Below are 57,671 nucleotides of genomic sequence, written 5' to 3'. Positions count from 1 at the left end.
ACTGTGTTTTAACAGCTGTTCAATCACAACGAGAAGGATATGCTTTTTTAAAAATTAGTAAGGAAGATGGATTAGGTCTTGCTTCTAATGTTACTTATACTATATACCAAGACAAACAGGGATTTATATGGGTGGGTACTGCCAATGGTTTGCAACGATTTGATGGGAATAGATTTATCAGTTATGGAACAAGCAAACCGAACAAGGAAAATTTACCAATTGCCGATTTACACCAGATTCTACCAATAGGCAAACAGACGCTATTGTTGAACTTTGCATCACAGGGCAAAATAGGCCTATTCAATCATGCTTCATTGGTGTACGAAACCGTACCAATTCTATCTAATGAAACTATCCCTGTTAAAAGTAATATGCGCCTACAACAGGATAGCAAACAAAATACCTATTTAACCATACACGGAGTAGGACTATTTAGGTTTGATTCACTTAAAAAAGCATTCTTACCCGAAAAAGAAATCAGACTGCCAAAAGGATTTGTTTCGAATCATCCTTTTGCAGAAAATAAAAAAGAAGAACAGTTATGGTTTACCAGTAGTGACAAAGGATTGGCTGTTTATGATCAGAAAACCAAGCAGACCTATACCAGCGATTACAATCCCAAATCTATCCCACTACTAAACAAGAAGTGGAAGAATCTTACAGAAATTTATATTGATAAACAGAAACGATTCTGGATATTCAGCTGGCCAGACAGACATATCAGAGCAGTTTATAATTATGATGGCAATCAACTGTCTGATACAGCCGGATTAAATAACAATCCTCAATACGAAGAACTACGTTATTTTTTTGAGAGCAGATCCGGTAGTCTCTGGATGTACGGAACCAATGCACTCTATAGTTATAATCAACGATTAAACAAGTTTACTTTTTATAAAAGTGAATTTGGAAGCAGTATTGGCATTCAATACGAACAGATCAATGATATGACAGAAGACAGGGATGGTAATATCTGGATTGCCAGTGACAATGGCATTTTCATGACTAGTGATCAGGGAAGCCAGGGAAATGTAGTCAATTTCATTTTCAGTGAAACCAAAGGTGGTATTGAAATAACCGATATTCTGGAATTGAGTTCTGGTGAATTCTGGCTAAGTACATGGGGATCGGGGATTCTGACCCTGAACAAGAACTTAATGAGCTATAAGAATGCGTTATTAGGTAATATGCCCAATAACTTCACTGCAACTGAACGCATTCAATACCAGCAAGTATGGTCTTTGTACGAAAGAAGAAACGGAGAAGTGTGGCTGGGCTGTCAGGGTGGTAAGTATATGATTTATGATACGGTAAAGCGCAAAATGCAGTACCATACTTTAAAAGAATTAAACGGATCTACTATACGTTTTATAACAGAAGATAAAAAAGGTAATGTCTGGATCAGTAGCCAGAGAGGAGATATTGTACGTTACGATGGAAAGCAGTTTGAAGTTGTACAGCAAATTGGAACCATTGTAAGAAAAATATTTTTTGACAATGAGGGATTATTATGGATTACATCATTAAACCAGGGACTTTATTGTTATTCTGCAGATGGCAAAAATTTAATTCATCATTATACCGTATCCGACAAAAAGAATCCACTTTTCCAGAAAGGCGGGGATGATATTGATCAACTGAACGACAGTACACTAGTATATGCAGCAGGGGCTTTGAATTTCATTCATAAAAAAACCAAAAAAGTAAGTTGGTTAACTACAGAAGATGGATTGCCTGCCAACGCTGTATTAAGAATCCGTAAAGACAGCAGAGGAAATTTATGGATGGTTACCAGAAATGGGCTATGCAGATACAATCCGGTGAACGGTATTATTACTCCCTATGAAAAGAGGGATGGAATAGTCATCAGCAACCTTACTACAGAAGCAGATTTTTTAACGAGCAACCAACATATCATATTTGCCGGCTCTAATGGATTAATCTATTTCTCACCTTCGGCATTCAGCAATAGTAATCTTCCACCGGATGTTGCCATTACCGATTTCCGATTATTCAATCGCTATATTCCAGTAGACTCTTTACAGTTATTACCCAAAGTGGTATTAAAATCAGATCAGAATAGTTTTGCCATCAGTTTCTCTGCACTCAGTTTTTTATTAAGAGATAAACTAACCTATTACTATAAGATGGAGGGGCTGGATAAAGGATGGATTAAAGCTGATCGAAACAATACTGTGAACTACTCTTTTCTTAGGCCTGGTAATTATACTTTCAAAATTTATTGTGAAGACAACGAAGGCAACCGTTCCAAGAACATCAGCACCATGCAGATATTTATCCGACCTCCTTTCTGGAGAACGGGTTGGTTTATCAGCATCCTGCTTACTTTAATTGCACTTGTGGCATACACCATGCACCGACTCAGACTGAACAAACTGATTGAAGTAGAAAATATACGCACCAGGGTAGCCAGAGATTTACACGATGATATGGGTAGCACTTTAAGCACCATCAATATTCTTAGCTCAATGGCTAAGGCAAGAATCAGTGACCCTTCTAAAACAGGAGAATACCTGAATAAAATTTCAGACAACAGTCAGAGAATGATGGAAGCCATGGATGATATAGTATGGAGTATAAAGCCCAGCAACGATAGTATGCAAAAAATTCTGGCCAGAATGCGCGAGTTCGCTATAAATGTTTGTGAGGCAAAAGACATTCAACTTGAGTTTGAGAGTTCAGAGGCTGTGAATGAAGTAAAATTAAATATGGAAGCAAGGAGAGACTTTTTTTTAATATTTAAGGAAGCCATCAACAATTCAGCTAAATATGCAAAGTGCACTAAAATAAAAGTAGAAGCATCTGTGATTGGTAATCGGTTAAGTTTATTGATTCTTGACAATGGCATTGGATTCAATGTGCAGGAAGCCGACAATGGGAATGGCTTGGGCAATATGAGAAAAAGAGCAGATGCATTAAATGGTAAGATGAATATACAATCCCAGATAAATACAGGAACAACCATATACTTGGAAATTCCTGTACAATAAATTTATATGAACAGAATACTAAGTCAGAAATTTCGATTCTTTACTTTTATCAGTATTTGTTTGCTTGGATATGTACATGGTTATAATTTAAATATAACCTATCTAGCACCTTACAGCACTATAGATGAACCACTTAGTTTTACAACATTTTCAGAGTTTTTAATTGCCAACGGCCTCCTTCGATTCAGAATTCCCATTCTCTTTGTTATATCTGGTTATTTATTTGCCTATTATGATAACCGATCTTACACTGATTCTATTAAGAAAAGATTCAAAACATTAATCATACCCTATTTACTCTGGAGTGCCATTGCACTGTTATTTACTTTTCTGTTACAACTGAACAGCTATACAGCCAATATTGTAAAAGAGGCAGGTATAGATCAGTTCGGAGACAACCGGCCTTATCTTGAAATAGGTTGGAAGGGTTTGATAGGCAGGTGGATTCTGGCTCCCATCGCTTACCAACTCTGGTTTATACTGGCTTTGTTTGTTTACAACCTGATGTACCCATTTATTCTGTATTGCATTCGCAAAGTACCCATAATTTGGATGTGTTTTTCATTACTCATCTGGTTGGTATCTTTTCAGATATTCATATTCGACGGGCAGGGCTTATTTTTCTTTAGTGTAGGAATTTGGGCACAGAAAAAAGGATTGTTTCTAGAAAAAAGACCAGAATGGTTAAGCACGGGCATCTTCCTGATTCTTTTTATAGGGTTATGTATTATTAAAACCTTTATGGCATTTGAACTTGAACCCAATACAGGAACTACTTTTTTTACTTTAATGCTTTTGCATAGGGCCTCTGTTATATGTGGAATGATTGCCATTTGGTATGGAATTGATCCTATTATTAAGAAAACAGTTCAGCAGAAATGGTTTCTGCAGATCAGCAATTATTCCTTTTTCATATTTGCCTTACATGTACCCTTATTGCCCTATTTAATGAAAATGGTAATTCTGGCAACAGAGGGCATTTGGATGAACAGACTTTTGAGTTACCTATTTGTTCCTTTACTGGTAATACTGTTTTGTGTGATGGTAGGGAGTTTAGTTAAGAAGTATTTTCTTCGAGCCTATCTATTATTAACCGGAGGAAGAGGATACTAAAAGAATACATATTTATGTGATTGAAAAAACTATCATCAATCAGTAGTTTTAACGTATAAATTGCCCCAATGATTAAAGTACTTATTTACGAAGACAACCCTCAGTTAAGAGAAGGATTAACGATGTTAATTGATGGCAGTGAGGGTTTTTCAGTAGTTGCAGCTTATAAAAATTGTAATAATGCAGTGGATGAAGTTGCAGCATTTAAACCTGACGTAATATTAATGGACATTGATATGCCGGGCATTAATGGTATTGAAGGATTAAAGAATATCAGAGAAACCAATGATCAAGTAAAAATTTTAATGTTAACCGTGTTTGATGATAATAAGAATGTTTTTGAATCCATCAAAAACGGTGCAAATGGATATATTCTCAAAAAAACAGCACCTGCCAGACTACTCGAATACATAGCAGAAGCTGCTAGTGGCGGGGCGCCTATGAGTGCGAATATTGCTACGCAGGTATTAAAGATGTTCTCTTCTATGAATAATAGTAAAGGAGAAGATTATAACCTTAGTGACCGAGAAAAGCAGGTATTACAATTCCTAGTAAATGGTTACAGCTATAAAATGATTGCTGCAGAAATGATTATTGCAATAGACACCGTTAGAAGTCATATCAAAAAGATTTATGAAAAGTTGCATGTAAACAGCAAAAGCGAGGCCGTAGCTAAAGCATTTAAAGACAAAATTGTCTAAATTGTTGCATGAATTTAGGAATCAGTAATCAATTATTTATCATTGGGGGCGCCAGCTCAGGTTTTGGTAAAGCCATTAGTTTAGCATTGGTAAATGAAGGGGCAAAAGTAATTGCAGTAGCCAGAGGTGAAGAAAAGTTGAGAGAACTTCAACAACAGGCTCCCAATCAGATAGAAATACTGCCGGGAGACTTATCAGAAGAAACAACACTTTATAAGTTACTTGACCAAATAGAAAATAGAACCATCCACGGTATGGTAGTTAATGCAGGAGGACCTCCTGCAAAAATGGTATTGGAAACCAGTTTGGAAGACTGGGATCAGGCATATAAGCAGATTCTTCGATGGAAAGTAGCTTTATCGCAGGCCATCATTCCTAAAATGATGGATGCAGGATATGGCAGAATAGTATATATAGAAAGTGTTTCTGTAAAACAACCCGTAGAAAATCTGGTTTTAAGTACTTCGTTAAGATTAGCCGTAGTAGGAATGGTAAAAACCCTTTCGCAGGAAATTGCTCAATCAGGTGTTACACTGAATATACTGGGACCAGGATCACATAATACGCCTGCTATTAACAGACTGTATATAAAGAAATCAGAACAAACAGGAATGAGTTTTGAAGAAGCAAAAAAAGCAGGTATTGCGCAGATACCTGTTGGAAAACTGGGAGAGGCAGGAGACTTTGCAAGCTTAGCAGTTTGGTTACTAAGCCCGCAAAGTAAATTTATAACAGGTCAAACAATTACTGTGGATGGTGGTGCTGTAAAAGGAATTATGGGCTAGGCACCTAGCTCCTGTTGCATAAGCAAGGCCGCAGCAGCATTGGCAAACAAAAACTTTTCATCGGGCATTACTTCTTTTGTAAAATAAACAGCTCCCTTATTTAACAATGAAACAGCAGCCAGTGGTTGGCCTTCTCTAGTTAAAAAAGCAAACCCATACGCTCCCATCGGCATATTGAAAATCTTTCCCTTTGTATTCACCATACTACTAATAGGTACTATCTGATAATATAGATTATTAAATTTAGCCAGATAGCCTATATAGTTTTTAGCAGGCTGCTGCGAAGTATAGTTGTCGTGTATCATCTGCCATGGCTGTTCTTCTCCATTCATATACAATTGAACATAATATATAGAGCTAGACGGCTTTTTTGCCTGCTGTAAAATATCAAGTGCAATATTAAAAAAACTGTTTTCGTTTTTGCCAACCTGAATTTCACGTGCATTAAAGTTGGATACTGCAAACACATCGGATTTGTTTCCCTGGTTATCAGCAATTCCAAACCGAAGGGTTTGCTTCTTTTTAATATAGCTTAACGAAATAATATTGGCATACTCAGGAGTGCCCGGCATACCAGTTCCTAATCCGTAGGTAGAGGGGCCGCCACGGGTCCAAGATCTTTTTACATAATGCGTTGCATAATTTCCAAAGCTTAGTTTTTCTTTGGTAAAAGCAATGCCTCTGCCTTTTACCTCAAAAGCTTCTTTATCATTCCAGGATTCGCCTTCCAAATGCAGATTTACTGTTGAACAGCTAAAAGAAAATAAAATCAAAACAAAAAAAACATGTATCCTTTTCATTTTATATAAATCAAGTTTTGGGCGCTTGTTTTGTAGCGGAGAAATTGTATTAATAGTATTCATAGGTATAAATTAAATCAGGAGAAGCGCCTATTAATTTTTTAGTTCTGGTAGCAATATATCCATCACTGTTGTAGGTATATGAGAAATGAATTTCATTGTTTACCAGGTTATTGGCATCATACGTTATTTGCTTGCCGGGGTTATTTTTCATCATAGTAACCCCTTTAATGAAAATATTACCATAGGCCCTGGATTCTGTATTTACAGATTGATCATAATCGCTGAAAATAGTTTGCTCTACCAACATAAACTGAGGGCTGGTGACCAGCCTTGAATAAGCTTTCTGTATTACCAGATTTCCTTTGGCATCATAACTGTACTCATACTTTAGTGCATCAGGAGCATCTGGACCACTTTGTTTAATCAGCTCTAATACAGAAACCAATTGATTCTTAGCATTGAATGTAGGAAACAAAGTGCTAATCCATTTTCCATTAACAGCTGTTGTACGAATAGAATCCAGTTTACCTGAACTATAATAATATTGTTGAATACCAGCAGGGCTTACTTGCTTTGTTAATAGATTATTTTCATACACTATCTCTTTTGTCAACTTGCTCACAGTTCTATCCACCAGATTGTTTATGAACTGAACAGTATAACCTGTTAATTCTCTATTAGCGTTGTATTCAAAAGATTGGTACTCGATAGGGTCTGTATAAATTTTTTTCAGCAGCTTTACTGTAGGTTCTTGTGGTGTAGGTAATGGTTGTGGGCTTTTTCTACAACTTATGAATAAAATTGCAGCGCTTAATAATATAAATGATTTCACTGTTAAGTTTTGAAGCAAAGAAAATATACCCATGCGATTTGAACAATCACATGAGTATGTGATTCAATTAATAATATTCAAAGAAAGAAACTTCCGGATTAGGACTGCCAACAGTAAGAATTGACTTTTTAGTAATATAACCGGCAGCATCATACTCAAACGAAACAGTCATATCAGATTCTAATACATTATTATGATTGTATACTTTTACCTTACGAGGATTGTTTCTTAGCAGCGTTATACTAGGAAAATAAAAGTCAACATAGTTGAATGATTCAGGGTTAGGCTTATTATCAAAATCCGAGAAAACAGTTTTTTCTTGAAATACATAGTCGCTGTTTCTGGTAACTTTTAAGGAGTAACTATTTTCAATCAAATTGCCATCGGCATTGTAAGTAAAAGTTCGCATCATTCCCACTGGCATTAAAGGAAAAAGACCAGAGAAATGGGTGGTTACAGAAATCAGCTTGCCTTGCGCATTGTATTGAGGATAATCGGTACTGATAAGTTTATTGTTCTCTGTATAATTCTTAATAGAATCAACGCTCCCGTTGGTATAAAAGAATTCCATAGAACCCGTTTCGTGTTGAATTTTAGAAAGTTGATTTCCTTGATACGTAAAAATGGACTCATCGGTTGCAACAGTATTATTGAGATAATCATCAATATACTGACTCGTTAATTTAATCAGTTGCTTATTGGTGTTATATGTAAACATCTCAAATTCACGATCGCTGGTTGATATTTTTTTGAGCATTTTTTGCTCTAAGCCTGGAACGGGTGTAGGCTGATCCTGTTTTTTACATGAAAAAAGTAGCAGAGATAATAACGCTACAAAAAATACATTCATTGATTTCATTAGAAAAAATTTTTAGATCACAAAGAACCTTGAAACCATTTTCTCATAAAATCACATATTAATGTGAATAGCAATTCTTTAACAATTCAGCCACCCTATACCAGAAGTCAATATTTTTAACGAAGAAGTAAAAATCTTTAAATTAAAAATGGAAGTATTTCTTTTTAACGAATCGACTAAAATTTTCTGGACCAATTCTTAAACCCCCTACTCCACTCCAGTTAAAACTAACGCTGTCGCCATAATGCAGAATGGCTTTTAGTGCAGCTTCGTTTATGCTAACTGAACCTGCATTAATTCTTTGAGCAACTGCTAGTGCTTCTTCTTCAGTGCCAGCAAAAACAGCTGCACCCAAAGCATATGCTGACGAATTCACCATTTCAATCATTTCATCTAGCTGATCATAAGCCATCACTGGCATAATGGGTCCGAATGTTTCTTGTTGCATCACCAGCATATTTTGCGTAACATTCACCAGGACAGTTGGTTTACAATAATAACCGCCATTAATCTGTTCACACTTTCTACTTCCTGTAAGCAAAGTAGCACCCGAGGCAAACGCATCTTCCAGGTGCGTATTGATGGTTAATACCTGCTTTTCAAAAATAATAGGGCCAATTTCTCCTTTTAGCAAATGTGTGTCCGCCAATTGTAATGCTTTTGATTTGGCTACCAGTAAATCAACCAATGCATCATGCACAGAAGCATGCACATAAATTCTTTCAAAACTCAAGCAACTTTGTCCCGCATTGGTTGTACTTCCTTTAACAATAGCGGTAGCAGCCATTTCAAGATTGGCAGAGGATAAAACAATAGCAGGATCCTTTGCTCCTAGATTAAATAAAACAGGAGTCATTTTTTTACTGGCGGCTTGTAACACTTTTCTTGCAGAAGCCATAGATCCAGTAAAACAGATTAAGCTAGAGGTATCTGCAATGATGGCTCCTGCTGCTGGGGTACCTGGTGTAATGCATAAAATTTCATTTAAGCCTGGCACTAGGTCAATGGTTTCTTTTAATACCATCACATGGCGGGGTGTAACTTCACTCGGTTTTACCATCACTGCGGCGCCAGATAATAAAGCAGGCAAGGTATCTATCATAGATAAAACCAAGGGGAAATTCCAAGGACTCAGTACCGTAACAATTGGGTAAGGAATCCATTCATTGTGCTGATCATAAAAGTTCTTTGCAACCAAACACCACTTATCCATGGAATTAATTACCCATTCTACTTCTGCAGTGGTTTCCCAGCTTCTGCCAGTGTCTTCAGCCAGGGCGCCCGCCAGCAATTCCTTCCTAGAAATCAACACCTGTTTCCATTCTTGAATCACCGCAATTCTATTCGCAATTCCTGAACGATACCAGGCAATTTGATTTGCAGAAAGTTTTCTTGCTGTGCTACGAATGGTTTCAGGACTACACTCCTGAAATTCAAAATCGTATTCGCCAGTTCGGGGATTTCTTACTCGCATATTCGCATATAAAGTTATGCTTTGCGAATGTATTTTGTAAGTATAACAATCATTTGACCTTCAATCTTTCCTTCTATTTGTTCGGTATTATCGGGAACCAGGCGAATATTTTTTACAACAGTGCCCATTTTTGCATTGAGGCTGGTACCTTTTACATCTAGTGATTTGGTAAGTACCACACTATCACCAGCAAACAATTGTTGCCCATTGCAATCTACGTGTAAGTCTACTGAACTGTCGTTATCATGATCACCAGTGGCTTTTGCCCAGGCCATGGTTTCCTCGTCCAGGTACATCATATCCAATAATTCAGCCGCCCAGGCTTCTTCTCTTAATCTATTCAACATTCTCCAGGAAACCACCTGAATACCAGGAACTTCGCTCCACATAGCAGTGCTAAGACAATTCCAATGAGCATGATCCAGGGGTTCTTTTTTATCAATCTGCTGCAAACATTTCTGACAAATCATGATACAGTTGTTCTCTGTGGTTCTATCCACTGGAACAACTTCGTATAAAGAAAGGGGAGATTCTGCAGAACAGAGTTCACACTTGTTTTGGCTTCTTTCTAAAATGTTTTGGGCAACTTTCATAAAAGGAAATTATTTAAAGTGCCGAAGGTAGGTTTTTTGACAAGCAAGTTTTATGACATTTGTCATGTACTATGGAACAAGTAGTTTGTAAAATTTCTCAATCTCTGTTTTTTCCAAAGGCGACATTAGCTCATTGCGATTGAATTTTTCAAAGAGAAATACCACCCTTTTGTGCGCTGGATATTTTTGAAGTATGGCTTGCATTTTAGCTCCCAACTCTTCGTCTTTCGCAAATAAAGGTTTTCCAGCTGTTGCTGGATCCTTAGCACGCGTGTGCATTTTATGTATAGTTGCCTCTAAAGTGGCCAACCAATTAACTGGCATATCAGGCACTTTGCTTGCTTTGGCCAATAACCCTTCTAATTGTTTTTTGCTCAAGCTTCCTCGTTCTTCGTACTGGTGCATCAAACTCATTACAAATAACGCATCCGGATTATACTTATAACAGGCATCCAGTACCTTATCAATGATATCTAATTTTCCCTTTGACACAATTCAAAGATACAAATGAGTTATCTTTCTGTATAAAATTCAACCATATGCACAAACTGCTTTTAGGACTGCTCCTTATATCCGGTGCAGACTATGCGCTTGCCCAGAACAGCAAGGAAGCTACTACAGAAAACATCGATGCTTATTTTAAACCAGTAAAATGGCGAAGCATCGGACCATTCAGAGGTGGGCGATCCAATACCGGAACGGGTGTTAAAGGAGATATTCATACCTATTATATGGGTACTACCGGAGGGGGGTTATGGAAAACATCCGACCGTGGAATCACATGGAATAATATTTCAGATGGGCAATTCAAAACAGGATCAGTTGGAGCTATTGCAGTATCAGAAAGCAATACCAATATAGTGTATGTGGGCATGGGAGAACATGCCATTAGAGGGGTGATGTCTCATCACGGTGACGGAATGTATAAAAGTACCGATGCGGGTAAGACTTGGAAAAAAATTGGGTTAGACTTAACGCAACATATTGCCCGCGTAATAATTGACCCGAGCAATCCAGACATTGTTTATGTAGCGGCTCAAGGAGCATTGTATAGCAGCTCTACAGAAAGAGGCATTTACAAAACAACAGACGGAGGCATTAGCTGGAAAAAGATTTTATATATCAACGAAAAAACCGGTGCTGCGGAATTATCCATGGATGCTAAAAACCCCAATATTTTGTATGCTGCTATGTGGGAGCATGGAAGATTGCCCTGGAAAGTAATCAGTGGCGGGCCTGGAAGCGGATTATACAAATCAACAGATGGAGGAAATAGCTGGGACAAATTAACTGGCGGACTACCTAAGGAAATGGGAAAGATGGCGATTGCAGTAAGCCCTGCCAATTCAGAAAAAGTGTATGCATTAATTGAAAGCGATTTCGAAAAAAATGCAGGCGGGCTCTATGTTTCGAACAATGCAGGCAAAAGTTTTTCTCAGGTATCAGCAGAGCATAAAATTATTCAGCGTGCCTGGTATTATATTGAAGTATTTCCTGATCCAAACAATGAAAACACAGTATATGTGTTAAGTGCACCCGCTTTAAAATCGATTGACGGAGGCAAAACCTGGGAGAATATTCAGGGCATGCACGGAGACTATCACAACCTATGGATCAATCCTTCCGATTCAAAAAATTTAGTGATGGCAGACGATGGTGGAGTAACCATCAGTTTTAATGGCGGACAAACTTGGAGCAGTCAGAGCAATATGCCAACAGCACAGATTTATAGAATTAACGTAGACAATTTATTTCCCTACAATATTTATGGTGGTCAGCAAGACAACACTTCTGTAAAAATTGCCAGTAGAACTTTTTCCGGTGGGATTACAAACACCGACTGGTCTGCATCCGCCGGAGGGGAGAGTGCGTTTTTAGCATTTGATCCCAACAACCCAAGGTATGTGCTGGGTGGCTCTTACCAGGGAACCATAGAAGTGCTCGACACAAAGAACAATGCCAGTACCAATATCATGGCAGCACCCATTCAGTATCTGGCCATGGATGCCAAAGACATGAAATATAGATATAACTGGAATGCTCCTATTATTCATAGCAAACATGAACCGGGCACCTATTATCATGCAGCACATGTATTATTAAGAACCAGAGACATGGGAAAAACCTGGGCTGAGGTATCACCCGACCTAACCAGAAATGAAAAAGAAAAACAAGTAAAACCAGGTGTGCCTTTTACGAATGAATCGGTGGGTGCAGAAAACTATGGAACCATCAGTTATGTAATAGAATCTCCTTTAGAGAAAGGAGTATTGTATACTGGAAGCGACGATGGTTTTGTGCATGTAACAAGAGATGGAGGAGCCATCTGGAAAAATATAACGCCTGCTGGCTTGCAGGAGTGTTTAATCAACTCTATAGAAGTATCTCCTTTTGATAAAGCAACGGTTTATATTGCTACCACCCGTTATAAATTCAATGACCATACCCCTGGTTTATACAAGAGTACAGACTATGGAAAAACATGGACCAATATTAGTAATGGCATACCCGCAGGTTCTTTTACACGTGTAGTTAGAGAAGACGACAAAAGAAAAGATCTGTTGTATGCAGGTACAGAAAACGGTGTGTATATTTCTTACAATGGCGGAAAGAACTGGTCATCCTTTCAATTGAATTTACCCAATAGTCCCATCACCGATTTAAGGGTACATCAAGACAATTTAATTGCTGCTACTTCTGGAAGATCATTCTGGATCCTGGACGACTTAACATTGATTCGTCAATACAAAGCATCATTCAATAATTTGTCTTTTTATCAGCCAGCTCCTGTTATTTTAGCAACGGGCAGTTCAGAACTGGATGGAAACAATCCGGACTTTGATGGAACACATCCCACTAGGGGCGTGAATCCTGCAACAGGGATTGTATTGTATTATGAACTGCCGGAGTTAAAGGAAAATGCTGAAGTAAAAATGAGCATCAAAGATGCAGCAGGCAGCATCATCAGAACCTTTAGTTCAAAAGCAGATCCTACTTACAAGCGATACGATGGTGCTCCACCAAGGGATCCACAACTGTCAACACAAAAAGGATTGAATCGTTTCGTATGGAATCTCAGACATGCTACTTTGCCGGGCATTCCGAATACCTATATAGAAAGCAGTTTCCGCGGGCACAAAGCCATACCCGGCAACTACAGCATAACACTGGAAGCGGAAGGAAAATCGGTTACTACCACGGCAACCATTTTAGCCAATCCCAATTATCCGACTACTGCTGAAACTTATCAGGAGTTTGATGCATTCATGAGTGGTATGGAAGCCAATGTAAAAGAAATGCACAACCTGGTAAACGAATTGTACAACAAAAAGCAGCAGTTAGATCAGGTAATTAAAAATCTGCCAAAAGGAGATTTAAAAACAAAGGCCGAAGCCTTATCACAAAAAATGAAAACATGGGACGAAGAAATGATTCAGCGCAAGTCAACAGCCTATGATGATGCTGAAAATTTCCTGAATAAGTTTACCGCTTATTATATGTTCTTAATGAATCATGCAGAGAGCGATATACCTAGTATCAATCAGCCTTCCAAAGATTTATTACAACAATACACTGCTCAATGGTCTTCATTAAAAGCAAGAGGAGAAGCTATTAACAACGAAGACATTCCAGCGCTGAACCAACTCTTGTTTAAAGAGGGCATTGGTGCCATTCGCAGAAATTAATATAGTATCCCATCACTGACCAATATATTTGTAGAACTAAATCATTCACATGAAAAAGTTCCTACAGTATATTGGTTATTTTTTGGGCGCTGTTTTCGGAATTCTATTGTTGCTATTTGTCATTTACTTTCAATCCGATAAAACGATTGAAGATTTAAAACCACTGTATGTAAATAATGAATCTGAATTCATGCCATTGATGGGTATGAATGTGCATTATAGAGATCAGGGCAATCCGAATGATTCCATTCCGTTGGTGCTCATTCATGGAACCAGTTCTTCGCTTCACACTTTTGAAGCCATGCGCAAATTCATTAATCCCAACAGAAGAATCATCACCCTAGACATGCCTGCTTTTGGATTAACAGGCCCTAACTCAGCCAATGAGTATAGTTTTAAGTATTATAGCCAGTTTCTGGACTCCTTTTTAACCAAACTTAATGTGCCAGTTTGTGATATAGGTGGCAATTCCTTAGGAGGTGGTATTGCCTGGCAGTTTGCCACTTATTTTCCCGCTAAAGTAAGGAAACTGATTTTAATAGATGCAACAGGATACCCTGTATTGAACGTAAAAGGATCGCTGGGTTTTAAAATTGCGTCAACTCCTGTCATCAATAATATTATGTTGTTCATCACGCCCAAGGCATTGGTGGAAGCCAGCTTAAAAGGAATTTATCAGGATCCGGGTATTATTAACGATGAACAAATTACCCGTTTTCATGATATGGCTATTGCCAAAGGAAACCGAAAAGCACTTTTAGCCATTTTTAAGAAGGGGCTTGAGCAGGAGCCTGATAAAATTAAAAGCATCCGGAAGCCTACTTTAATTATCTGGGGAGATAAGGATGGATTAATACCGGTACAGAATGCCAGTCTTTTCAACAAGGATATAACCGGAAGCAAGCTGGCGATACTTCAGAATATTGGGCATGTTCCCATGGAGGAAGCACCGGAAGCCACCGCAAAACTGATTAATGAATTTTAAAAACGGGGAAAATTTAGGGATGGGGGCAAAATAAATCGGGGACAAACACACCCCCCGATATGAATGTACCCCGATTTTTGAACTAAATTCTTATGCAATATGCTGAAAAATTTATAATAATTTATACCTAATTGTAGGTATTTCTGGAAAAACAGTCAGAATTATTCAAAATCATCTTGAATTTCTTCAAATGAACTGGTATTACTTACCACATCTTTAATAACAGCATCCAGTTTTTCAGCCGCTTCGTGAATTTGGTGGAGCAGTTTATGCCTTTCTTCAGCAGATACTAAATCACTCTTTATTATCTTACTGATACCTAAAATATCAGATAAAGGACCTCGTACCAAATGAGATTGGGCCCAAGCAATTTCTTTTAATTTCCGATTCTGCTCCCTAAGATTTTGAAGCGTAGCAATACGGGTGGTAATATCTTTTACAACCCCAATGAATTTATATATTCTACCAATATTATCCGCGTAAGAAATTCCATTTACAATAACATGCTTTTGCTTCCCTGATGGCGTTTCAATTTTCACTTGTATAGGACTTGACTCCCCTTCAATGGTAGATACCTTATCCATCCATTTTTGGTATAATTCTCTGTCTTCTACCACAACCAGTTGAGTAAAATAATCTTTGTGTGCAATAATTTCATTCGGCGATAAATCAAGAATCCGGAACATTTCATCGCTCCACAATGCATGTCCCTCCGGCAATTGCACTTCAAAGCTACCTACATGGGCAATTCCTTCTGCCTTAGATAACATTTCCTGAATGGTTAATGCTTTATCCATTGCTGCTTTTTCAACGGTACGATCATGAAAATACGCGGCAGTAAATAAATATTTTCCCACTCTAAAAGGAGCTCCACCTGAAATTCTTACTGGTTTGATTATGCCCTTTTTGGTTATAATATCTGTCTCAACAAAGTGATATTCTTTGTTTTTTACAAACTCTTCAAACTTCGCTTGAACATAAGCGAGCGCTTCTGGAGGATGTAATTTTGTTTGATGTATTCCAACCAACTCAGACTTAGTATAGCCAAATAGTTTACAAGCTTTGTCATTCACATCCACCAGATTACCCGAGCTTGCATCAGCAATTAATATGGCATCTTCCGCACCGTCAAATAAAGCCGCGTAACGAAGGTCAATCATCCTGTTTTCTTCTTCCTGTTCTTTTAACTGGGTAATATCGTTTGTAAATAAGGTAAGCCCTAAAATTTTTCCGTGCTGGTCAATGATGGGGCTATACTTATTTTCATAATAATGTTTCTTTCCGTCTGCAAGTACAATAGAATTATTGGTTACAAAACTCTCTCCATTCAATGCGCGTTCATAATTTTTTCTAGCGAATCCTTTTAACTCTTCTGGCAATACTTCAAACACATCCATCCCAATTGCTACTTCTTTTTTCAAGGCTTTTCTGGCGAAGGAAATATATTCATCAGAAAAACCAAGAAAACGAAAATGTTTGTCAATAGCAACAATAAACAATTCCTTAGGGCTATTCAATACTGCTTTTAAAAAGGCATTGTCTTTAATTACCTGTCGCTTGGTTTTTTCAAACTCCTTCTGCGTAATGGTAAAACTATCTGTAATCTCCTGTGTGCCGGTAATATCCAAATGAGACCCAAGAATCATTCCTGTTAGTTCGCCCTGATCATCTCTCATTGCCCTGGCCCTGCTCAAAATCACCACCCAATGACCCTCTGCATGTTGCATTCTAAATTGTTGCGAGTATTCAATGGTTGGATTTAAAATAAAATCTGCAAAATAACTTTTGGCTTTGGGCAAATCGTCAGGATGCAACCATTTTTCCCATACTTCTTTTATAGAGTACTTATCCCAGTCTTTCACGGTTCCATCCAATCTGCCCAACATACTGAAATAAGATTTATTACAGTAAAGCTCCTGCGTAAGTGCATCGTACTCCCAACCACCCAGCTGAGCTACGTTCAGCAAGGTTTCGTATTTACTTTGGTATAATTCTTTTTGTTGCTGCACAAATAATGATTTCCTCTTAAAAATATCAAAAGCTCCGCTAGAATTGTAAAGAATGAATAACTATTTTAAATAATATAAAATAAACGTCAGCCGTTGTTATTTATTCCTTATTCGGCAAATGAAAATCATGCTTAAATTGAAGTCATAAATAAAAAATATGAAAAACTGGTTACTAACCTGCCTATTAACGCTGAGTGCCTGCGCATTGAATGCACAAAGCCTACAACCCACTGAACAAAAATTGATAGAAAGAATTGAAGCTAACTATCCGGAGATGATGGAGTTATTGAAAAATTCAGTCAACATCAATAGTGGAACTTTTAATGTAGCGGGCGTAAAAGCCGTGGGCGATATATATGCTGCTGAATTGGCCAAACTAGGTTTTACCATTGAGTGGATTCAATTGCCAGATTCTTTAAAGAGAGCCGGACACTTAGTAGCAACAAGAAAAGGAAAGAAAGGAAAAAAAATAATGCTGCTGGGACATTTGGATACGGTATTCGAACCCGATATGCCTGCCAATCCCTTTGCTGTTTTGAACGACAGTACCATCACCGGACAGGGAATTAACGATATGAAAGGGGGAGACGTAATCATTATAGCAGCTATGAAAGCCATGCATGAATTAAACCTGCTGAACGATGCAAATATTACTATTTACATGACGGGTGACGAAGAAAATGCAGGAGAACCCAGAAGCATCAGTAGGGGCGATTTTATAGAGAGAGCCAAAAAGCACGATATGGTACTGGCATTTGAAGGCGCAGCCGGATTAAATACCATTGCTACTGCAAGAAGAGGGTCCAGTGGATGGGAATTAGAAGTGGAGGGTAAACAAGGACATTCCTCCGGAGTATTTGGGGCTGCGGGTTATGGCGCTATTTACGAAGCCGCCAGAATAGTCAACAGTTTCAGAGAAACACTGAGCAAGGAAAAATACCTGACTTTTAATCCTGGTATTTTTATCGGGGGATCAGAAGTGGCTGCCAGCTTTGAGCAGCAGAAAGGAGAAGCATCTGGTAAAACCAATATCATATCACCCAAAACCGTTGTAAATGGTGACCTACGTTTCTTAACAGAAGAGCAAAAAATCAACGCAAGAAAAACCATGCAAAATATTGTAAACAATAGTTTGCCAGGAACAAAAGCTGTCATTCGTTTCCAGGATGGCATCCCCTCAATGGCACCCACTAAAGGGAATGAAGCATTGGCGAATATCCTGAGTAAAACCAGTGAAGACATGGGATTAGGAAAAGTAGTTCCGGGAGATCCGGGCAGCAGAGGAGCTGGTGACATTTCTTATGTTGCTGCTTATGCAGATTGTCTGGATGGATTGGGCGCAGCAGGAAGAGGTTCGCACGCACCAGGAGAAACATTAAATACCAAACTCTATCCCATTTTAATGAAACGTTCTGCTGTTTTTATTTACAGATTAACACAAGTTTCTAAATAGTCTTAGCAAAAAAACTGGTATACATTTATACATTCTCTTAGAATGTTTCCAGCAAATTCACATAAATACCGCTACTGCCATCTCTACCAATACCAAAATCGAGTCCGATATTGGTATTGGTTTTTTTACTCATTTTAATTCTTAGACCAAGGCCATAACCGGCGGCAAATTCATCTGCCAGTTTTTGCTGTTTGGCTTCATTGGTGGCTGTAGTAAGATTTAAAAAAGCAACACCCCCCAGAAATCCATTTTTGGTAATTGGGAATCGATATTCTGCTTCCCCATACCACATATTTTCTCCTCTGATTCTACCTTGCACATAGCCCCTTCCGGTTCTGTTATACATGTCCCAGGAAATGCCGGGCATTTCCAAATAAGGTTGTTTGCCACTAACAACAAACTGACCCATTGTCCAGAATCCAATGATATGAGGTCTTTTCAGGTGTTTGGCAGGGTTCCAGTAGGTTCTGAATTCGTAGTATAAAGTATTGTGCGAACGGGTGCTTCCAAAGAGTTCATTGTTTACCCGAAAACTCATGAGTGCATATTGACCCTTGCGCGGATTCACCGCATTGTCTCTGTTATCAAAAAGAAAATGGAAACTAAGCCCAACCGATGCATACTGATCTTGGCGAATATTGTTTAGCTTGGAATATTCATAATGTGCTGTGTAAAAGGGCGTGGCAGCACTTGTGTCCAGCAACTGATCTACAATATTATAATGCCGGTCTATATTAATACCAACCCCTGCATACAATGGCCCATAAATTTTTTTATAAAGCGTTTGATAAAAACGGATATAATTGAATTTCATTGGCTGCTCCTGCGCCCTGGGCCGAAAGTGGTTATTGAAATTAATTCCTAGTCCATACGTGGCCTGAGAAAAAATAAGCCATCTCCAATCTCCCTGTAAAATCCATTGATCATCCTTTAAATAAATCAAGTTCCGTGCATTAAAATTGAATTGATTTCTGGTAGTAATCGTTGCATTTGCCAGAATATTGGATCGGTGTGTACTACTGGCATGACCCGATAAAAAACTGGTACTGATTCCTCCCCCAATTACAAAACCCAGGGCAGGATTATAGCCAGGAATGGGCAATACACTGGTGTACAATTTTCTGGGAACAAAGGAATCGGTCTGATTGCTAGCCGATTTTCTATTTCTGCCAAACAGATAATCATTCAGGTCTTTTTCAGGATATTGGTTTTGATCTTGTGCAAGAACAGATGGGCCTAGGATCTGCAAAAGCATAGCCAACAAGAGGCTACAAACTAATTTCAATGATGACAAAGAGGTAGGCAATGCAAAGTATATTCGGCAAAAGTACAATAAACTATTTTAGTATATTCAAGATTCAAAGTATTCACCATGAACCAACTTATCCGCAAAGTCTACGTAATTGGATTCCTTTTTCTATTTCCTGTTTTACAAATGAATGCACAGGTACTGCCCCTAAGAGATCAGGCAAGGGTAATAGATGAAATTTTAGACGAACGTTTAAACCAGCTTTTACCTAAGCTAATGGAAAAGACGGGTATAGATATGTGGGTAATGATCACGCGTGAATACAATGAAGATCCAATTGTAAGAACATTCTTACCAGCCACCTGGATCAGTGCCAGAAGAACTACTATGCTGGTGTTTTATTATAACCCTGCAACAAAGGAATATACCAAGTCTGCTGTGGCCAGGTACAATGTGGGTAGTTCCATAAAAGCCGCATGGGATATGACCAAATATCCAGACCAATACGATGCCTTAATGGCCATTATTCAACAACACCAGCCAAAGAAAATTGGTATCAATACCTCTGTTAGCTATGGACATGCAGACGGATTAGACCATACGGCATACGAACAGTTCATGCAAAAAATTCCTGCAAAATTCAAATCAGCTGTTGTTTCTGCAGAACCTTTAGCGGTAGCCTGGCTGGAAACCAGAACCGAGCGTGAAATGCAGATATATCCGCAGGTGATAGAAATCAGTAAAGCCATCATAGCAGAGGGTTTCAGCAGCAAGGTAATTACTCCGGGTATCACTACATCCGAAGACCTAGTATGGTGGTACAGACAAAAAATAAATCAACTGGGATTGAGTACCTGGTTTCATCCTTCTGTAGAAATTCAGCGCAATGATGCTACTACATTCGATCATTTAACAGCATTCAGCAACAAAGGACACGATGCAAAAAATATTATTCAGCAGGGAGATTTGTTGCATGTTGATTTTGGTATTACGTATTTAAGACTCAATTCGGATATTCAGGAGCATGCCTATGTTTTAAAGCCGGGAGAAAAAGACGCACCCGAGTATTTAAAAAACGCACTCGCTGTTGGGAATCGCTTACAAGATATTTTAACCAATCAGTTTGCCTTGAATAGAACGGGCAACGCCATTTTAAAAGATGCATTGGCGCAGGCAAAGAAGGAAGGGATCAATGCCACTATTTATACGCACCCAATAGGCTCGCACGGACATGCCGCCGGACCAACCATTGGCATGTGGGATATGCAGAATGGGGTACCCGGAAGCGGTGATTATCCTATGTATTACCAAACTGCTTACAGTATTGAGTTAAACGCGGCTGTGGAAATTAAAGAATGGAAAAAAACCATTCGCATCATGCTGGAACAAGACGGTTATTTTGATCAGAATGGATTCAGGTATATCAGTGGCAGACAAACCAAATTACACCTAGTAGGGAATGCAGGCTGGCAGTAATTTCCAATTGTGTAAATAAATTTACTAGCGTATTACAGAAAAATTTTATTCAGTTTCAGATGGAGCTGAATTAAGTGGAACCAGTGCACTCATGATAAAGGCGGGAATGGTACAGATGATAATCCATACAAAGAATTCATAGTAGCCCATATAGTCACTAAAATAGCCGCTAACCATACCTGGCAATAAATAAGCAAGGTATAGTATGGCCATGCCAAAACTAAAATTGGCCACTTGGTATTTTCCAGGAGTCAATTCCTGTAAAACAAAGAATAAAAGTGCCATCCATCCAAAACCATAACAGGCATGCTGAAAGGCAACCATGGCAATAATGGAAAAATCATCAACGGGTTGCGCAATGGCCAGATAAGTGTACACCAGATAGGAAAGATTCGTCACGGCACACAAAGTCAACAACGACTTTCGGTTGAAAGATCTGGCGGCCACAAAATAGCCGGAGGCCAAAGAGCCGATAACAAAAGCAATCAACCCCACTACATCAAAAATAAAAGCCGTATCGGTTTTGTCAATTCCTAATCCACCTTCAATTCTGCTGGCTTTAAAAAACAAAGGGGCAATCTTAGCAACCTGAGCTTCTGCCAGTCTGAATAAAAAAACAAAACCAATTCCAAACAATAGGTTCTTCCTTTTGACAAACTGAAGCATAACGTCTTTATAAATCACAGCGGCTTCCGGTGCGGAGTCCACTTCGTGAACAGCATTACCGCCTGTAGGAATTTTAGTAGCAGAAATAACACCCGCTATGATCATGAGAACAGCATAAATCAACATTACTACCATCCAGGCAATTTTTAAACCATAAGATTCCTGCAGTAAAAAAGCAAGAGCAACCAAACCCGGACCAAACAAGGATTTTGCTATGGTAAAAAATACCGTTTGCCATCCAGCAAACTGTTGTTGTTGTGTAGCATCCAATTCATTCACATAAATGCCGTCTATGGCCGCATCCTGTGTGGCGGCTGCCACCGCAATAGCAATAAAGAATCCAACAGACAATCCAAAAAAACTATCAGAGATTAAACTCACTGCTACTAAAGCAAACAATACACCCAAAAAGAACTGTGATACATACACAAAGTATCTTTTTGTTTTAAACATTTCCAGTAAGGGGGCCCATAAAAACTTCAATGCCCAGGGTAACATAATTATAGAAGTCCATAGGGCCACTTCTGTATCCGAAACATCAAAAGAGTCGTACATGGTTGCCACAGTACTAGACAAGGCAATAAAAGGAATCCCTCTGGCCATCCAGGAACTGGCAATCCAGCCCAGAGGAGAAGTTTGTTTGGTAGTTATATCAGACACTTTATCAAATTAATCCCATGATTAAAAACATGAATATACCGCATTTTTCGCCTTAAATAGAACGTTTGAAATGAGGGACTTTTCTTTGCTTGCTGGCCTGTTCGTAAGCATAGGCCAATCCAATAATTTTTCCTTCCTCAAAGGCAGACGCAATAAAGGAAAGCCCAACAGGCAATCCATGAATATCTCCCATGGGAACGGTGATATGTGGATAGCCTGCCATAGCAGCCGGAGGACAGAAATAAAATCCAGGATCATCGTCACCGTTCACCCAGTCAATGCAATGTGCCGGACCATAACTAGTACCCACAATGGCATCCAGCTGATTGGTTTTTAAAGTACGGTCAATAATTGCACGGGCAGAAGTTGATTTGGCCACTGCCTGCAGGTATTCACTGCTTTTTAAATCGCCTTTTGCATTGCTCATCTCCACCAGCTCCTGCTTAAAATAGCGCATGGCAACTTCCGCATTCTTCTTATTAAATTCAATAAGTTCGCTCATCGATTTCACTCCTTTTTTAACACCCGATAAATATTTATTCAAGCCATCTTTAAACTCGTACAACAAAACCTGAAACTCTGCTTCACCTAGAGGACCTGTTTCCTTAACCAGTTCAACAGGAACAATAGTGGCTCCCAGTTGCTTTAACTGATCAATTGTTTTCTGATACAAAGCCACCACTTCTTCCTGACGACCTTTTAAAAAAGATTGTTCCACTCCAATGCGTTTTCCTTTCAGAGCATTCTTATCAAGGAAGCTGGTATAGTCTTTGGCAATTTTATCTTTTGCATTCAAGGTAACCGAATCCGCAGGATCCACACCTACCATGGCATTCAGCAGAAGGGCCGCATCCGCAACGGTTCGGGTCATGGGTCCGGCTGTATCCTGCGTGGCAGAAATAGGAATAATCCCTGAGCGGCTAACCAATCCTACCGTAGGTTTAATTCCTACTATACCACAGAAGGAAGCAGGAGCAATTACAGAACCATCGGTTTCCGTACCCACCGCAACAGCACATAAATTAGCAGATACAGCCACCGCAGATCCGGAACTGGAACCACAGGGAGAACGATTGATTACATAAGGATTTCTGGTTTGTCCGCCCCTGCTACTCCATCCGCTACTAGAACGCGTTGAACGGAAATTGGCCCACTCACTTAAATTGGTTTTACCAATAATCAATGCACCGGCTTTTCGCAGTTGTGCAACCACAAAAGCATCTTTGGCAGCAATATGGTCGGCCAATGCTATGGACCCAGCGGTCGTGTGCATTTTATCTGCAGTATCAATATTGTCTTTGATCATAATGGGTATTCCGTGCAACGGACCACGTAGCTTACCCTGTTTTCGTTCCTTGTCCATCTGTTCTGCCAGCAACAAGGCTTCCGGATTTACTTCAATAACCGATTTTAAATCGTGCCTGCCCTGGTCTATTTCACTAATACGGGTCAGGTACAATTCGGCCAGTTTAACCGAACTGTATTTACCAGACTGCAAACCCTGCTGTAATTCGGCAATGGTAATTTCAGAAAGTTCAAACTCGTCTCTGCCAATTTCAGCCGCAGCTATTTCTGCACTGTCGCGCTTTTTTTCTTCGGTGGGATTGGAACCGCCGCTACATCCGGCCAATCCGGAAGCGGCCGTACCTGCAACTGTTACTGCAGCAGCTGCTGCCAAAGATCCACTGCGCAAAAATTTTCTTCTGTTCATTATACAATTATTTAGGTAGCCAGGGCTACGGAATTAAATGTAGAAAAATTAAAATGGATAAATCCACAATGAAAATTATGAAAAAAAGGGCAACCGAGTTTGTACATTTGCCACATGTCAAAGCCAATCATTTGTGTGGGAGCTATTTTAGTGGATGAGCTCATTCATGCAGCAGTTCCCATTTTACCTGCCACTACTGTAAACGCCAATATTACCAAAACAGCCGGAGGTGTTGCTCATAACATCGCCAAACAATTAAGCATACTCGGAGTAAATATTCAACTGATCAGTGTATTTGGCAATGACAGTGACGGCGACTGGTTAAAACAATCCTGCGCAGCAGCGGGAGTAAAAATTGATGCCAGCATAACCAAGGAAGGTATATCCGGAAGATACACGGGCGTATTGAATTCAGATGGTTCTTTATACGCAGCCTTCTTATCCAATGCCGCAGTAGAAATGGTTACACCGGAACACTTGCAAAAGCACGAGGCCTTATTACTGACAGCTCAATTTATTATGGCCGATGCCAATACCAGTATTGACAGCATGAACTGGTTACTGGCATTCAGCAACAGAACAGGAATACCATTTATTATAGAACCCGTATCGGTACCACCCGCTATGAAGCTTTTAAATATGGACCTGAATGGTTTGTATATGGTAACGCCCAACGAAGACGAATTACCGGTTATCTGCAGTGCCAAATCTTTCCTGACCCAATTACAGGTAGAAGAATTATTGAAGCGCGGAGTAAAAAATATCTGGTTGCACAATGGCAAGCAGGGCTCTGCCTTTTACACCAAGGACAAAACCGTTACCCTGCATGCGCCGGATATTGAAGTGGTGGATTGTACGGGTGCAGGTGATGGATCCCTTTCCGGATTTTTATTGGGAAAAACATTGGGCAAGACCGATGAAGAATGCATTAAACTGGCGCATACATTATCTGCAGAAATTTTACAGGTAAACGGAGCCATTGTAACCCATTTAACTCAGGAGCAGTTGCTGCAAAATGTAAGCAAGTATTATCCTGCTTAAGCAACAATCTCAACTTTTCATTATTGAATTACAAATTGCAATTATGAAGCCTAATCTGCATATTCATCCCGAAGTAGCTGCTGCCCTAAGAGACGGAGAACCCGTTGTAGCATTGGAAAGCACCATCATATCGCATGGCATGCCTTATCCGCAGAATGTAGCCACTGCCAGAGAAGTGGAGAATATTGTAAGAGAGCATGGAGCAGTGCCGGCAACAATCGCCATTATCAAAGGAATATGCACAGTTGGATTAAGCAGTGAAGAACTGGAATATTTTGGTCAGGCCAAAGAGGTACACAAAGTAAGTTTAAGAGATATGCCCTATGTAATCAGTCAGGGATTATATGGAGCAACAACGGTAGCGGCCACCATGCGCATCGCCGCCATGGCAGGCATTTCCACCTTTGTAACAGGAGGAATTGGAGGCGTACACCGTGGTGCAGAAAAAAACATGGACATTTCTGCAGACCTGACGGAAATGCAACAGACCAATGTGGCGGTAATTTCAGCCGGCGTAAAATCTATTTTAGACATTGGCCTTACGCTGGAATACCTGGAAACCCTGGGCGTTCCTGTAGTAACGGTTGGGCAGGAAGCATTTCCCAGTTTTTATTCTCAGGACAGCGGACACAAAAGTCCATTACAATTGAATACCCCGCAAGAAATTGCCGCCATGCTAAAAGTGAAGTGGGATATGGGTTTAAACGGATCTGTACTGATTGCCAATCCGGTACCCGCCGATCAGGAAATACCAGCGGCAGCTATGGAAGAACATATTGTACTGGCACTTGACGCCGCTTCCCGAGCAGGCGTAAGAGGAAAAGACATCACGCCTTACCTACTCAGTTATATTGCCAAACATACCAATGGAGAAAGCCTCGACGCCAATATTGCACTGATTAAAAACAATGCAGCTATCGGGGCAAAGATTGCATTAGCTTATGCAGCTTTAATGGATTAATTACGCAACAGTTTTCTATTTACAAAATCGTAGCGTTGCGGTTGTGCCAACATAGTAAAAGGCTTTAACACCCTGCCCCATTTAGTTTTTTGTGCATCCCAGTCGCGGGCATCATAAACCATTGCATAAGATTTACCCAATACACTAAATTCATTTCCCTGAACCACAATGGCAGTAGATTCATCAATGGCAATGCCAAGCAACTGAGGATGTTGTTCAATTACAGGAATCAAGTCGAACTGACGGTTTCTTGCCAATACATGTTGATCAATCGCGGTGTTCGGAAATAAATTTAAAGCAGGAGGAAAGGGAAATGGCTTGGTTAAATCCTTTCTTGCATCACCGCCCACTAGTAAGGTTCCCATGATAGTTGCTCCTGCAGAAGTACCCATGAAAACGCCACCCCGATTAAACAATTCCAGCAGAGCGGCGTGCACTTTGGTACCTAGGAATGCATCCGCAATGCGGCTTTGATCACCCCCGGAAAAAAATACGCCCTTTGCTTGCTGAACAGCTTTTATTAATTCAGGCGCATCTGCATCTGCTTTGTTTCTTGCATGCACGGTGCTTAATTGTGTAAAGCCCTCCTTCTTAAATCTTGTTAAATGGGCACCCTCCTGAATTGCAGAATCATTGGTCGCCGTAGGGATCACCACCACCGACTGATCTTTTCCTCCAATAGATTTCGCAAACAACTGATACATGGTATCGGGCATAGCGCCCCCACCTACAATGATTAGTTTACCCTTTGCAGTATTGCTTACGGTACTTGTTTGAATGCCGGAGCCCTGAGCAATAGCACCTGCGTTAATTTGCAAGAATACAATAACAAATAAGGCTATTGAAAATATTCTCATGAATTTAATTTTATTACGCCTACTACTTTATTTGTTATTTCGCAGGTGTAATAATAATATTTCGGTATTCTACCGGACCATGGTCTCCCTGCAACATGATGGGGCCGGGTTCTCCTTCCTTGCTATCCAAGGCACCACCTGTGATACCCGGAATAATCTGATCCACAATAATAGCTTTACCATTGGCAACCACTGTAACCCTGCGACCAATTAATGTGATATCATAAGTCTGCCACTCACCAGGAGCTTTGGCCGCCATTTCATTCGGCGTTAAGAAACCGTAGATGCCACCGAACAAAGTTGAACTGGGTTCTTTGCCTGCATTGTCTTCTACCTGCACTTCGTAACGGCCTCTTAAATAGACACCGCTATTGCTTCCAGCAGGATAGCGGAATTCAATATGTAATTTGAAGTCTTCAAATTTCTGATCGGTAATAATATTGGCACCACTCTTCGGGCTGGTTAAAACGCCGTTGATATTCACCCACTGATTATTTTTTCTATCGGCGTGCCAACCTTCAATGCCCTTGCCGCTCAAAAGATTGATCGGCGTACCCCAAACCGGTGCTTTTTCTCTCTTTAGTAAAGGAGCCCGTTCACCGGTGAAGGAATGAACCTTACCATAAGACTGGGTGATGGTTCCTGTAAGCTTATCGTTTTCTAATACGGCATCAAACTCCATGTATTTATCCAAGCGATCCCACTGAGAAGGAATGCTGAAATGAATTTTTCCGTCCTTCACTTGCATATGACTGATCGGTCTTGCACTTCCGCCATCTGCCACAAAATAGCCCACTAAGGTTTTAACACCTGATAGCTTTACCTCTAACCAAGACGGTGCCATGCGGCCATCCATATTAACGGTTAAATCCCAGCGACCAATGATATCATTGTCGGCGAAGGGTGCAATAGCAGTTGTATTTGCAGAAATAGATGAGGTTGTTACAATGTTTGCATTCGCAAATGCAAAACCGCAACTGAACAAACCCAGTGATAGAATCATTTTTTTCATCATAGCAAAATTTATAAGTGTCCATTCTTAATTTCATCAACAACTCCCGGATCCAATAAAGTAGAAGTGTCTCCTAAATTTTCTACTTCACCCTCTGCAATCTTGCGTAGGATTCTGCGCATGATTTTGCCACTGCGTGTTTTGGGCAATCCATTCACAAACTGAATCTTATCCGGCTTGGCTATGGGCCCAATCATACGGGTAACTGTTTGTAAAATATCTTTTCTGGTTAATTCTTCATCGCCGTGTGTATTACTGTAAATAACAAAAGCATAAATACCCTGACCCTTTACATCGTGCGGGTAACCCACTACAGCACTTTCTATAACACCAGCGTGCATATTAATGGCATTCTCTACCTCGGCCGTGCCAATTCGGTGACCACTTACATTCAACACATCATCCACACGACCAGTAATACGGAAAAATCCATTCTCGTCCTTTAATGCACCATCGCCCGTGAAATACAGATTTTCGTACGTAGCAAAGTAATTGGTTCTGCAACGTTCGTGATCGCCATAAGTAGTACGGAGCAATGAAGGCCAAGGAAACTTAATACAGAGATTGCCTTTATAAATACCATCTTCTGCTTCTGTAATTTCAACACCCTTCTCATCCACTAAAATGGGTTGTACGCCAGGCATGGGCAAAGTAGCCCATCCTGGTTTAGATGGAGTAATCCCTGCAAGATTGCTAATTAAACAACCCCCAGTTTCCGTTTGCCACCAAGTGTCAATGATGGGACATTTTTTCTTGCCCACATTTTCATTGTACCAATGCCATGCTTCTTCATTTATGGGTTCACCCACTGTACCTAGTACTTTTAAAGAACTCAAATCCTTTCCCTGCAAGGGTCCCAGACCATAGCTCATTAAGGAACGAATGGCTGTTGGTGCAGTATATAAAATATTAACCTTGTACTTGTCTACAATTTCCCAGAAACGACCCGCATCGGGCCATGTAGGAACCCCCTCGAACATAAGCGAAGTAGCGCCTGCGCTAAGTGGACCATAGACAATATATGAGTGCCCTGTAATCCACCCGATATCCGCTGTACAAAAATGAATTTGACCTGGCTGATAATTAAAGATGTTTACGAATGTATAGTTGGTATACACCATGTATCCCGCGCAAGCGTGCACTACGCCCTTGGGTTTGCCGGTGCTGCCCGATGTGTATAATATGAATAAGGGATCTTCTGCATCCATTTCAACTGCCTCAATTTCTCTGATTCCCATTTCTTCTACATGACGCAATTCGTCTTCCCACCAAACATCTCTTCCTTTAATCATAGAAATAGGGGTGCGGGTGCGCGTATATACAATTACTTTTCTTACGGTTCTGTTTCCAATTAAGGCATCGTCAATCACCGATTTCAATGGAATGTCTTTGCCGCCTCTAAAAGCACCATCACAGGTAATAATAAATTCGCTTTTCGCATCGTATAAGCGGTCTGCAATACTCTGCGCGCTGAACCCTCCAAAAATAACAGAATGGATGGCTCCAATACGGGCGCAGGCCAAAACAGCGATAGCCAATTCAGGAATCATTCCCATATAAATACAAACGCGGTCTCCTTTCTGAACACCGTTATTAATTAATACCTGCGCAAATTGACAAACCCGTTTGTGCAATACATTATAAGTAAGTACTCTTTGTTTTTCGTGCGGATCATTCGACTCCCAAATAATGGCAGGTACATTTCCACGTTCCGCCAAATGTCTGTCAAGACAGTTTTCGGTAATATTTAGTTTAGCACCCTTGAACCATTCGTTCCTGGGTTCTGTAAAATTCCAGTCCAGTACTTTATCCCATTTTTTACGCCAAACAAAATTTTCAGCAACAGATGCCCAGAAGGCTTCGGGGTTCTCTACACTCTCTTTGTACACACGCTGGTACTCTTCAAAGGAATTGATTTGATAAGGATAACTCATGGTCAACATTTACCCTTGTAATTTAAAACATCTTGCACAGAGTTGTTGAAGTTTTCTTGCGAATGGAATATATTTATAGATGAATAAAACCAAGGGAACCTCCATCACTACCGTCATTAGTGCCTCCTCGGTAGGGACGATGATTGAGTGGTACGATTTTTATATTTTCGGAAGTCTCGCTACCATTATTTCAACCAAATTTTTTCCGCAAGAAAATCCCACAGCAGCTTTCTTAAGCACCCTTGCCACTTTTGCGGCAGGTTTTGTGGTAAGGCCTTTCGGTGCCTTATTTTTTGGACGACTGGGTGATTTAATTGGACGCAAATACACGTTCATGGTAACCCTATTACTAATGGGAGGTGCTACTTTTTTAATTGGTTGTATCCCCTCCTATGAAAGCATTGGATTCATGGCTCCAGTATTAATATTATTGCTAAGACTCTTGCAGGGACTGGCTTTGGGCGGAGAGTACGGCGGCGCTGCCACTTATGTGGCGGAACATTCTCCCAATAACAAAAGAGGACTGATGACTTCCTGGATACAGACAACTGCAACGGTGGGTTTATTTGTATCGTTACTGGTAATCATGGGAACCCGAGCCGCACTGAGTGCAGAAGATTTTAATGAATGGGGATGGAGGGTTCCGTTTTGGGTATCCATATTAATGGTGTTGGTTTCTTATTTGATAAGAAAAAATATGGATGAATCTCCAGTATTCGCCAAGGCAAAAGCATCTGGTAAAACATCGGTGAATCCACTCAAAGAAAGTTTTGGCAACAAGCTCAATTTCAAATTTGTTTTGTTGGCTTTATTTGGTGCAGTGATGGGACAGGGTGTTATTTGGTACACCGGACAGTTTTATGCCATGAGTTTTCTGGAGAAAACCATGAACGTACAAAAAGAACAGGTGGACAGTCTTATGTTCCTTGCACTCATCTTAGGCACGCCTTTCTTTTTATTGTTTGGTTGGTTCAGTGATAAAGTAGGCAGAAAATGGATTATGATGCTAGGTATGTTGGTAGCCATTGTTTCTTACCGACCCATCTACGAAAAAATGTACCAGACCACCAATTTGGAAAAGAAAAAGGAAGTAAGCCGTAGCATCAATATGGTGAACAATATCAATACCATTATCACTGTATACGAGGACAGTACGGTAAAAACAGAAATTCAGAAAACCAACCCAGCTAATGGTGCCATCATTAGCTCCACGCATATTCAGGTGAATGAATCTGATGAACGCAAACTCATTTTATTGGTTTTTTTACAAGTCATATTTGTAACCATGGTGTACGGGCCTATTGCAGCATTCTTAGTAGAAATGTTCCCCACTAAAATCCGTTACACTTCTATGAGCTTACCCTATCATATTGGGAATGGGGTATTTGGGGGATTGTTACCGGCTGTTGCCACCTACCTCACTACACAGGCCAAGACCGCCGGAAAATCAGACTGGTACCTGGAAGGACTCTGGTATCCGATAGGCGTAGCAACGGTTTGCTTAATTATAGGAGTGATCTATATTAATGGAAAGGATAAAGAAATAAACGACTAAACCATTTTAAAATAATCTTGTTATGAATATAGTTAGAAAGTTACTGGGAATTGTGTGGCTTGCCTTAGGAATAGCGGTTGGCTATTTTGGACTTACCATTTTAGGCATTCCGAAATTAACCAGTGGCAAACAAGAAGACCTGGTATTTGGCATAATCATCTGTTTTATTTTATTACCCATAGTGGTTGGCGGATTGCTGGTTTTTGGGAAATACGCCTTACAAGGAGAATACGAGTTAATAGAGTAATATACCCCCCGAGTATAGTTTGTATAAGTCCCTTCATTTTTAATGAGGGGATTTTTTTATTTTCAATAACCCATACTTTTGAAAGTAGGTTAACTCAATTAATGTAAATTATTCTTCATTCTATTTAACTTTTTAATCATGCAAAAAATTACAAACCGCTTTTTTTGCTTCCTATTTTTAGCAACAACACTTATTCTAAATACAGCCACAGCACAAACTGCAAACGCCTCTGCTACCACTGCCAGTTTTGCTCCCCCCGCGAACCCAAAGTATGCTAAGGATGTAAGCAGTGTCGATAATATTATAGCCGCTTTATACAATGTGATTTGTGGCGCACCTGGAGAGCCCCGCGATTGGGAAAGATTCAAATACTTGTTTGGTAAAGATGCAAAGCTGATCCCAACAGGAAAAGATGCGGCAGGAAAATACATGTACAGAACCATGACGCCTGAGGAATACATTACCATGTTCAGCACGCGCATCAAAACCGGTTTCTTCGAAAAAGAATTAAAACGCGAAACGGTTTCTTTTGGCACCGTGTATCATGCATTCAGTACTTACGAAACCAGGGAAACAGAAAACGGTCCTAGCACTAACAGAGGTATCAATAGCATACAACTGTTTAAGGACCAGGACCGCTTCTATATTGTAAATGTTTACTGGTGTGCAGAGAGCATGGGCTTTACCCTGCCTGCGGCTGCACTCAAATAATTACTTTTTAATCATTGGCAATTTAATCACAGAAGGATACTGCTTAGAGTGGTGAATTTTATTTTGCACCACAACACCAGTAGCTTCATCGTAGTTGTTACCGCCTGTATTCATATTGCGATCGAAGCGAGGGAAGTTACTGCTGGACACTTCAATGCGAATTTTATGGCCCGGTGCAAAATAGTTGCTGGTCACCATCGGCGTTAAATCTACTTTGTACACTTTCCCTTTTTCCATAAAGACTTCTTTGTCGTAGCCTTCTCTGTAACGCAAACGCTGAATGGTTTCATCTAGGTTATAGGCTTTTCCATCGGGATGCACATCAATCAATTTGATGGTAACATCGGTATCCAAACCAGTGGAAGAAACATAAAGGGTAGATTCAATAAAGCCCGTTACTTCCACCCCTTCTTTTAGTTCTTCGGAAGTGTACACCAAGATATCATTGCGCAATTCCATTTCGGATTGATCAAAACTGCCGCCCTGTACGGCGTTTCCGGTACAGCAAACATTACCTCCGTAAGAAGTAACCGGGTTCATGGGATCGTAGGTAAAAACATCAGGAATATCTTTAGCAGGAGGCATCATAGCTAAAGAACCATCCCCATTGCGCGTATTGGCTTTACCTGCACTAGACAAATAAAACGATTTCATTTCAGTATTGGCCAAAGGAAAACTTTCGGCCTGTTGCCATTTGTTGGAGCCCATGGTGTAGTAACGAACTCGGGGTTGCTTGGCTTTAAAATCGTTTTGTTCACCTTTCAATAACATATTGAACCAGCCCCAGGTAAGTTCATCATAATTTAAACGAGCATCGCCCACACTGCGCTGACCCACGATGGTATTTTCGGTGGCACGCTTATAAGAGCAATGCAAAACAGGAGCAATGACTAAGTATTGATTATCGGCAACCGATTTGTTTTTAGCCGCATTGCGCACATGATTGAACAACGCAATATTAGGTGCAGAAGAAACATCGTACCAGCTCACGAACCAATAAGCAGGCACTTCCAACGGCATATTGTCGTGGTACAATCCACCCTTGAACCAGGCGGGATCATTGGGTTTGCGGGCAATCATATCTTCGTAAATGCCTTCAGGACCCTGTGCTTTTTTAATGATGTCTTTTACAGGCAGCGTTCTTAATCCCTGCGCCCAATCTACTCTTGGATATTCAGGACCCATATCATAAAACTTCTGCAAACGCACTAAGTCTTTTTGCTGAATGCCTACTGGTAATTTAGGTGCCATCTTATCGTGTTGGGTGCTATACAACCAAGACGTAAACAGCATTTGTTGCGCACCACCACGGTACCAGTTACCCTGTTCCATGAATTTTCCCACTCGGCCCACACCGGCACCAAAACCCTGCGCCACCATGGCCGCCAAAGCAGGATGCCCCTGAGAAGCTACTGCCATCTGCCATTCGGCCGTAGAGGAACAACCAATAACACCGACTTTCCCATTGCTCCAGGATTGTTTGCTCATCCACTCTAGGGCATCATAGCCGTCGGTGATGGGCGTGCCTAAAATATCCCATTCGCCTTCAGAGAAAAAGCGACCTCTTTCGTTTTGCACTACAAAGGCATAGCCACGACTAACCGCTTGGTATGCTTCTTCTAAAGTGCGGGTAGTCATTTTACCATCCACCCAGGTATTGAAATTATACGGCGTACGAGAAAATACAATCGGATACTTTCCATTGCCCTTTGGGCGATAGATATCGGTAGCCAAACGGATGCCGTCGCGCATGGGCATCATTACTTTTTGATCAATCACGGCAATGGAATCGAGTTTCCAATAAATGGCCGCAGTGTCCTGAGCTTTTAATTGGATTGCGCCGGCTGTGCATGTCAACAGGCCGAATGCGAGGAGGAGTTTTTTCATGAGAATGCTTTAGATAGCATTCAATTTACGATAAATCTTCTTCGTTCATGGAAAAGTTCTTATCTAAATAGCTTTAAATATTGTTCAAACGCAAAAATTCTATTGCGCTTAAAACCAGTCAATTCAACTAAAATCTCAAGTTTTATAAAGTCATTCAGTAATCTTGAGATACTAGTTACACTCACATTTGTTGCAATTGCAATACCTTGCATATCGGTAATTGGCTGACTATATAAATATTGTAAAACAGTTTTTGCAAGCATTTGCTTTTTACCAAGTGAAATAATTTTAGTTTCAACTGAAGCCCTTAAAGCAATAATCTCTTTAAAGGTATTTATAGAATTTTCAGCAGTCACTCTAACACCTTCTAAAAAAAACTTAAGCCATTGCACTAAGTCGTTTTTAGTTCTAACAACTGTTAAGTTGTCGTAATAATGTTCTTTATTCTTTTCAAAAAAATCTGACAGGTATAATGTGGGCTTTACTAATAAACCAGAACTTACTAAATAAAGTGTTATTAAAAGTCTGCCTAGTCTGCCATTGCCATCTAAAAATGGGTGAATAGTCTCAAACTGATAATGCAGAACGGCAATTTTAATTAAGTGAGGGAGATTGCTGTTATCACTATGAATAAAATATTCTAAGTCTGACATATATTCTAATACGCCTTCATGATGCGGTGGTATAAATTTTGCATCCGCTAAGCTACTTCCACCAATCCAGTTTTGGCTTATCCTAAATTCTCCTGGCTGCTTATGTTTTCCACGAACACCTTGTAAAATTATTTTGTGTGCATTTTTTAGAAGTCGATTGCTCAAAGGAAGATGTTTCAATTCTTCAATAGCAGTATTCATTGCTTGAATATAGTTTTGCACTTCTTGCCAATCATCTCTCTTTTCAGGTTGAATAAATTCCTCTTTTTGTATAGCTTCGTCAATATTAGTTTGAGTGCCCTCAATACGACTACTTTTTGTTCCTTCTTTTATTACGTGCATTTTTATAAAAAAATCCACATCTGGTATAAGCTGACTGAAAGCATTCAATTCACCCAGTTTTTGGTCGGCTTGGCTTAATAATAATGCAACAGCATCATTGTCCAAATGCCATTCAGTATTGATGAAATTAGGTTCAAAGCTTTTATATTCAAGTCTTTGCACCAATTTTCCTGACTCAAAACTGCTTATATTCATACAGATTTAAAATTGTTTATAAGTGCAAATATAGAATTTTATATTTTCACTTATCTGTTTAAGTGCAAATATAGTGACTTATATTATCATTTGTACCCAATCAATTATACCCCACATCCTCCAAAATCGTCTGGGTTTCCATATTAGCAGTAAAGTACACCGTGGTAATAGGGCCGCAGCGGTTCAGGGGAATACGAATATGCATTTCAGAAAAGCCTGGGGGCATGGGGTTTCCTAGTTTTGAAAGATGTCGCTGATGTTCTTCCTCACCGGGAAACTGATAATATTGAGGAGACACCAGAAACATCACCACATCAATTAAGTGAAGATTGAAATATTTTTGACGTAATACGTATAACCGAGGCATACGATCGGTTTCAACTTCAGGATCAACAGGAGTGGTTTCGGGAGATACCAAGAGCGGAATATTAAAATCGATGGCGATATTTTTTAACTGCTCAATTAAAGAAAATGGAATGGCTCCATTGTCATCCGACTCTGGAGCAGGATAGCCCTCTACCGCAATGCGATTGATATTGTCTATCACCACCATAGCAGGCAATTGATTATGCGATTTCAATTGGGTTAATTGCGCACGAATGCTATCTATAGAGCAGGAAGGATAATCCTCAATTAATAAATTAGTAGAGAGATCCTTAATTTGATCAACATCAATGTAGAGTTTTTCTATAACAACGGGCTTAGTGGACCCATAAAAAATATGATCCATGGAAACCTCAGAATTACAACTCAATAAACGCTGCCCTACTTCTGCCGCACTAATGTCTAAACTATAGAACAGGGCTTTAGCAGGATTTTTCTTTTTAACGGTAATGTTTAATAATAGGTTGAGCAAAAACGCCGTTTTACCCGACTCGGGTGCAGCGCTCAAGAGGTATAAGTGTTGCGGCCTAAATCCATTGATGGCCCTGTCCAAATATTTAAAACCAGAAGACACGCCCTCCGCAGGTTCTTGAAATTGTTGGATACTGATTAAACGATCTAATTCGGCGTCGAGAATGGTTTTGAGAGTTTGCATGGTAGATATTTGAAGGAGGTAAAATTAAAGGGGGTGAATGTAACCTATTGGAAGAGTCTGCTTAAAAGTCAATCTCGCCTTCGTAAGACAATTGATTGCTAAAAGTAAGACTATAAACATCGGTAGCTGATCTTTTGACATTACGAATAACCCAACCTTCACCATCAGGTGCATCGGGTTCAATAAAATGGAAGGCTGTACAATTTTTAGGGAGGGCGCTAAATACCAAGGTAAACTCTGTACAGTAATCCGTTTTATAATTTTTTTTCGGAGGCAAATTAATTTTATACGTATGCAATAAGGTGGAAGGATTACCAACGTCAACTGGTACCAGCGCAATTCCTGGATTCAATTTAATTTCGCAACGAATTGATTTACCACATTCTGCATTGCAACCGAAATGCTTACAATGTAAAATCACTTGGCCGGTAGTATCTATTTGTTCTAGAGTAATGGTTTTATTTCCCTGAATATTTTCGGGTAAGGTTTCTACAGTTGAAAGAGAATTAATTATCATTGTAACAAATTATTAAAAAGGTGGGCGGAAAGAAAGGTTGTGAATAAATAAAAAAGGGGTAGTATGTCTGGTATTTGGATAATTATTTGGGTATTTGCTTTGATACGATTGGCAAACTATATTTTATCAAAAGAGCCAGCGCCAGTCAAAGCTGAAAAAAAGAATAGCATTCCGCAACCAAACGCCCAATTAGATAGGCATCCTCTTATAAAGTCTTGCTATATATTAAATATAGACCCTTATTCTTCCTTTAGCTTAGACGATGTAAATAGGGCATATTATAGACGACTACAAGAAATGTCGGAACAGAGAGAAAAAGGTGTTGTACCCAAATACGAACTGAAAGAATGCCAAAGCGCCAAAATTATCATTACAGATAATTATAAATATGCGGCGTTTAGGAATTAGTTTTTTACTTTAAATTAGGAATGACTTCAAATAAAAAGGTTTTTAACAAAAATCGATTATGGTAACATACGATTTAAGGTTAGTTGCGAAAAATAATACTCAACTGGAGTAATTATATTTCCCTCACTAATATATTGATAGGCAGCTTTAATGTAATCATAATTTGGTTGAAAATTATTTATCCAATAAATCTGTCCATTATGTTCTAAACGATAAAGAGAAAAAGGAGTAGGTTTTTCTAGCTTAAGTAAGCTACTGTAGGAAATAGCATACATCTCTGTATTTAAAATTGCCCATTCTAGGTAGGAAGGTTGAAAGTTATAAATTTCAAAGATTGTATATCCCTTATATTTACCAAAAGTAATTCTTGTGAAAATATTATCTTCCATATTAATCAAAATGAGAGAGTTGGTTGGCCAAAACAAATACTTGTCCTGGAATTAACAAGGTATTTTGCGTGGTTAGTATATTATTTTTGATTTGATACATTGATAAATTATAACCAATAGTTTCATTAAACCCTTTGAAATTTTGAAAATTGAAATTAATCAATTTATAATCAAGGTCTTTTATTCCTAATTTAAAAATAACCTTTGGGCCAAATAAACTAAATTCAAGGGGGATGTTTGAATCCAAGTTGGAGGTAACAAAGCCCATTTCGACGGGTATAATTTCTTCATTAAAATCCATTAAAAAACTGACATTGTTATTAATAATTGAATCCTTTTCAAGAATTGAAATGATTTCTGCAGTCGATAAATCTTCAAATTTTATTGAAGAATTAGAACTATAAAGTGAACAAGATTTATACTGCCAAGAAACACCAGATACCTCTTCCCCCACTTCAGTGCCTACTAACCACAAAACATTATTAACCCCTCTTTTTCTTAATTCTTGATCAATAATCTTAAGTAAAGATCGATTTTCTAAAATTACATCATAAATTAAGATGGACATACCAGATAAATCAACATCTTTAATTTTAAAATAATTCTCAACATTATCTTCAATATGTATGTTTAAAATATTATCATAATCAATTTCAAAAAAACTTTCTAATGTCTCTAAACCTAAACTTGTGGAGAGAAAATCATTAAAGGTTTTTACGAATCCAGGCTCATTATTATATCTTGATAAAGGAAAAAAAGATACATGAGTGAATTTTGATTTAATTAAATCAAATAGAGAGTTATGATATTCAAGTTCAAAAGACTGTAATAAAGCACTTATAAAATTAATTGCAGTAGAATTAACATAACTACCATTCTTACATAAAAGGTGCTTTTTAAATGTATCTGTTAAAAATTTAGCACTATTCAAAGTATCTAATTTAGCATCTGTTGACTCAAGTCTATAATAAAAAACATAATCAAAGCGATTACGTTGAAATATGTAATTAGAAATATTAAAGTTCATCATTATTTTATTTAAATAACCGGATAATAAATCTCCCCCCAGTCTTCAAATTCATTATCCATCATGATTTCAATTATTAAAGGGACCAGCATATTTAAAATATTTTTTCCGTCAATTACCTGAGCACGATTCACTTCACTTTTATAAGTTGCACCTCCGTGGACCAACTGATTACGAAGTGTATAGAGCCTGTCTAATACAACTTCTAACAGGTCAACCACTTTTCTATTAGACAAGTATTTCATAGATTCTTCAACTGATTGATCAAACTGCTTTTTCCAATCTATAATTTCTCCACGCTGAAAATCCCAGAATGGTCTAAAAATGTATTGATTATTGATCAATAATCGAACAGGTCCAGAAAATTGATTCCATAATAAGTTGTAAAACCTTTTTTCAGTATCGAGCTTAACTAATTTCTTCAAAAAAACGCGAAAGTTTTCTTTTGCAGAAAGTATTTCGTCTTTGGGCATTTGAACTGCATAACATGCATTAAATGAAATCCATAAACTAATAAATGATAAATCATCATTTTCATTTACATAATTAGCACTTTCCAACCAACTTATTGCACGATGGATGCGAATTGTATTATTCTCTGCAAAGTATAGTTTTCGCTCTTTGAATTTTCGTTTAAGTGAAGTTGAATTCATTTAAAAAGTCATAATTTAAAAAATAAAAAATACTACTTTGAAATAATATTAGAAATATCGAATGGAAAGTTTTCAAAAGGATCATTCTTTCTCATTGCCAAAATATCAGTGAACACATCTTTATTCAAATGCATATCTTTTATTTTATTATCATCATTAAGAATGTAATAAAACAAAAGTTCTTTATTGATATCTTCATTTTCGATGACATTAAAATTACACCAAAACCATTTTCCCTCTTTCAGTCTTTTCACCCACATTCGAGAATTATAAGAATTATAATTAAATGCATCTCCAGTTGAAATTTGGAAATTTACATTTTTAAATAATTCATCTTCAACAGTTGAATCTATTACCGGATAAAGGTTTCCTTTTATTTCCATATTAAAATATCTGAAATTGGAAATATTTGAAGAAAATTTTTTACAAAAAAGATCTAGATAGGATTTAAGAATTGGCTTTGTCTGTTCCTTTACACCGTCTCGATATTCAGGCTTATTATCACCAGCTCTGGTAAATAAATTAGATGGTTCTGAACTCATTTATTAAATTTTTAAAGTTTACACTTGATGATTAGCATTCTTTTACCCAAAAATGTTTAAATCTATTATACGCTTGTTGGTCTCCAAATCTTTGATAATTATCACAGAAATCAATTATAGTACAAAACTCAGTACCGCCGAACTTAACGCCCCGTAATCCTCTACCAACAATTTGTTCATATAAAACATCACTGAAGGTTGGTCGGCAAATAACAATATTTTCAGTTTTTGGTGCATCAAAACCGGTTGTTAAAACTCCATAGTTAAAAATAAAATCTATTTCTCCTTTTTTAAATTGATCAATATATTTTCTTCTTAATGGTTTTCGAGTATCTGAAGAAACTACTACAGAAGTTTTTCCGTAAAAGTTCATAATACTAGATAAATAAACAGCATGTTCAACTGTGCATGCGTAAACTAAAGTTTGTTGACCTCTTGGAATATTTCTTAAAGTTTCAATTATTAAAATATTTCGAAGTACATCTTTTGCTAAATCCTTATTTAGCGTTTTTTTAAAATGTAATTCTAAGTTATTTATTATAGACTCTTGTCCATTTGAATCTTCTATATTAATTTTTCCAATTGAAAATTTAGTTTGAATTTCTTTATGAATAGGCTTAGCTAAAAAATTGTTTTCTCTAAAATACTCAAGAGGATTCTCCTCGTATTTGCTCCCAAGATTAGGAGTAATTAAATTATATTGAAACAACCTACTTAAATTTGATGTATCAATTCGTCCTGGTGTAGCCGTTAAGCCACAAACTGGAAACATATCTTCTCCTTTTATTTTCTTGGAGAATAAATAAAGACTTTCATACATCGGGGAAGTTGCACGATGAGCTTCATCAATAATTAAAGCTCCGCAATTAGTAATGATTTCATTAATAAACTCATCATCTGAATTTACTGAATTATATAATTTATTTATTGTACAAACTAAGACGCCTCCACATAAATCATCTAAATCAATTGTATTACTTCCAAAGAATCTATAAACCCTTAAGCTTTCTGAAAATTCTTTAGAGGACCAAACCTGACTAATAGAAGCTATTGCTTGCTCACACAACTCTTCACTTTGTGCTAACCAAATTAAATATTTTCCTTCAGCAAAACGAGGCTGTAACCATTCAACAAATGCTTCAACGGCTGTTCTTGTTTTACCTCCCCCTGTTGGTAATGAAATCATGCATTTTGCCTTATCTCCCTTTTCATTAAGAGTTTTAATTAGAGCATTTTTTAATTCTAATTGAAACTCATTTAACTCAGGTGGCTTAATGATAGGTTCTATGTCTTCGAATCTTGGTTTACGTTGATCATTAGCCAATCCAGCAAAAACTAGATTTAATCCAGATGTTTTTACAAATGTGTTCGCCCAAGATTTTCCGTTATGCCATTTCAATTCTGACAGAATTCGGATTTTATGCTGAAGTGTGTTACCACTTGTACTTGAACGAATATCAAAATGTTTATTAATTTCATCAATAGGCCAATTTGCAATTACCCTCTTTCTTAACTCCACTGAAGTTGAAAATAACTGGGAGCCGAGGGCACCCAATAATAATTTTAATTTTTCTTTATTTGTTAGTTGTTTGTTGATTGTAAGCTCACAGTTATTTAAGCCATTCTCATCTAACAATTTATCAATGAATTGCTTGGGTAATTCATACTTTGTGGTTAAAAGCTCTATAGTATGAATAGTTATTGCTTCATTTAACTGCATAAAGATTATTTGACATTAATTATATTTTTTGAAGTTCTCCGCTTGCTCAAATATTTCAACATACACTTCATCTCTCTCAACTGGAGGATAGTTATATTCATCTAGCAGTAGAATCAATCCAACTTTAAGTGCTGACTTTATATCATCTCTTTTATTCCAATCAGGGAACTTTGATTGGCCTTCAACTAGTTCTTTTACCGCTCTCGCTAGCTCAATCATTTTATCATCAGGATAATTAAAGTCATACTTTTTGCATAATTCTTTCAAAATATCATAGAATGCTTTCTCCTCAAAATCAATTCCTAATGCGTCACCTGCAGAAAATTCTTTGTGGACTTCCCAAATTAAATCAGTCAGCGCTGTAGCCATTTCATCAAACACTTCACTTCTTAAAATATCATTGGCATCTCTATTATTGTATCGGTCAACCAAGGCTTGCATTTTCTTTGTAAAGTCAATTCCTTTAACCCTGTTTACTTTTTTAATATCAGAAATTATTTTTGAAAGTAAGTGTTGGAGTAATTTTATTTTTGTATTAGGTAGTTTGATTTTATTGATTTTAGCTAAATAATCTTTGTCAAATAAATCTTGTTCTGTTTCTGCTTCTTCTCCAAGTTTGAAAATTTCTTCTACCCCTTTGCTTTGCAAAGCTTCTTTAATCATTTCCCGAACTTTGGCGTTCATTTGTGCCGTATCTGGTGCATTTCCTTTTGTGAGTTTGAAAACAATTGAACGCACTGCCAAGTAGAAGTGCGTGTAATCTCTTTCTTGTTGCGTAAATTGTTCACTTCCTGCACAAATATCATATGCCGCTTTCAGTCGTTTAACCAAGCCCATAAAACGGGTTTCAAATTCTTTGGTCTGTTGAACATATTCGGAAGCAAGATTCAAAGTATTTAATTGCTGAATTGTCGTACCATTAAAATATTTTGAGTTATCAAAAGTGTGAAACAGTTTAGCCAATAAGTCTAAATGATTTCTTACAATAATGACGGATTCTGCAATGTCTTCAAAATTGTCTTTGTCGCCTTCACTGTATAGCTTCAAGGCTAAATTCATCTGCGTTTTGATCCCGATATAATCCACTACCAAACCTTTATTTTTACCCTCAAACTTTCGATTTACTCTTGAAATGGTTTGAATTAAATTGTGTCGCTGAATTGGTTTATCAATGTAAATTGAATCTAAGAACGGCACGTCAAACCCTGTCAGCCACATATCAACCACAATTGCAATTTTGAAGTTTGATTTTTCATTTTTGAATTGTCTATCGAGTTCCTTACGTTGTTCTTTCGTTCCTAACAAATCATACATTTCCTTCGGATCATCTTGTCCTCTCGTGGCAATGAGTTTGATTCGTTCAATTGGTTTCAGTTCACGTTTGTCCTTGTCTGTAAGTACTGCACCTTCTTCGGCTGCCCTTATTTCGTTCCACTCTGGTTTTATTTCAATTATGTTGTTATACAACTCAAAAGCTATTTCACGAGTGCTGCAAACAAACATTGCTTTTCCTTTTACAGTTGAACCCTCTGAAACTCTTTTTTCATAATGACTAACAAAATCTTCTGCAACTGCCTTTAAGCGGTCAGGGTCGCCAATAATGGCATACATCTGAGCCATTTCTTTTTTGCTTTGCTCAATCTGGTTTTCATTACTACCTATTTCAGCACATTTAGCATAGTATTCCTCAATCTCTTTGAGTTTTGAATTATTCAACAAAACTTTAGCAGCTCTGCCCTCATACACAATTCTCACGGTGATTTCATCTTTCACCGATTCTGTCATTGTATAAGCATCAACCACTTTACCAAATACATCAAGCGTTGCATCTATTGGAGTCCCTGTAAAACCTACAAATGTGGCATTGGGTAATGAATCGTGAAGATATTTAGCGAAACCATAAGTTTTGGTAACGCCATTTTCGGTCACTTTTACTTTTTGATCCAGGTTTACTTGGCTTCTATGTGCTTCGTCAGAAATACAAATTACATTGGTTCTGTCGGTAAGTAGGTCGGTATCCTCTGTAAACTTGTGAATGGTGGTTAAAAAAACACCACCGCTTTGTCTGCCTTGAATTAATTCTCGCAAATTTGCTCTACTTTCTACGCTTACAACTGTGTTGTCACCAATGAAATTTTTAGCATTGGTAAATTGCCCCGATAATTGGTCGTCTAAGTCGGTTCTATCTGTAATTAATACAATGGTTGGGCTCTCAAAGTACTCACTTTTCATTAAAAGCCTCGTCAGATAAAGCATTGTAAAACTCTTTCCGCAACCTGTTGCACCAAAATAAGTTCCGCCTTTTCCGTTTCCTTCTGGCTTTTGAGCTAATTTGATATTATCAAACAATGCTCTCGCAGCATAGTATTGCGGATAACGACAAACAATTTTCTCGTTTTTCTTTGAGCTGTCAGGTATGTAAATAAAGTTGCGAATAATGTCAAGCAAACGGTTTTTATGAAACATTCCCTGAATGAGTGTAAACATTGAATCTATGCCGTCAACATCTTTGGCAAGTCCAGCAACACGTCTCCAAGCATAGAAAAAATCATACGGAGCAAAGAATGAGCCTGCCTTGTTGTTTACACCATCACTGATGACACAAAAAGCATTGTATTTAAAAAGCTCTGGAATATCTCTATGATAGCGTACAGTTAACTGCTTGTAAGCATCATAAATAGTGGCTTCTTCACGTATGGCAGATTTAAACTCAAAAACCACTAAGGGTAAACCATTAATATAAACAATTCCATCAGGGATTCTCATTTCTGAGCCTTGAATTTCTAATTGATTAACAAATTTATAAATGTTATTATCTAGTGAATATTCTTCTTCAAATTCTGCAACAAGTGTAAGCAATTGATCAGGATTAGGTTGACGATGTTTATTTAAGCCTGAATAATCAATCAATTGAATGTAAATGTCTTTTTGAGTACGGTCCTCTCTTTTCAGAATAAAACCATCTGAAAGCATTTTTAGAAATGTTTTGTTGCCTTCGTATAGGTCAGAAGTGGAAAGTGATTTGAGTTGAAGAATGATAGATTTAATTTCGTTTACTGTAATGCCTTGACCTTCGTATTGAGTTAATAGGAAGCTTTGCAAATCTTCTTCAATCAAAACTTCTTCGGTCTTACGATTTATCGTAACGCCTAAATGGTGAGGAAAGCCTTCTTGCCCCAGCAACTCAGTAAACGCCTTTTCTAATTTTTCTTCGGTGAATTTCATTCTCATTCTTCGTTATATCTAGCTACAACCTTTATTTCATTTTTTTCCATAATTATAGTAAAGCTACTTATCATATTCCTTTTCTTTAAGTTCTCTACTAATCTTTTATTAAAAGGTGTATTGGCAATTGTAGGTTTTTTTTGCTTAACAAACATTCTTGCATAATCTTCTCCCAGTTCTTCAATTAATCTTTTTAATTGATCCTCTGTTAAACTATCAAAATGAAAATTCAATAACTCTATTCGTTTTTGTACCGAGTCGTTAGACTTAAACATTGCATTTAATACATCAAAGCTTAAAGGGATAAATTTATCATTGGGAAGTAGATAACAAATAATATCTGCTATTCTTACATTATTAATAATAATACTTTCATCAATATGCTGAATAACAATAATTTTACCCTCAGGACTAAATGATTTTGAATTTAATAAAAAGTGCCAATCATTAGTATCTAGAACAAAATCAGTCAATTTATCAATAAATTCTTTTTCATAAACTTCAAGTAATCTTATTGATAAGTGATTGTCAATTTTTTTTATTCCATCAAAATTCGATTGGTTCAAAATAATAAATTCATTCTCTATCAACCATTCAATTTTTTGTTTATCTAATTTATCAAACTGAAAGGAATCATAACGATATGAAATAGATTGTAGGATGTTACTATAAGCTAATAAACTTAACGAATTACAATAAATTAGCTTCATACTAAATTCTTTAACTAATTCTTCGTTTTTTCCGTCTGATATAGAAAGTTCATCTTTAGCTAAGGATTTATAGTTTAATTCATCATTAAAATAATCAATTAAAATATCATTGATTTCTGCATTCTCTTCAAGACGACTATAATATTCAACTACATTTTTCCAAGTTGGTTGAATTTTATTAAAACTGATAGCTAACTCCAAATCTTCTAATTCTTGAATTGAAGAAATGAATTCTATTTTATGCCTCTGCACATGTAAAAAATCGGCTTTTAAATCATCATTTAAAAATTGATTATTTAATAAGTTTATAATAGACTCTTCTGTTTCATTTTTATTCTCTGGTAATTTCAATAAAACATTTTTAACATAGGAAGAAATGTTTTCTTCAATATGTTCTAAAACATATATGGGCATTGTACTTTTTAAGAATGTATAATTTGAAGTATAAAATTCATTTTCAGCAGCTTTTTGATTATGCCATTTTAATATTACCAGTAAGTTACTTGGTATTATTAAATAAAGTTTATACTCAACTATAAGACTGAAAGTATCATTAGATTGCTCATTAGTGTATTGACCCCCTAAATAGCTGGACAGAATTGTACTAAACAATTAAGTCACTAAATTTAGGAAACATGTCAAAAACAAGAAGGAGTTTCTCTGCTTCTGAGAAACTGTCAATTATTAATGAAGCAGACCAGTATGGTGTTAGTGCAACACTACGTAAGCACAATCTTTCACCGACTGTATTTAGGCGTTGGAAGGACAACTTTAATGAAGGGGGTGTTGCCAATCTTCAATCGTATGTCAAGGTTCGCAATCCTGAAGTAGAAGGTCTGGAAGAGCAGATTCGTTTACTTAAGAATATTGTTGCGAAGCAGCAGATTGAACTGGAGTTCAAGACTGAGCTTTTAAAAAAAAGTCAATTCCACGAACAGCGTCGGTCGAAGTAATGCAAAGTTTTCAATCACATCCAATGGTTAGTAAACAGGATCTTTTGTCATGGTCAGGTGTTCCTCGCAGTAGTTTTTACTACAAGCGTGGAGATGGTATACGTGGTCGTAAACCAAGCCAAATGACCATTACCCAAGACGGAGAACTGGTTGAAAACAAGGTGGTTATTGAGCATGTGGAGAAAATTCTTCAACAAGAGTTCTGTTGTTACGGTTACAAAAATGTCTGGGATGAATTAAAAGTGAAGGGATACATCATTAATCACAAGAAAGTATACCGGCTAATGAAAGTCAATCATCTTTTATTTAACCGTAAAATTGGTTCGATAGGTGTACCCAGATCGTTTGTTCGGTTCCGGAAAATAATAGCAACGAGGCCGCTAGAACACCTTTGTATGGATATCAAGTATATCCATATTCATGGAGCACAGCGCAATGCACTATTACTTACCGTAATTGATGCTTTTAGCCGAAAAGTATTGACCCATATGCTTCGGTTTAATATCAAAAAAGGGGACGTGATTATCCTGCTTTCTTTACTGCTAATGGATTACAAAATTGAAAACGTAACAATCAGAAATGATAATGGAGCTCAATTTATTGCGACAGTAGTTAGGCAGTTTTTAAAAGAAAAAGGAGTTAACCAGGAATTTACCCATGTTGCCACTCCAGAAGAAAATGCCTACATAGAATCACTTCACAGCAATATCCAACGAGAAGTAGTGGAACGCTTTGAGTTTGAATCCATTTATCACGCTAAAAATGACTTTTGAACGCTATTACAACTGGTACAATAATCACCGGAAACACGGCTCATTGGGTAGAAAATCACCAGAACAGTTCCTGCAATTATTTAACCAAAACACTTTAACCCAAAAAACAAAAGAAATAACCGAAATTGTCTCAAATTTTTAACCCTTTTTGTCCAAAAATTAAGGGGTCGATACATTAGGTGAATCTAATTGACTAATGATTACATTGTGTTCTATTAAAAAAGATTGTAATTTTATTACTTCTCTAATCTGTGTAGAATATGCACATAAATCAGACAAATTATTAAACCATTTAACTAATAGATTAATTTCAGATTGATTATTTATATCATTTCTATCTGCATATTCAAAGATGAGTTTTATCAATTCCCTAATTTTAATTTCGGGCAAGTTTGATTTGTTTAGAAGATAGGATATAAAATTTTTTTTAGTATTTATTAAATGCTTCAAAAATTTAGATGAATTACTTTCTTTCCTTTCTAAATATCCTAAAACAAATTGAAATGTTTTTTCGGAATCATGGTTTAGTAATTCAAAAAATGAATTGTATTTGTATAAATATTTGTTCTGTATCTTAATCAATTCATTTAATAATGTATAATTCAATATAGCTTCCCTAGTAAAGTATTTTAGATCTAATCTTTTTATTACATTTTCAGTTTTTATTAGTTCATATTCAAAAGGCAATAAAATTCCACTTTTTACTTTACGTTCAAACTCAAAATCAGATTTAGTAAGATTTACTTCATGAAAAATGGATATATAGTCGTTGTAGTTTTCATTGATATAGCCATTAAGCAGTAAATTTCTAATCAGGTAGTTTTCTTTAAAATTGTTCAAATGCACATCGATACTTACTTTCTCGAAGATTTCTTTTATATTCAATAGTTGAATACTATTAATCTCTTTTTTTAATTTTTCAATTTCAGTTTTATTAAGTTCAATTTTATTGTTAAGTTTATTTTTAATGTGGCGAGCTCTTTCAAAATAATCAAACTGAGCATTTACTTTCTTTTCAATCTGTGTTATCCTTATTCCTAGTTCGCCATTACTTAATTCGTATCTACCACTACTATATCTGCTTGGAATGAATGACTGATAAGTAATATTGTCTTTGTTGTTTATCAGTGCATTAAAGTTGTCTTCTTCAATTAGTAATTTAAGTTCAACGCCATTAATAGTTGACGGATTAGATATATTACTAATAATTTCAGCAATATAAACTTGCCTTAACTCCTTTATAGTGGCTATTTGTTCAGCATTTGTATCTAAATTTTCGATTTCTAATTTTTTTATTTTTTCATTTAGATCTGAAATTAAAAAATTGGTATACACCGTTTTGTTAGCAAAAAATTCATAAAGTTTGCCCCTACCTTTTGATAACTCTCCAAAGTCTTCAGGAAATAAGTTTTTATAAATTATAATCGCAAAAAGTTCATTGTAGTTTAGTACCGAAATGAGGTTTTCTTTATAAATTAAAAATTCTTGAAAAATATTAATTAACAACCTCATATCTATATCGTTAATAAAGGTTGTTACATCATTAATAAATTCAAGAGAAAGGTCATTTTGTAAATTGGCTGAGTTAATTAGCTTTGCGAGTTGTTCTCCTGCATTAGATGGGTTTACAAAAGGAATAACTGGAATTATATACTCAAAGAATTTAACTCGTTCATTGCTATCTTTAAACATTTCATCTTTAATAGCATAAACAAATGAAACTTTACGTTTTATAAGATTTGAATTATTAATTAAAATATTTATTTCTCTAAGTTTAGTAAAAATATCTGTACTGTTAAATCTGTCTACATCTTCTATAATAACCACATTAAAAGAGGTACGTTCAAAGAAATATAGTATTTCTTCTAAATGCTGATTAAAAACAGATTTGTCATTTGATTCTCCTAATTCTACTTCCCCTTTAATATTGAACTTATTAATCTTAGAATTGCTAAATAATCTGACTATAGTTTTAACAAAAAAACCAATTCCTGTGAGGAAAATAGATATAAAGATTATAGCAAGCCAATCAACTGGTAAACTCAATTTCCAACTTAGAGGATTGAGCATATTAATGTAGTCGAACTTAAACAATATTATAGTACTAACTACCCATGAAATAACAAATAAAGTTTTTAAAATGAGCTTACCGGTAGTTATGTTAATTATACGTTTAAATCGAGAATCAGGAATTTTATTGGGCTCAACATGATAAAACATCTGCTGCAATACGCTTACTTCTAATTTGCGCTCAAATTCAACTTTATCTTCTTTATTGTCTTTAAATGAAGCAAGTGATATGTTTAAATATTTATATTGAGTATTGTGGTACTGAAATGTTTTAAGAATTGTACTTTTCCCAGAACCATAGCTTCCAGTTAAAGCAATATTATTTATACCGTCAGTATTTATTGCTCTTTTTAAATTATTTAGATACGGATGTATTTTAGCTAATTCAGTTTCATCGATAATAATTTTGGGTGCAAGAGAGATTAATGCTTGTTCATTTAAATTGGCAAAAAGAAATTTCTTTTCAATAAATAGAATTAATTTTTTTAGTGTTTTAATTATATATGAAATAACTTTTTGCTTCATAATTATTCAATTAATTTTCTACTGTCACCAACCTCGAAAGCAATAACGCTTTCATTTCTGTTAGCTTTTGGTTTTCTTTATTTTTCAAATTAATTAAGTCATCTTTGTACTTAAAAACATTTCTTGCTAAATCAAGCACACGCTTTTGAGGCAATGTAAAATCGAGATTAATAATATCATCAGAAGTTATAGACGGATATGTAGATACACTCATCTCTGCCTTCGCTTGTAGATATTCAACTGTTTTTATATCAGTTAAAAATGAATAAACTAACTCGGGGAAAACAGCTTGTTCATTTGCTCTAAAAACAGCAAAGCCTGTTGAAACAATTAGATTGTCAGGCATGTTTTTTATTATCCCATAATGTCTTAAAGCTGGTCTTACTGTTGAAAAGATGATATCGTTATTTTTAACTTTTCGCTTCGCCCTGCTTGGGATTTTATCTCTTTCCAAATCTAATTCCTGCAATTCATTAATTCGATTATTTGTAATATTACTCGTATCTAAGTATAAAATGATTTTAAAATCGTCTTTACTTGATATTGTTTCAGGATTACAATCCAATACATCTCTAAGCTTTGCTACTTTCCACCCCTTCGGAATCTCTTTCCCTAACTCCTCGCACCAATTCATTCCCCCACCATTACTTTTATAAGGTTTTCCATTTTCATCAGGAAACTCAAACTCCACAAACCACTCCTTATATATCGCCTGTGCAGTTTCTTCGAGTTTTTGTATGAGTTTTTGGTTAAGATCTATGCGATTTTGGATGGTGTTATATTCTTTTACAATTTCTCTTTGTTTATCAATGTGGGGAATGGGTAAAAGCGTATTGCTCATTTCTTCCCAATCAAAAATTTCTCTTGCACTACCGTGGCTTTTGAATCTTGCATAGCGGTCAAACTCAGGTCTCCGAAACCACATCATTAAATATTCGGGATTAAGTTCGTTGCTGTCTTTTACTTCAAAAGGAACATAAGCCTGAGAAATTAAAGCTTTGTCAAAATCATTAAATAAGGCTATGGTGATTTTTTCACCATTTCTTGATGTTACAGGGCCGTATGCAAACTGATTTCTTTCAATAATTCTGTATGTTGACATATCCGTTCCAATAGTATTGGCAATAGAAGGGATAAACTTTTTCTGAATACTCAAACCAACTAAAGGCAAATCACCCAACTCATTGTTTCTCCCAACTACAGGCTGAATATATTTACCAAGTGGTTTATAGTTTAATCTCATAACCCAACTCTTTAAATACGTTTAGTAAATCATTTTTGCTTTGTGCTTCGGCTTTTAATAAGTTGGCAAATTCACTTTTTAAGATTTGCATTTTCTCTTCAAAGTCAATATTCTCATCACGGTTTACAAACTCAATGTATTTGCTCGGTACCAACGAAAAATCTTTTTTAGATACTTCATCAAAAGAAGCAGAATAGCAGAACTCGGGAATATTTTTAATTTTTTGGCATTGCCATTGGTGGTAAGTGTTAACAACTTTTTGAATATCATCATCCGAAAACTGAGTGTATTTCTTTTCAAATGGTTCTCCTATTTGTCGCAAGTCCATAAACAGAATTTCCTTTTCTCGTTCACGATAATTGCGAGTTTCATCACCTACTTTTTTACTCCGTGCTTTCTTATTTTTGTTTATTATCCAAAGTGTAACACTTATGTCCGTAGTATAAAACAAATTTCGAGGCAAAACCAAAATTGCTTCAACCAAATTATTTTCAATTAGTTTTCTACGGATTTTATATTCTTCGCCACCACCACTTAATGCGCCATTGGCCAAGATAAAGCCCGCTACCCCATTTTCAGAGAGTTTGCTAACCATAGTTAAAATCCAACCATAGTTGGCATTGCTTTTTGGTGGCACATCATAACCCCTCCACCGTGGGTCTTCTGTCAATTCATTTTCTGCTCTCCAGTCCTTTTGGTTAAAAGGTGGGTTTGCCATAATAAAATCAGCTTTCAGATCTTTGTGTTGGTCGTCTGAAAACGTATCTGCTGCTTTTTCGCCTAAGTTTCCGCTTATGCCACGTATAGCAAGATTCATCTTTGCCAGTTTGTAAGTAGTGTTGGTGTATTCTTGTCCATAAATGGAAATCTCGTTTTTGTTGCCGTGGTGTGCTTCAATAAACTTGATAGACTGCACAAACATACCACCCGAACCACAAGCAGGGTCATAAATGATACCCTTGTACGGCTCTATCATTTCGGCAATCAGGTTTACAATGCTTTTTGGAGTGTAAAATTCTCCCTTGCCTTTTCCCTCTGCCAATGCAAATTTTGAAAGAAAGTATTCATACACTTTACCCACTACATCTTGCTTAGGATCTTTAGTAGTATTAATATCATTAATTGTATCTAGCAATGAGGCCAGTTTTGTTACATCTAATCCCAAACGAGAAAAGTAATTGTCGGGCAATGCACCTTTCAAGGCTTTGTTGTTTTTCTCAATGGTGTGCAAGGCGGTGTCAATGAGCAATGCAATGTCGTTTTGTTTGGCTCTCTTAATCAAGTAACTCCAACGGCTGATTTCTTCCAAAAAGAATACATTATTCATATTGTAGAACTCAGGCATCTCTATGTATTTCTCTTTGCCTTCGCTAATCAGTTTGGCTCGGTGTTCTTCAAACTTGTCGCTGGCAAACTTTAAGAAAATCAGCCCTAAAACCACGTGTTTGTATTCGGCAGGCTCTACACTTCCTCTTAATTTATTGGCAGTATCCCAAAGGGTAACTTCGATTGTTTTTTCTTTTACTTCTTTAGTCATAATAAATTTCTTCAATATAAAAATACCTTATTTCAAAACATCTTTTAAATCATCTTGCATCTTCAAAATAGTCTTTTTGATTTCTGCAGGAATAACAGCCACTTTGTTTTTCCATGCAGTGTCCCTCCATACTTTAAAGTCAGCAACATAAATCCAGTTTTCATTTTTATATACTTGACCAAAATCTAAATTCGATAACATACCATTAATCTTGTTTTTTAAAGCATTGCTTATATCATGATCACTATCAGACAAATCAATACCAAAACTTAATTTTTCTGCGTCTTTTTCAAAGTAAAAAGAAAAACAAACATCCCAAGTGTTCTTATAAAACCAAAAACTTGAACCTGGTTTTCCAAATTGACTACTATCACAATCCATTACTAAACCTAATTCATTGGCAACTTTAACAATCTCTTCTTTTAAATTTCCAGTAATTGTAAGCTTTACATCACTCCATAAACTATAAATATTTTGTGCTGCATCAAGATTATCTGAATTATTAATAATTGAGTCTATAATTTCTTGTTTATTTTGATTACTCATGTTCTGAAAAGTTAGGTACTTAATTAAATTAATATACTGGGAAATAGTCTCTCTTAAGATTGGATGGTTGGTGGCTTCTTTTCTACACTCAATAAGCCAATTTAATATTTCATCTCTATAAGATATCGTAATAAAATCTTTTCCTTTTTCGAGTGAAGTGTTTGAATCTAAGTTTGTAATGCTGTTTTCACCTGGATCATCTCCAGAAAGTGTCAAATAAATTAAATAGCAGTCAGGATAGTTTAATTTATATCTAACTAATTGTTGAGGCTGGTCTATTGCATATATTTTGTTTTCAATAACAATAATTTGTCCATTTGGAAGTTTTACAACAATATCAATTCTTCCGTTTTTTCTAGTAACTTCAACATTTACACTAGATCCATCCAGATGGAAAAGATTATCAATTTTGACTTGACAAAAATCAAGAAACAACCGAAGAAATGCTGATCCTTGACCATGAGTTCCATTTGGATCAAGCAATGAAGCTATGAATGATGAATGTAATCTAACTTCACTTGTATCTACTTTTAAAATCTTAAAGACATTATACTTTTCACCCGTAATGGTTTCTATTCCTTCATATTTTTTATTAATAGCCGCCACCTCTCGCAATAAATTTTTAGCATCAATCAAGGAGCTCTTATTTTCTCGTTCTGTTTTCATTTTACATAGAATCAATTAATGAAAAATAGTTCAAAGGCCTTAATTATATCCCCCTCAACACCCCCAACAACCTCACCATCGCATAAGTATCCATTTTACAATATTCAAGCAAAGCTTTTCGGGTTCGCTCAACATCAGCTGAATCAATCGTATCCTTCAAATGATAAAACGCAGCGCTGGCATCACCACCATTTCCAATCGGGAGTTCATCATAACTCAATTCAGGGACCATCGCGGGCAAGACCTTCTTGATAGAATAAGAGCCTTGCATGGCTGGCAAGCGAACATGCTTGCGGAAGGGTTGCATTAAATCAACCATCCTGTCTAAAACTTTTTGAATGGCTTTTTCATATTGAGGATACTCTCGCATGAGTTCCTTTAAGCGAGTAGCTTCAAAAGTTTTATTGTAAACCAAAATCGTTCCTTTCTTCCCCAGCACTTTTAAAAGACTCTCCAAAAAATCCAGACTGGAACAATGGGTTCCTTCTGCTAAATATTCATAGTGCTCCGGGGCAGCATCTGCACTTCTTTCTACATGTACCGAATACTGAAAACAGACTTGTCTGAATGGCCAGTGCCCGTCATGTTGCGGAACCGCAGTACTCCAGGATTCAAAATCCATATGATAAATAGGATATTCAATGGCTGATAAAAATTCCTGTACAAATTCCTTATCAATGTATTCTTCTTCTGGTTCATCTTCCTCTGCCTCATAATCGGCAGTACAAAAACCCTGAAAGTCGCAGGCATAAGGCTTGTTGCAATGATCGCCCATTTCTACTTGGGGCATGTCTTTTTTATGCTGCAGCATTTCTTTCAAACTTTCGCCCTGCGAATGAATAAAATCCTGCTCCAATAAAATATTTTCCAATACCGATTCCGCACAAAATAGTTCTTGCACATTCAAATCCCCTTTTCGGATATATTGATTATTCAAATGGATGATACTAAAATCAGTCAGCTCCAATCCTGCATGGGTTATCACATAATATTGAAAAGCTGCATCAGGTATATGTTGAGGCTTTACAGAAGTGTTGCTTTTTACTTCATAGGCATACCATTGGTCGTTTTGTTTTACCAAAATATCAACGGCACACAATAGTCCTTCATATTGAAAAGCCGCTTCATAAATGACTTCATGCCCTTTGGCTATATACTTGGCTGTATCGGCTACCGATTGCTGATAAGAGAAAGCATCCTTAGGCCGCGCGTCTACTCCCCCTGGAAATAATTGCTCCGCTAACTTTCCTATATCCGTTCCTTGCTGAAATACCGCTTGTTGTTCTTCGTCTATTTCATCTCTTTCATTGGGTTGATATTTATGCAACCACAAGCGCTTGGGGCACTGACAGCCATACATAAAAGTGGACTTCGATAAAATATGTTTGGGAGGCTTCACATTCATGTTCATTATAGCCAATCTCTGTTAAAAATATCATATTGAACCATACCTTCATCATACCCTTCATTATTTGCAGGAATAATTAGAGAAAAATCATTCTGTCGATATGCTTGTATTGCATTGGGATTGTTTAAATTATCTACCATACACAAACCAAGTGCGGTATTTAAATAATGAATCCTATCAATAACTTTATTAAGTTCTTTCTTTTTGAAAGGACTACCATTTGTATTAATAAATTTAATATTTGTAAGGTACTCTTCTCCATTTCCCTCAATTAAAGGATGTATTTCAGTCGTTACTATTAATGAAGGATTATATACAAGAACGCCTTGATTGTGCAATTCAATTTGACCTTGTGCAAAAGCATTTAATTTCGAGCCACCTCCATAAACTTTACAACCCCTCGCTTTAGTATTATTTTCATCAAATTGCCAATTAATTCTAAAACTACTTGCATATTTCTCCAAAAGTCCTTGTAATATTTTTGACCTAATTCTTTTGTTCAAAATTGTTCTAGAATACCCAAGAGCAGTATTCCAAATATTGTCATCAATTATAAAGTTAAAAGTAGCGATATCATCCTCACTAACTTCATCTAGATTATCCCGTAATTTGAGATAATCTCTAATTAAGAAATTAGATGCATAATCTATGGTTTCGGATGCATGGTAGTCTAATCGTATTTTGTTTCTATCAGTAGTAATAGAAAAAAATGAAACGTCCGTAGTTCCAGCACCAACATCAAGAGTAATATAGTTACCTAAGAAGGATTTCTTAAATTTTTCAATAGCACGATAATTACCTCTCAATGATTCTAAGGTTCTTTGAAATCTATTTAATAAAACGAAAATTCCAGCTGTTGTTTCAGCTACAATAAAAATATTTTTAGAAGCATAAAAATCTAATAAATCCGTTTTTTCAATATTTAAAAATTCAGTATAAATTACTTTAATTTTACATAGATAATTACTCAAGTTATCTTCAAGATATTCATTTAGATTTTCGTAGGAATTAGATAATTCTAATGCCAAATAAAGCATTTCATATTGCAAACTTCTTCTTTTGTGTTCCTCTGGTGTCCAATCATAACGTGTCGGAATTCCAACGGTAAAATGAAATTGATGACTAAGTGTTCGGCTGGAATCTTCTCTAGAATCAGAAGTGCTTGTATTTTTAAAGAAACGAGAAAGAATTGATTTTTTCTCATTTGACTGGTTTGTTTGAATCTTATAAGTAGATTTAACATCTAAAATACAATAGCAGAGATATAAAATACAGCAAATTTCTGGATGATTTTTCAAATCAAAATTATTAGAATGAGCAAGCTGATTCTTATAAAATTCATTTTCAGAGAACAAAGCTTTCATTTTAAAAAATCTTATGCTATTAGGGGCAGTAGTTCCAAATAAACACTTTCCAGACTTTTCTATACTGATTGTAGTAGGCAAAGAATAATCATCATTAAAAGAAAATTTGTGAAAGACAAACTGATTCTGATCGTTATCAATATTTCTCGAACAGATTTTAGTCTGAGAAGTACCGAAATCAATTCCGACTTTTATTTTTTCATTTTAAATAAATTGAATTAATGTTAAGGATTGAAAATCATCATCGATAAAAACTTTAACGTTCTTTTTTTGAGAGTTTAACTGTATTATCTTTTGGTTATATCGCTCAATTTGTTCTTTGTAAATAAACCTAATTGAGTTATCGCTATTTTCTTTAAAAATATTTTCAGCTCTTTCTATTTGCCTGATTAAAAAATCAATTTCTGTGTCAATTAAGCGATATTGTCTTGATAAGTAAGTGTTTTTTAATTCTTCTTCTAGTTTCATTTTTCTTGTAAAAAAAGCATGCATTAATAATGGCTCTAGTATTTCCATCATATAATTAGCCTCATCTTGATTGGGGTTTTGTTCAAAATTTGTAAACCACTTTTCAATTTCAATTGAATTCAATAATTGAGATTGATTACTATCAAGTTCTTCGAAAGTGTTACTTTCAGTCAATTTAAAACACAATATTAGTTCATGAGAACTCTTGTCTGGGTCTCTAAGCGCCATTGAATATTTTGTATATGTTAATTTATACTTAGCCAAAAAATATATTGTATTACTATCTAATCCTTTAGGTGCAAATTCTTTTTGAACGCAAAAAGAAAAGGCATTTTTAATTGATTTATTTTTTGAGTTAAAATAATTAAACGCGGCTTGAGTTAATGGATGAGAAGCAGATATAAATTCTATAAAGCTATTTTCATAA

The 57,671-nt window shown here is 36.9% G+C and carries 47 protein-coding genes (1 of these 47 running past the window's edge); 16 read left to right on the top strand and 31 right to left on the bottom strand.

The genetic code is table 11. From position 1 onward, the window contains the following. The 4 genes from P767_RS0111580 to P767_RS0111565 all read left to right on the top strand — a co-directional run. Positions 1 to 3,011, top strand: the 3' portion of a protein-coding gene (locus P767_RS0111580) for a ligand-binding sensor domain-containing protein (protein WP_026764630.1). 31 nt of this gene lie to the left of the window's left edge; only the last 3,011 of its 3,042 coding nucleotides appear in the window; its start codon lies beyond the left edge, outside the window; its stop codon occupies positions 3,009 to 3,011. 6 nt (positions 3,012 to 3,017) lie between these two features. Continuing rightward, positions 3,018 to 4,124, top strand: coding sequence for an acyltransferase family protein (locus tag P767_RS0111575; protein WP_037351779.1), 1,107 nt, complete (start codon positions 3,018 to 3,020; stop codon positions 4,122 to 4,124). A 68-nt stretch (positions 4,125 to 4,192) separates the two neighbouring features. Continuing rightward, on the top strand, positions 4,193 to 4,825 hold the full coding sequence (locus P767_RS0111570) for a response regulator (protein WP_026764628.1): 633 nt from the start codon (positions 4,193 to 4,195) through the stop codon (positions 4,823 to 4,825). Positions 4,826 to 4,833: 8 nt separating this feature from the next. After that, positions 4,834 to 5,610 (top strand): SDR family oxidoreductase, encoded by a 777-nt coding sequence (locus P767_RS0111565; protein ID WP_026764627.1) that lies wholly within the window; start codon positions 4,834 to 4,836, stop codon positions 5,608 to 5,610. Here the strand turns inward: P767_RS0111565 and P767_RS0111560 are convergent. From P767_RS0111560 to P767_RS0111535, 6 genes are all read right to left on the bottom strand, one after another. Next, complete coding sequence (locus P767_RS0111560; protein WP_026764626.1) at positions 5,607 to 6,473, bottom strand: hypothetical protein; 867 nt, start codon at positions 6,471 to 6,473, stop codon at positions 5,607 to 5,609. The two genes, P767_RS0111565 and P767_RS0111560, sit on opposite strands and share 4 nt — an antisense overlap. Beyond that, positions 6,460 to 7,245: a hypothetical protein gene (locus tag P767_RS0111555; RefSeq protein WP_157611503.1), complete on the bottom strand. Its 786-nt coding sequence runs from the start codon at positions 7,243 to 7,245 to the stop codon at positions 6,460 to 6,462. Before P767_RS0111555 ends, P767_RS0111560 begins: the two co-directional genes overlap by 14 nt. 67 nt (positions 7,246 to 7,312) lie before the next feature. Next, positions 7,313 to 8,104, bottom strand: a complete 792-nt coding sequence (locus P767_RS0111550) for an RHS repeat domain-containing protein (protein ID WP_157611501.1) — start codon at positions 8,102 to 8,104, stop codon at positions 7,313 to 7,315. 142 nt (positions 8,105 to 8,246) lie between these two features. Continuing rightward, the gene (locus tag P767_RS16920) at positions 8,247 to 9,578 is read right to left on the bottom strand and encodes an aldehyde dehydrogenase family protein (protein ID WP_051417327.1); all 1,332 of its coding nucleotides are present in this window, start codon (positions 9,576 to 9,578) and stop codon (positions 8,247 to 8,249) included. Positions 9,579 to 9,592: 14 nt separating this feature from the next. After that, positions 9,593 to 10,171 (bottom strand): PhnA domain-containing protein, encoded by a 579-nt coding sequence (locus P767_RS0111540; protein ID WP_026764623.1) that lies wholly within the window; start codon positions 10,169 to 10,171, stop codon positions 9,593 to 9,595. 69 nt (positions 10,172 to 10,240) lie between these two features. Then, positions 10,241 to 10,663 carry a hypothetical protein gene (locus tag P767_RS0111535; RefSeq protein WP_026764622.1) on the bottom strand — a complete coding sequence of 141 codons (423 nt, stop codon included), beginning with the start codon at positions 10,661 to 10,663 and terminating at the stop codon, positions 10,241 to 10,243. A gap of 47 nt (positions 10,664 to 10,710) precedes the next feature. On the opposite strand from P767_RS0111535, the gene P767_RS0111530 reads away from it, so the two are divergent. Then, the gene (locus P767_RS0111530; RefSeq protein WP_026764621.1) at positions 10,711 to 13,857 is read left to right on the top strand and encodes a WD40/YVTN/BNR-like repeat-containing protein; all 3,147 of its coding nucleotides are present in this window, start codon (positions 10,711 to 10,713) and stop codon (positions 13,855 to 13,857) included. Positions 13,858 to 13,906: 49 nt separating this feature from the next. Continuing rightward, complete coding sequence (locus tag P767_RS0111525; RefSeq protein ID WP_026764620.1) at positions 13,907 to 14,842, top strand: alpha/beta fold hydrolase; 936 nt, start codon at positions 13,907 to 13,909, stop codon at positions 14,840 to 14,842. 161 nt (positions 14,843 to 15,003) lie between these two features. On the opposite strand, the gene P767_RS0111520 is transcribed toward P767_RS0111525, so the two are convergent. Beyond that, positions 15,004 to 16,851, bottom strand: a complete 1,848-nt coding sequence (locus tag P767_RS0111520; protein WP_026764619.1) for a PAS domain S-box protein — start codon at positions 16,849 to 16,851, stop codon at positions 15,004 to 15,006. A gap of 157 nt (positions 16,852 to 17,008) precedes the next feature. On the opposite strand from P767_RS0111520, the gene P767_RS0111515 reads away from it, so the two are divergent. Beyond that, positions 17,009 to 18,304, top strand: coding sequence for a M20/M25/M40 family metallo-hydrolase (locus P767_RS0111515; protein WP_026764618.1), 1,296 nt, complete (start codon positions 17,009 to 17,011; stop codon positions 18,302 to 18,304). Between the two features lie 37 nt (positions 18,305 to 18,341). Here the strand turns inward: P767_RS0111515 and P767_RS16915 are convergent, their stop codons facing one another. Continuing rightward, positions 18,342 to 19,559 carry a BamA/TamA family outer membrane protein gene (locus P767_RS16915; protein ID WP_051417325.1) on the bottom strand — a complete coding sequence of 406 codons (1,218 nt, stop codon included), beginning with the start codon at positions 19,557 to 19,559 and terminating at the stop codon, positions 18,342 to 18,344. Between the two features lie 117 nt (positions 19,560 to 19,676). Here P767_RS16915 and P767_RS0111505 point away from each other — a divergent pair, with 117 nt between their 5' ends. Next, positions 19,677 to 21,029: a M24 family metallopeptidase gene (locus tag P767_RS0111505; RefSeq protein WP_026764617.1), complete on the top strand. Its 1,353-nt coding sequence runs from the start codon at positions 19,677 to 19,679 to the stop codon at positions 21,027 to 21,029. A gap of 45 nt (positions 21,030 to 21,074) precedes the next feature. On the opposite strand, the gene P767_RS0111500 is transcribed toward P767_RS0111505, so the two are convergent. After that, positions 21,075 to 22,355, bottom strand: coding sequence for an MFS transporter (locus P767_RS0111500; RefSeq protein WP_026764616.1), 1,281 nt, complete (start codon positions 22,353 to 22,355; stop codon positions 21,075 to 21,077). 52 nt (positions 22,356 to 22,407) lie between these two features. After that, positions 22,408 to 24,066 carry an amidase gene (locus P767_RS0111495; RefSeq protein WP_026764615.1) on the bottom strand — a complete coding sequence of 553 codons (1,659 nt, stop codon included), beginning with the start codon at positions 24,064 to 24,066 and terminating at the stop codon, positions 22,408 to 22,410. A gap of 114 nt (positions 24,067 to 24,180) precedes the next feature. Here P767_RS0111495 and P767_RS0111490 point away from each other — a divergent pair, with 114 nt between their 5' ends. Further along, on the top strand, positions 24,181 to 25,107 hold the full coding sequence (locus tag P767_RS0111490; protein WP_026764614.1) for a PfkB family carbohydrate kinase: 927 nt from the start codon (positions 24,181 to 24,183) through the stop codon (positions 25,105 to 25,107). Between the two features lie 43 nt (positions 25,108 to 25,150). Further along, entirely contained in the window at positions 25,151 to 26,068 is a 918-nt protein-coding gene (locus tag P767_RS0111485; protein ID WP_026764613.1) for a pseudouridine-5'-phosphate glycosidase, read from the top strand. Here the strand turns inward: P767_RS0111485 and P767_RS16910 are convergent. From P767_RS16910 to acs, 3 genes are read right to left on the bottom strand one after another with little or no spacing between them, the layout of a single operon-like run. Then, positions 26,065 to 26,925, bottom strand: a complete 861-nt coding sequence (locus tag P767_RS16910; protein WP_051417324.1) for a cyanophycinase — start codon at positions 26,923 to 26,925, stop codon at positions 26,065 to 26,067. The two genes, P767_RS0111485 and P767_RS16910, sit on opposite strands and share 4 nt — an antisense overlap. Positions 26,926 to 26,959: 34 nt before the next feature. Further along, positions 26,960 to 27,940, bottom strand: a complete 981-nt coding sequence (locus tag P767_RS0111475) for a 3-keto-disaccharide hydrolase (RefSeq protein ID WP_026764612.1) — start codon at positions 27,938 to 27,940, stop codon at positions 26,960 to 26,962. An 8-nt stretch (positions 27,941 to 27,948) separates the two neighbouring features. Further along, a complete protein-coding gene (gene acs / locus P767_RS0111470) occupies positions 27,949 to 29,871 on the bottom strand; it encodes an acetate--CoA ligase (protein ID WP_026764611.1) in 1,923 nt (640 codons plus the stop codon). A 79-nt stretch (positions 29,872 to 29,950) separates the two neighbouring features. Here acs and P767_RS0111465 point away from each other — a divergent pair, with 79 nt between their 5' ends. From P767_RS0111465 to P767_RS16905, 3 genes are all read left to right on the top strand, one after another. Then, positions 29,951 to 31,426 carry an MFS transporter gene (locus P767_RS0111465; RefSeq protein WP_026764610.1) on the top strand — a complete coding sequence of 492 codons (1,476 nt, stop codon included), beginning with the start codon at positions 29,951 to 29,953 and terminating at the stop codon, positions 31,424 to 31,426. 22 nt (positions 31,427 to 31,448) lie between these two features. Continuing rightward, complete coding sequence (locus tag P767_RS0111460) at positions 31,449 to 31,673, top strand: DUF6814 family protein (RefSeq protein ID WP_026764609.1); 225 nt, start codon at positions 31,449 to 31,451, stop codon at positions 31,671 to 31,673. Between the two features lie 138 nt (positions 31,674 to 31,811). Beyond that, positions 31,812 to 32,384, top strand: a complete 573-nt coding sequence (locus tag P767_RS16905; RefSeq protein WP_037351777.1) for a hypothetical protein — start codon at positions 31,812 to 31,814, stop codon at positions 32,382 to 32,384. On the opposite strand, the gene P767_RS0111450 is transcribed toward P767_RS16905, so the two are convergent. The 4 genes from P767_RS0111450 to P767_RS0111435 form a co-directional block, all read right to left on the bottom strand. After that, positions 32,385 to 34,271, bottom strand: coding sequence for a CocE/NonD family hydrolase (locus P767_RS0111450; RefSeq protein ID WP_026764608.1), 1,887 nt, complete (start codon positions 34,269 to 34,271; stop codon positions 32,385 to 32,387). It lies immediately after the preceding gene. A 59-nt stretch (positions 34,272 to 34,330) separates the two neighbouring features. After that, positions 34,331 to 35,461 carry a Fic family protein gene (locus P767_RS0111445; RefSeq protein ID WP_026764607.1) on the bottom strand — a complete coding sequence of 377 codons (1,131 nt, stop codon included), beginning with the start codon at positions 35,459 to 35,461 and terminating at the stop codon, positions 34,331 to 34,333. Between the two features lie 100 nt (positions 35,462 to 35,561). After that, the gene (locus tag P767_RS0111440) at positions 35,562 to 36,500 is read right to left on the bottom strand and encodes a DnaB-like helicase C-terminal domain-containing protein (protein WP_026764606.1); all 939 of its coding nucleotides are present in this window, start codon (positions 36,498 to 36,500) and stop codon (positions 35,562 to 35,564) included. A 61-nt stretch (positions 36,501 to 36,561) separates the two neighbouring features. Then, positions 36,562 to 37,017, bottom strand: coding sequence for a hypothetical protein (locus P767_RS0111435; RefSeq protein ID WP_026764605.1), 456 nt, complete (start codon positions 37,015 to 37,017; stop codon positions 36,562 to 36,564). 63 nt (positions 37,018 to 37,080) lie between these two features. On the opposite strand from P767_RS0111435, the gene P767_RS0111430 reads away from it, so the two are divergent. After that, on the top strand, positions 37,081 to 37,425 hold the full coding sequence (locus P767_RS0111430; RefSeq protein ID WP_026764604.1) for a hypothetical protein: 345 nt from the start codon (positions 37,081 to 37,083) through the stop codon (positions 37,423 to 37,425). Between the two features lie 56 nt (positions 37,426 to 37,481). Here the strand turns inward: P767_RS0111430 and P767_RS0111425 are convergent, their stop codons facing one another. From P767_RS0111425 to P767_RS0111395, 7 genes are read right to left on the bottom strand one after another with little or no spacing between them, the layout of a single operon-like run. After that, positions 37,482 to 37,814, bottom strand: a complete 333-nt coding sequence (locus tag P767_RS0111425; RefSeq protein WP_037351775.1) for an exodeoxyribonuclease X C-terminal domain-containing protein — start codon at positions 37,812 to 37,814, stop codon at positions 37,482 to 37,484. Between the two features lies 1 nt (position 37,815). Beyond that, positions 37,816 to 38,844 carry a hypothetical protein gene (locus tag P767_RS0111420; RefSeq protein WP_026764602.1) on the bottom strand — a complete coding sequence of 343 codons (1,029 nt, stop codon included), beginning with the start codon at positions 38,842 to 38,844 and terminating at the stop codon, positions 37,816 to 37,818. Positions 38,845 to 38,852: 8 nt separating this feature from the next. Beyond that, positions 38,853 to 39,494: a HEPN domain-containing protein gene (locus P767_RS0111415; protein ID WP_026764601.1), complete on the bottom strand. Its 642-nt coding sequence runs from the start codon at positions 39,492 to 39,494 to the stop codon at positions 38,853 to 38,855. 32 nt (positions 39,495 to 39,526) lie between these two features. Next, the gene (locus tag P767_RS0111410; protein WP_026764600.1) at positions 39,527 to 40,036 is read right to left on the bottom strand and encodes a hypothetical protein; all 510 of its coding nucleotides are present in this window, start codon (positions 40,034 to 40,036) and stop codon (positions 39,527 to 39,529) included. Positions 40,037 to 40,067: 31 nt separating this feature from the next. Then, positions 40,068 to 41,756, bottom strand: a complete 1,689-nt coding sequence (locus P767_RS0111405) for a DEAD/DEAH box helicase (RefSeq protein ID WP_026764599.1) — start codon at positions 41,754 to 41,756, stop codon at positions 40,068 to 40,070. A gap of 15 nt (positions 41,757 to 41,771) precedes the next feature. Beyond that, positions 41,772 to 44,981, bottom strand: a complete 3,210-nt coding sequence (locus P767_RS0111400) for a type I restriction endonuclease subunit R (protein ID WP_026764598.1) — start codon at positions 44,979 to 44,981, stop codon at positions 41,772 to 41,774. 2 nt (positions 44,982 to 44,983) lie between these two features. Further along, positions 44,984 to 46,303: a hypothetical protein gene (locus P767_RS0111395; RefSeq protein WP_026764597.1), complete on the bottom strand. Its 1,320-nt coding sequence runs from the start codon at positions 46,301 to 46,303 to the stop codon at positions 44,984 to 44,986. Positions 46,304 to 46,326: 23 nt separating this feature from the next. Between P767_RS0111395 and P767_RS0111390 the strand changes: the two genes are divergently transcribed. Continuing rightward, the gene (locus tag P767_RS0111390; RefSeq protein ID WP_026762921.1) at positions 46,327 to 46,644 is read left to right on the top strand and encodes a transposase; all 318 of its coding nucleotides are present in this window, start codon (positions 46,327 to 46,329) and stop codon (positions 46,642 to 46,644) included. A 122-nt stretch (positions 46,645 to 46,766) separates the two neighbouring features. Continuing rightward, positions 46,767 to 47,417, top strand: coding sequence for a DDE-type integrase/transposase/recombinase (locus tag P767_RS16900; RefSeq protein ID WP_172637543.1), 651 nt, complete (start codon positions 46,767 to 46,769; stop codon positions 47,415 to 47,417). Positions 47,418 to 47,576: 159 nt separating this feature from the next. Here the strand turns inward: P767_RS16900 and P767_RS0111380 are convergent, their stop codons facing one another. The 7 genes from P767_RS0111380 to P767_RS0111350 form a co-directional block, all read right to left on the bottom strand. After that, positions 47,577 to 50,012: a YobI family P-loop NTPase gene (locus P767_RS0111380; protein ID WP_026764596.1), complete on the bottom strand. Its 2,436-nt coding sequence runs from the start codon at positions 50,010 to 50,012 to the stop codon at positions 47,577 to 47,579. Positions 50,013 to 50,022: 10 nt separating this feature from the next. Then, positions 50,023 to 51,255 carry a restriction endonuclease subunit S gene (locus P767_RS17985; RefSeq protein WP_037351773.1) on the bottom strand — a complete coding sequence of 411 codons (1,233 nt, stop codon included), beginning with the start codon at positions 51,253 to 51,255 and terminating at the stop codon, positions 50,023 to 50,025. Continuing rightward, positions 51,239 to 52,792: a type I restriction-modification system subunit M gene (locus P767_RS0111370; RefSeq protein WP_026764595.1), complete on the bottom strand. Its 1,554-nt coding sequence runs from the start codon at positions 52,790 to 52,792 to the stop codon at positions 51,239 to 51,241. The genes P767_RS17985 and P767_RS0111370 overlap by 17 nt, the downstream gene beginning before the upstream one ends. Positions 52,793 to 52,819: 27 nt before the next feature. After that, positions 52,820 to 54,004, bottom strand: coding sequence for a PDDEXK-like family protein (locus tag P767_RS0111365; RefSeq protein ID WP_026764594.1), 1,185 nt, complete (start codon positions 54,002 to 54,004; stop codon positions 52,820 to 52,822). Between the two features lie 43 nt (positions 54,005 to 54,047). Further along, positions 54,048 to 55,415 carry a DUF2779 domain-containing protein gene (locus P767_RS0111360; RefSeq protein ID WP_051417322.1) on the bottom strand — a complete coding sequence of 456 codons (1,368 nt, stop codon included), beginning with the start codon at positions 55,413 to 55,415 and terminating at the stop codon, positions 54,048 to 54,050. Next, positions 55,415 to 56,857: a hypothetical protein gene (locus P767_RS0111355; protein WP_157611499.1), complete on the bottom strand. Its 1,443-nt coding sequence runs from the start codon at positions 56,855 to 56,857 to the stop codon at positions 55,415 to 55,417. Before P767_RS0111355 ends, P767_RS0111360 begins: the two co-directional genes overlap by 1 nt. A 123-nt stretch (positions 56,858 to 56,980) precedes the next feature. Then, on the bottom strand, positions 56,981 to 57,671 hold a 691-nt coding region (locus tag P767_RS0111350; RefSeq protein ID WP_172637542.1), incomplete at its 5' end, for a hypothetical protein.

The sequence above is a fragment of the Sediminibacterium salmoneum NBRC 103935 genome (assembly GCF_000511175.1).
Classification (GTDB): domain Bacteria; phylum Bacteroidota; class Bacteroidia; order Chitinophagales; family Chitinophagaceae; genus Sediminibacterium; species Sediminibacterium salmoneum.
The sequence above is the reverse complement of the archived record's forward strand: the minus strand, read 5'-3'. Positions and strand labels throughout refer to the sequence as shown.

Coding starts and splice junctions, on each gene's coding strand:
- P767_RS0111575 (WP_037351779.1), top strand. CDS start 3,018: ATGAACAGAATACTAAGTCAGAAATTTCGATTCTTTACTTTTATCAGT.
- P767_RS0111570 (WP_026764628.1), top strand. CDS start 4,193: ATGATTAAAGTACTTATTTACGAAGACAACCCTCAGTTAAGAGAAGGA.
- P767_RS0111565 (WP_026764627.1), top strand. CDS start 4,834: ATGAATTTAGGAATCAGTAATCAATTATTTATCATTGGGGGCGCCAGC.
- P767_RS0111560 (WP_026764626.1), bottom strand. CDS start 6,473: ATGAATACTATTAATACAATTTCTCCGCTACAAAACAAGCGCCCAAAA.
- P767_RS0111550 (WP_157611501.1), bottom strand. CDS start 8,104: ATGAAATCAATGAATGTATTTTTTGTAGCGTTATTATCTCTGCTACTT.
- P767_RS16920 (WP_051417327.1), bottom strand. CDS start 9,578: ATGCGAGTAAGAAATCCCCGAACTGGCGAATACGATTTTGAATTTCAG.
- P767_RS0111540 (WP_026764623.1), bottom strand. CDS start 10,171: ATGAAAGTTGCCCAAAACATTTTAGAAAGAAGCCAAAACAAGTGTGAA.
- P767_RS0111530 (WP_026764621.1), top strand. CDS start 10,711: ATGCACAAACTGCTTTTAGGACTGCTCCTTATATCCGGTGCAGACTAT.
- P767_RS0111525 (WP_026764620.1), top strand. CDS start 13,907: ATGAAAAAGTTCCTACAGTATATTGGTTATTTTTTGGGCGCTGTTTTC.
- P767_RS0111515 (WP_026764618.1), top strand. CDS start 17,009: ATGAAAAACTGGTTACTAACCTGCCTATTAACGCTGAGTGCCTGCGCA.
- P767_RS16915 (WP_051417325.1), bottom strand. CDS start 19,559: ATGCTTTTGCAGATCCTAGGCCCATCTGTTCTTGCACAAGATCAAAAC.
- P767_RS0111505 (WP_026764617.1), top strand. CDS start 19,677: ATGAACCAACTTATCCGCAAAGTCTACGTAATTGGATTCCTTTTTCTA.
- P767_RS0111495 (WP_026764615.1), bottom strand. CDS start 24,066: ATGAACAGAAGAAAATTTTTGCGCAGTGGATCTTTGGCAGCAGCTGCT.
- P767_RS0111490 (WP_026764614.1), top strand. CDS start 24,181: ATGTCAAAGCCAATCATTTGTGTGGGAGCTATTTTAGTGGATGAGCTC.
- P767_RS0111485 (WP_026764613.1), top strand. CDS start 25,151: ATGAAGCCTAATCTGCATATTCATCCCGAAGTAGCTGCTGCCCTAAGA.
- P767_RS16910 (WP_051417324.1), bottom strand. CDS start 26,925: ATGAGAATATTTTCAATAGCCTTATTTGTTATTGTATTCTTGCAAATT.
- P767_RS0111475 (WP_026764612.1), bottom strand. CDS start 27,940: ATGATGAAAAAAATGATTCTATCACTGGGTTTGTTCAGTTGCGGTTTT.
- acs (WP_026764611.1), bottom strand. CDS start 29,871: ATGAGTTATCCTTATCAAATCAATTCCTTTGAAGAGTACCAGCGTGTG.
- P767_RS0111465 (WP_026764610.1), top strand. CDS start 29,951: ATGAATAAAACCAAGGGAACCTCCATCACTACCGTCATTAGTGCCTCC.
- P767_RS0111460 (WP_026764609.1), top strand. CDS start 31,449: ATGAATATAGTTAGAAAGTTACTGGGAATTGTGTGGCTTGCCTTAGGA.
- P767_RS16905 (WP_037351777.1), top strand. CDS start 31,812: ATGCAAAAAATTACAAACCGCTTTTTTTGCTTCCTATTTTTAGCAACA.
- P767_RS0111450 (WP_026764608.1), bottom strand. CDS start 34,271: ATGAAAAAACTCCTCCTCGCATTCGGCCTGTTGACATGCACAGCCGGC.
- P767_RS0111445 (WP_026764607.1), bottom strand. CDS start 35,461: ATGAATATAAGCAGTTTTGAGTCAGGAAAATTGGTGCAAAGACTTGAA.
- P767_RS0111440 (WP_026764606.1), bottom strand. CDS start 36,500: ATGCAAACTCTCAAAACCATTCTCGACGCCGAATTAGATCGTTTAATC.
- P767_RS0111435 (WP_026764605.1), bottom strand. CDS start 37,017: ATGATAATTAATTCTCTTTCAACTGTAGAAACCTTACCCGAAAATATT.
- P767_RS0111430 (WP_026764604.1), top strand. CDS start 37,081: ATGTCTGGTATTTGGATAATTATTTGGGTATTTGCTTTGATACGATTG.
- P767_RS0111425 (WP_037351775.1), bottom strand. CDS start 37,814: ATGGAAGATAATATTTTCACAAGAATTACTTTTGGTAAATATAAGGGA.
- P767_RS0111420 (WP_026764602.1), bottom strand. CDS start 38,844: ATGATGAACTTTAATATTTCTAATTACATATTTCAACGTAATCGCTTT.
- P767_RS0111415 (WP_026764601.1), bottom strand. CDS start 39,494: ATGAATTCAACTTCACTTAAACGAAAATTCAAAGAGCGAAAACTATAC.
- P767_RS0111410 (WP_026764600.1), bottom strand. CDS start 40,036: ATGAGTTCAGAACCATCTAATTTATTTACCAGAGCTGGTGATAATAAG.
- P767_RS0111405 (WP_026764599.1), bottom strand. CDS start 41,756: ATGCAGTTAAATGAAGCAATAACTATTCATACTATAGAGCTTTTAACC.
- P767_RS0111400 (WP_026764598.1), bottom strand. CDS start 44,981: ATGAAATTCACCGAAGAAAAATTAGAAAAGGCGTTTACTGAGTTGCTG.
- P767_RS0111390 (WP_026762921.1), top strand. CDS start 46,327: ATGTCAAAAACAAGAAGGAGTTTCTCTGCTTCTGAGAAACTGTCAATT.
- P767_RS16900 (WP_172637543.1), top strand. CDS start 46,767: ATGACCATTACCCAAGACGGAGAACTGGTTGAAAACAAGGTGGTTATT.
- P767_RS0111380 (WP_026764596.1), bottom strand. CDS start 50,012: ATGAAGCAAAAAGTTATTTCATATATAATTAAAACACTAAAAAAATTA.
- P767_RS17985 (WP_037351773.1), bottom strand. CDS start 51,255: ATGAGATTAAACTATAAACCACTTGGTAAATATATTCAGCCTGTAGTT.
- P767_RS0111370 (WP_026764595.1), bottom strand. CDS start 52,792: ATGACTAAAGAAGTAAAAGAAAAAACAATCGAAGTTACCCTTTGGGAT.
- P767_RS0111365 (WP_026764594.1), bottom strand. CDS start 54,004: ATGAAAACAGAACGAGAAAATAAGAGCTCCTTGATTGATGCTAAAAAT.
- P767_RS0111360 (WP_051417322.1), bottom strand. CDS start 55,415: ATGAACATGAATGTGAAGCCTCCCAAACATATTTTATCGAAGTCCACT.